The sequence below is a fragment of the Pseudomonas sp. YeP6b genome (genome assembly GCF_025642995.1).
GTDB lineage: Bacteria > Pseudomonadota > Gammaproteobacteria > Pseudomonadales > Pseudomonadaceae > Aquipseudomonas.
Window position 1 is genome coordinate 5,594,584 of record NZ_CP080090.1, and the last position, 57,436, is coordinate 5,652,019.

Below are 57,436 nucleotides of genomic sequence, written 5' to 3' on the forward strand. Positions count from 1 at the left end.
CGAAAAGATCTTCGAGCCCTTTGTGCGCCTAGCCATGGGCGGCGATGCGCCCGGGGGCTTCGGCCTCGGCCTGGCGCTGGCCAAACGTGCCACCCAGTGGCACTGCGGCGAATTGTCGGCGGCCCGTAGCCCGTTGGGCGGTGCACGCCTGACACTGCTGTTGCCACTGCGCCCGCGGTAGAAAGCGTGTTACAGCCTGTGACAGCGAGGTGCCGCCATTGCCCGTACTCTCTGCCGCCTGAATCCCAGGTTGGAGAGCCCGTTCATGCGTCCCCCCAAAAAGCATGTGTTCACACTGATGCTGTCGTTGTGCATCATTACCGGCTCACTCGTACCCGGTAAGTCGATCACGAACCAGCCATCACAACAGGCGCAAGACAAAACCCCAAGTGCCAATACCTGGACCCCAAGCACGCAGGGCTCGGGCGTGACAGCCGAGCGCAGGAGGAGGCCCAGAGCCACTGCCGCTGAAAAACTCGCGCACCTGCCTGGCCCTCACCCATTCTACGAAACTGCTGCATCGCAACCCCTGGCACTGGTGTCGAATGCCCAATTGACCCTGGCCCGCGGCATGACCTTCAAGAGGCTGTTACGCCGACGTTCAATCGGCTGAGCCCTCAGCGATATATAAAGAGCCATCAGCGGCGCATAAAGAACCATCAGCGGCGCATAAAAAAACCCCGCCTGCATCACTGCAGGCGGGGTTTTTCAGGTGCCGGGTAAGGCTGGCTTACATCATGCCGCCCATGCCACCCATGCCACCCATGCCGCCCATGTCTGGCATACCGCCGCCAGCCGAGCCGCCTTCAGCCGGTGCATCAGCAATCGCCGCTTCGGTGGTCAGGATCAGACCGCCGATGGAGGCCGCTGCTTGCAATGCGGAACGAGTCACCTTGGTAGGGTCCAGGATGCCCATTTCGATCATGTCGCCGTAGACGCCAGTTGCGGCGTTGTAACCGTAGTTACCTTTGCCGTTCTTGACTTCGTTGACCACAACGCTTGGCTCGTCGCCGGAGTTGGCAGCGATCTGGCGCAGTGGCGCTTCAACAGCACGACGCAGCACAGCGATACCGACGTTCTGATCAGCGTTGTCGCCGGTCAGATTAGTCAGGGCTTCCAGAGCACGGATCAGCGCAACGCCACCGCCAGGTACCACGCCTTCTTCAACGGCTGCACGGGTTGCGTGCAGGGCGTCTTCAACGCGGGCTTTCTTCTCTTTCATTTCAACTTCGGAACCGGCGCCAACCTTGATCACTGCAACGCCGCCGGACAGCTTGGCCAGACGCTCTTGCAGTTTTTCACGGTCGTAGTCGGACGAAGTTTCAGCAACCTGGGCACGGATCTGAGTGATGCGCGCCTGGATGTCCTGCTCTACGCCAGCACCGTCAACGATGATGGTGTTTTCTTTGGAGATGGTCACGCGCTTGGCGCTACCCAGGTTTTCCAGGGTGGCGCTTTCCAGGCTCAGGCCGATCTCTTCGGAGATAACGGTACCGCCGGTCAGAACAGCGATGTCCTGCAGCATGGCCTTGCGACGGTCGCCGAAGCCTGGAGCCTTGACGGCTGCAACTTTAACGATGCCACGCATGTTGTTCACAACCAGCGTCGCCAGGGCTTCGCCTTCAACGTCTTCGGAAACGATCAGCAGTGGGCGGCCGGCTTTGGCAACGGCTTCCAGTACTGGCAGCATTTCGCGGATGTTGGAGATTTTTTTGTCGACCAGCAGGATCAGCGGGCTGTCCAGCTCGGCAACCATGGTTTCTGGCTTGTTGACGAAGTACGGGGACAGGTAGCCACGGTCGAACTGCATGCCTTCTACAACCGACAGTTCGTTTTCCAGGCCAGTGCCTTCTTCAACGGTGATCACGCCTTCTTTACCGACTTTTTCCATGGCTTCGGCAATGATGTCGCCGATGGAGCTGTCGGAGTTGGCAGAGATGGTGCCTACCTGAGCGATAGCCTTGGTGTCAGCGCATGGCTTGGACAGGTTTTTCAGCTCAGCCACAACGGCGATGGTCGCCTTGTCGATGCCGCGCTTGAGGTCCATCGGGTTCATGCCGGCAGCGACGGCTTTGTAGCCTTCGTTGACGATTGCCTGAGCCAGAACGGTAGCGGTGGTGGTGCCGTCGCCTGCGTCATCGTTGGCACGGGAGGCAACGTCTTTGACCAGCTGCGCGCCCATGTTCTCGAAGCGACATTTCAGCTCGATTTCTTTGGCTACGGAAACGCCATCTTTGGTGATGGTCGGAGCGCCGAAGCTTTTCTCGATGATCACGTTACGGCCTTTAGGGCCCAGGGTCGCTTTTACTGCGTCAGCCAGGACGTTGACACCGGCGAGCATTTTTTTGCGGGCGGAATCGCCGAATTTAACTTCTTTAGCAGCCATGATCGATATTCCTTAAATACTTTGTAGTAACGGGAAAGTGAGCGGGGAATCAGTCTTCCAGAACGGCGAGAATTTCGTTCTCGCTCATTACCAGCAGGTCTTCGCCGTCGACTTTCACAGTGTTGCTGCCGGAGTAAGGGCCGAAAACAACCTTGTCACCCACTTTCACAGCCAGCGCACGTACTTCACCGTTTTCCAGAGCCTTGCCTGGGCCAGCAGCGATGATCACACCGTGGTTGGCTTTTTCAGCAGCCGAACCTGGCAGAACGATACCGCCAGCGGTTTTCTTTTCTTCTTCGCTGCGACGGATTACGACGCGGTCGTGCAGAGGACGAAGCTTGCTCATTGTCGATCTCTCCTAATTGTGTTTTTCATCGGCCGGTATCGGTACCGGCGGGTTGTATTCCGGCGGTGCCGGTCGCGCCTCGCCAAGCAAGACGCGGAAGTCTGTCTGGTGTCGCCACCAGAAACCTTGCGGTGACCGTTACATAAGGGCGCATAAGCTTATTACAAGGGGTCGTAGCGGAAATTTTTTGTGTCTGCTGACGACCAAAAGCAACACGACACCCATAGGTGCCGTGCCCATAAAGCGGTTATTTGCTGTCGCGGTGTTCGAACTCGCCTTCGATCACATCACCTTCACGCCCCAACGGCTGGCGTGGAGCCGGGCCACCACGGGGTTGCAGGTCGTCGGCGAACGCACGTTGGCGAATCGCCGCCTCTTCGGCACGCTGGCGCATCTTGCCGGCCAGCAGCTTGCGGGTAAACGGCAGCAGCATGACCAAGCCGACCACGTCGCTGATGAAACCCGGCAGGATCAACAGGCCACCGGCCAAGGCCATCATCAGGCCTTCAAGCATGGTTTGGGCTGGCAGTTCGCCGCGGTTTAAGCTTTCACGAGCACGCAACGCCGTGGCCAGGCCGGCGACGCGCAGCACCAGCACGCCGAGCATCGAGCCGAGAATGATCAGTAACAGTGCCGGGAAAAACCCGATCGCACCGCTGACTTGAACGAATACGAACAGCTCCAACACCGGGAACAGCAGAAAGAGCAATAAAAAAGGGCGCATCAAATGGTTCCTCAACGCAAGAATGCCTTGCCAGTCCACCCTAGATGACGTCGCCGTTTCGTGAATTCAAGCGTTGGCGCGCTCTTTTTTCGGCCAGACCTCGGCGTGGGCCAATAAAACCAGGGCTTCGCGTACTTGTGTCGGATTATTGCAAGGCTCCGCAAAAGGCAACCAATGCAGGGATTGGCCAATGCGCAGGTGCATGCCTTCACTGTCGACGCCGGCCAATTGCGCAGGCTCGGTGGTCGGCAAACCGGCCAGTTCGACGTAATGCGCGATGGCCTTGGTGTGATCGCTGTTCATGTGCTCGATCATGCTGCGCTCAGCCTTGCCCGCGAACGGGTTGGCCAAGGTCAGTTGGTCGACCCAGTGGATCGCACCAAACCCGCCTATATAACGGTGACGCACGGGCTTGAGCACCCAGAAGTCAAAATCGTGGGCTTTGTGGTAGTTGGCCGAATCGGGGAAGTAGCGGTAATAACGCTCGGCGGCCGCTTCAATGGCAGCGGCGTCTTCAAGCTTCTCGGCTTCGGCCAAGTAGGTCAGGCGCCCCACCGCCTGCACATCATCGGCCTCGCGCTCACCCACCAGCAGCGAGCACTTGGGGTCTTTTTGCAGGTTATGGGTGTGCTGGGCAATGCGGCTGATCAGGATCAGCGGGCGGCCCTGCTCGTCGAGGCAATACGGTACGACGGAGCCGAAGGGAAACCCGGGCATGGCTTTGGACAATGTGGAGAGAGCCCCACGGTATTCCTTGAGCAACAGCTCTCGGGCGTTCTTGGCAACGTGCGCGCTCAACGTATGACTCCTCGGGTATTCCGCCACCCACAGCCTATGGGGACTATGGGAATGGATCTCAATACAAGGTAATCAATATCCGCGCAGGTTGCCAGAGTGCTCTTACCAGGCCACGCCAAACCCTGCGGTGTAACGGGTCTTGCTCAAGCTACCTTCCGACTCGCCACTGATGATGTCGCGCTCGGCCTTAAGGTTAAGCGAAGCCCATTCGGTGACTTTGTAACGCAGGCCCATCTCCGCATCCAAGGAGTATTCGGACGGCCCGGAGAGCGGCTTGCCCACCTCGCCGTTGGTGAAAAACTCCACGGTCTTGCCTACGAGGTAGCGGTTGTAGTTCCACTTCATGGCCAGGGAATAGAAGTCGGTCTTGCGGCCGTTTTCATATTCATAGTCGGTGCGGTTTACCAAGGAGCCGAGGGAGAACGCACCCAGCTCATCGTCCCAGAACTGGTAGCCCGGGCCGGTACCGACGGTGCGTTGGCGGGACAAGTCTTCAACCTTGTCACGCTTGTAGGTCAGGCGGCCCTGCCAATACCAATGCTCGGTGATGAAGCGGTCCAAGTCATATTCCAACGCCCAGTTGTCGGTGGTGGTGACGTCGTCCTGGAACTCGCGGTTGTATTCGCCTTTGCCGGTATGACGCCACTGGCCGTGGCGGGCGGTGGTCTTGAAGTCGATGTCGTAGTCGTTGGTGTCTTTGTCGGCACGCTTGTAGTCCAGCGCCAGGTCAACGTTGCCCTTCCACACCAGGTCTTCGATCACAGGCTTGGGTTTGATGATTTGCTGGATGCTTGCCAACTCAACCGTCTTCGGCGCTTCGCCATTGGCCAGCACCACCTTGCCATCATCTGCCGCTTTGAGGGATTTGGCTTTTTCGCCGGTATAGGCGTCCTGTTTGACCAGCAACTCCTGGTCACTTTCCAGGGTTTTCACCTGTTTCCAGTCCACCGGGATCGCCCCTGCGTAACTGGTCTGAATCAGCAACTTGCCACCGTCGAAGACTTTGATCTTGCCGGTCAGGCGGTCACCGTTTTTCAACCAGACGGTGTCGGCGAGCAAGGGCGTGGAAGCGCTGAAAACAGCAAGGCACAGCAGGGTTCTGGACAACATAAGCGGATTCGGAGCTCGGAGTTGGCGAAAAAGGGACGTTATCGTGTTAGATAGCTAGGACTGACTCAAGGATTTATGTTGAGTTCAATTCTCAACACCATGATTACAGACGTTTCTTACAAAGACACCGACGATGCCCACAGTAAATCCACCTGCCGAACCCCCTCAAAGCCCGGCCGACATGCGCCGCACGGCGCTGTACCTGACATTGGCGCAAGTGCCCGAGGGCTGCGTGGTGAGCTACGGCGAATTGGCCCACCTGGCAGGGCTGGGCCGCGCGGCACGCTGGGTCGGGCGCACGCTCAGCCAGCTGCCAGAGGGCACTCGGTTGCCTTGGCACCGGGTGCTGGGTGCCGGTGGTCGGATAAGTCTGCCGGTGGGCAGTGCCTCAGGCGACGAACAACGTGCGCGTTTACGCAGTGAAGGTGTCAGTATCCTGAACAATCGCGTTGATATTCAGCGTCATGGCTGGCGCCCGGTAGAGCACAGCGGTTAGAGTGCGCGCTTTGTTTCCGCAAATCTGAGGCAGACTCCAGCCCATGCCCCGTAAAACCTGGCGCGCCGCGCTCGCCGCCTATGCCAGCCCCTCGACGTTAGTGTTGTTGTTGCTCGGTTTCGCCGCCGGCTTGCCTTACATGTTGGTGTTCTCGACGCTTTCAGTGTGGTTGCGCGAGGCCGGTGTGGCCCGCGAGACCATCGGTTATGCGAGCCTGATCGGTTTGGCCTACGCCTTCAAATGGGTCTGGTCGCCATTGCTCGACCAATGGCGCTTGCCGCTGCTCGGTAAACTCGGACGTCGTCGTTCCTGGCTGGTGCTGGCCCAGACGCTGGTGATCCTCGGGTTGATCGGCATGGGCTTTTGCGACCCGCAAAAACACCTGTCCTGGCTGATTGCCATTGCCGTAATCGTCGCCTTCGCGTCGGCCACCCAAGACATCGCGGTGGATGCCTACCGCCTGGAAATCGCCGACGACAGTCGCCAGGCGGCCCTGGCTGCCAGCTACATGTCCGGTTACCGCATCGCCGCCCTGCTGGCCACGGCGGGTGCACTGTTTTTCGCCGAAGGCTTCGGCTCCACCGGCTTCAACTATAAACACTCGGCGTGGACCGGCACTTACGTGCTGTTCGGCTTGCTGATGATCCCGGCGCTGCTGACCACCTTCTTCATGCGCGAGCCCAATGTGCCACTGCGCACCCAGTTGCAGGCCGGCCGCTACAGCTTCGCGCATCAGCTTGTTTCTGTATTTGTGCTGATCGTGCTGCTGGTGTCGGTCCCGGCGATGTTCACCCAGCTGTACAACACCGACTTCGCCAGCGTGCTGTTCCACGGCGTGAGCCTGTGGGAGCTGCTGATGGAAGACCGCGCGTTCCTGCGCGCCATCCTCTATATCATCCTCACCGCACTGTGCCTGTCGGCCATGGGTCGCCGGGGGCTGGCGCCGGTGCTGACGCCGGTCAACGACTTTATCCTGCGCTACCGCTGGCAGGCGTTGCTGCTGCTCGGGCTGATTGCGACCTATCGCATGTCCGACACGGTGATGGGCGTGATGGCCAACGTGTTCTACATCGACCAGGGTTTTACCAAGGACCAGATTGCCGGAGTCAGCAAGATCTTCGGCCTGATCATGACCCTGCTCGGCGCCGGTATGGGCGGCCTGTTGATCGTGCGCTTCGGGATCCTGCCGATCCTGTTTATCGGCGGCATCGCCTCGGCCGGCACCAACCTGCTGTTTGTCGCGCTCGCCGACATGGGCCCCGACCTGCAGATGCTGATTTTCACCATCTCGCTGGACAACTTCAGCTCGGGCCTGGCCACCTCGGCGTTCGTCGCCTACCTGTCGAGCCTGACCAACCTCAAGTTCTCCGCCACCCAATACGCCCTGCTCAGCTCGATCATGCTGTTGCTGCCTCGCCTGATTGGCGGCTATTCGGGGGTGATGGTGGAGAAGTTCGGGTATCACAACTTCTTCATGATTACCTGTTTGCTGGGTGTGCCGACGTTGTTCCTGATTGCGTTGCATTGGTTTCAGGAAAATCGACGAATTCGTTTGAACCCGCCCACTGAAGACTGACTCACCTCAGTCAATGTGGGAGCGGGCTTGCTCGCGAAGGCGCAGTGTCAGTTGATACATGCATGACTGATACACCGCCTTCGCGAGCAAGCCCGCTCCCACAGACCCCTCTGTATTCTGATACCTGTACTCCAGCAGTTTGCGCCCGTACAATCCCAAGTCATTTCAAGTCCAAGCAACCGACAACGGCCTACCATGCGTACCAGTCAATATTTGCTCGCCACACAGAAAGAAACGCCTTCCGACGCGGTTGTGATCAGCCATCAGCTGATGCTGCGCGCCGGTATGATCCGCAAACTGGCCTCCGGCCTGTACACCTGGCTGCCCATGGGCTTGAAGGTGATGCGCAAGGTCGAAGCGATCGTTCGCGAAGAAATGAACGCCGCCGGCTCTCTCGAAGTGTTGATGCCGAGCACCCAACCGGCTGAGCTGTGGCAGGAATCCGGGCGCTGGGAAGAGTACGGCCCTGAGTTGCTGCGCTTCAAGGACCGTCATGGCCGCGATTTCTGTGCTGGCCCGACCCATGAAGAAGTGATCACCGACCTGATGCGCAACGAGCTGAGCAGCTATAAACAGCTGCCGCTGAACCTGTATCAGATCCAGACCAAATTCCGTGACGAAATCCGCCCACGCTTCGGTTTGATGCGCGGCCGCGAATTCATCATGAAGGACGCCTATTCGTTCCACGCCGACCAAGCTTCGTTGCAGGTCACCTACGACCGCATGCACAAGGCTTACTGCAACGTGTTCACGCGCCTGGGCCTGAAATTCCGCCCGGTTGAAGCGGACAACGGCTCCATCGGCGGCGCCGGCTCCCACGAATTCCACGTGCTGGCCGACTCCGGCGAAGACGATATCGTGTTCAGCAACGGTTCCGACTACGCGGCGAACATTGAGAAAGCCGAAGCCGTGCCACGCGAGACTTCCCGCCCAGCACCGGCTGAAGCGCTGCGCCTGGTGGACACACCTGATACCAAGACCATCGCGGCCCTGGTGGAAAAATTCAATCTGCCGATTGAAAAGACCATCAAGACCCTGATCGTGCGCGCCGAAGAAGAAGGCAAGCTGATCGCCCTGGTGATCCGTGGCGACCACGAGCTCAACGAAATCAAGGCTGCCCAGCAACCTGGCGTGGCCAGCCCGCTGGTCATGGCCAGCGATGCCGAACTGCGCGACGCCATTGGCGCCGGTGCCGGCTCGCTCGGCCCGCTGAACCTGCCGCTGCCGATCATCATCGACCGTTCGGTCGAGCTGATGAGCGACTTCGGTATCGGCGCCAACATCGACGACAAGCACTACTTTGGCGTGAACTGGGAACGTGACCTGCCGGTTCCGACCGTGGCCGACCTGCGTAATGTAGTGGCCGGCGACCCAAGCCCGGATGGCAAGGGCACCCTGGAAATCAAGCGCGGCATCGAAGTCGGGCACATCTTCCAGCTGGGCAACAAGTACAGCAAGGCGATGAAGTGCGAAGTGCTGGGCGAGAACGGCAAGCCGATCACCCTGGACATGGGCTGCTACGGCATTGGTGTGTCCCGCGTGGTGGCTGCTGCCATCGAGCAGAACAACGACGAGAAAGGCATCATCTGGAGTGACGCCCTGGCGCCGTTCCAAGTGGCCTTGGTACCGCTGCGCTATGAAACCGAGCAAGTACGCGAAGCCACCGACAAACTGTATGCCGAACTCACGGCCGCCGGTTTTGAAGTGTTGCTGGATGACCGGGACAAGAAAACCAGCCCGGGCATCAAGTTCGCCGACATGGAACTGATTGGCATCCCGCACCGGATCGTGGTCAGTGACCGCGGCCTGGCCGATGGCAATCTGGAATACAAGAGCCGGACCGAAGCCGAAGCCCAACCGTTGCCGGTGGCTGACGTGCTGTCTTTCCTTCAGGCGCGTATTCGTCGCTGAAAATCAGATCAAGAGAAGTCATGTTCAAGCGAAACACCAGAGCCCTGGGGGGCGCCGCCTTGTGCGGCGCCCTGCTGGTCAGCGGCTGCGCCAACCAGATGTCGCAACGCAGTGAGCACGAGGAGCGGATCGAGCGTAAGTTGCTCGATCACAGCCTGCAGATCGATGTAGGCGAACCCAAAGTGCTGGAACTGCCGCAACGCCGGGTTCGCATTCACGAGCAGAAGACCTTTGAGGTCACCGAATTCGAAGTCACCCGCCGTTACGATCGCTACACGCCCTACCAACCCTGGCGCAAACTCTACGAGATGCCACTGGGCGCGGTCGCTTTGGTGGCGGGCGCGGGGGCCAACGTGGCGAACATTTTCGCCCTCGGCAACCTGCCCACCAGCATGACCCGCGACTGGCTGAGCTACGGCGTGGACGGCATTAACCTGTTCATGAACGTGCAATCCCACGGCCGTGCGCAACAGAACCTGGCCGGCATTGATGAAGTCCAGCGCGACAAGCGCACGGAGTATTCGAGCCTGCCCTGGAGCGAACGCCCGGTACAGGTCACCGCCGGCAAGCAGACCCATGAGCTGACCACCGACCGCAACGGCGTACTGCGCCTGAACCTGTTGGACAGCCCATTTGCCGAGCAGGACCTGAACCGCGTCACGACCCTAAAGATCAGCGTGGAAGATGGCCAGGACGACGTGCATTCGGACTCCACCCTGGCGATCAGCAACACCCTGCGCGGCAAGTTGCTGGAAGCCCATGGCCTGATTTACGACGACTTGGAAGATGACGAAGTCAACCAGTGGGTGCACAGGGTCAAGCGTCTGTCGGAACTGGGCCTGGAAGAGGAAGCCAGTGAGCTGGAACAAAGCCTGATCGAACTGACCCGCAATGATCCCGAGTTGCAGCAGGAGTTTCTGCAGGCACTGACCAAGGATGCGGGGCGATTGGTGGCGGATCCTGGGGCTCGCTGAATTCCCGAGAACACCGAAATACACCTGTGGGAGCTGGCTTGCCAGCTCCCACAGGTGGTTTTGGGTTTCTACCAGGAGAACTCGAGCTGTTCATTGCCGCTGCTTAGGTCGAGCAACCTCACCCCAATCCCCAGCAACCGCACCGGTTTACCACCGCGATTGAACGCCTGGGTCAACAGCTGTTGATAACTCTCCAGATCCCGCCCTGCCCCGGCTTGCTCCAAGGTGGTCTGGGTAAAGTCATGAAACTTCACTTTGACGAACGGCTTGCCCGCCCGATAGCTGCTGTCGATGCGCGCCATACGCCCGGCCAGGGTTTCCATCAGCTCGGGCAGCTTCGCCAAACAACTTGAGAGATCCGGCAGGTCCACGTCGTAGGTGTTTTCCACACTGATGGATTGCCGGCGGCTATCGTTCTGCACCACGCGGTCATCAATCCCACGGGCCAGGCTCCAGAGCCGCTCGCCAAAACTGCCGAATTCACGCACCAGCGCCAGCTTGTTCCACTCACGCAATTGCAGGCAGTCTTCAATGCCCAAGCGCGCCAGCTTGTCGGCGGTGACCTTGCCGACGCCGTGCAACTTGTTTACCGGTAACTGGGACACGAAGTCTTCGACCTGGTCCGGGGTGATCACAAACAGGCCGTTGGGCTTTTTCCAGTCGCTGGCGATCTTGGCCAGGAACTTGTTCGGCGCAACGCCTGCTGACACGGTGATGTGCAGTTGGTTGGAGACCCGACGGCGAATGTCCTGGGCGATACGCGTGGCACTGCCGCCAAAATGCGGGCTGTCAGAGACGTCCAAGAAGGCTTCGTCCAGTGACAGCGGTTCGATCAGGTCGGTGTAATCACGAAAGATCGTCTGGATTTCCTTCGACGCTTCCTTATAGGCATCCATGCGCGGCTTAACGATGGTCAGGTCCGGGCACAGCTTCAAGGCGTGGCGTGACGACATGGCTGACCGCACGCCATACGCCCGCGCCTCATAGTTGCAGGTAGCGATCACCCCTCTTCTGTCCGCCGAGCCGCCAACCGCCAGGGGCTTTTGCGCCAGGCTCGGGTCGTCGCGCATCTCGATGGCGGCGTAGAAGCAATCACAGTCGACGTGGATGATTTTGCGCTGCGTCATATAAACAGAGGGTGTAATCCAACGGGCGGCCAGTATCGCACTCACACCTGTATATAGCACCAGTAGTTTGAATCTTCCGTTTGAACGGTGGGAAATCTCGCAGATGAATTTATTTTTTCAATCGAAATCAGCCCATCGATAGAGCTGAAACCCTCGGCCCGACTGGCCCCGAGCCCTTCCAAGGCACGCTTTGGAGAGCTAAGCGGTTGAACCACAAGCGCTTTTCTTCTATTCACAGGTTGACACACCTGCGTTCCTCTGTAGAATGCCGACACACAGACGCGGGATGGAGCAGTCTGGTAGCTCGTCGGGCTCATAACCCGAAGGTCGTCGGTTCAAATCCGGCTCCCGCAACCAAACATCAAAAAAGGCTACTCGAAAGAGTGGCCTTTTTTGTGCGCGTCTATTTTCTAAAGACCAGAGCGCGTGAACTTCACGACGGGCTGCTCCGCAACCCGTCGCGGGTGGTGCGACGATTCGACAAGCCCGCTCACTACAAAAACCGTTTCCAAACGAGAACTTAGGTCGCTTGAGCCACTAATTCACACTAATTTGACCCATCGGCCGATTAACGGTTGACACCTCGTCGTTGCGCTGTAGAATGCCGCCCACAGACGCGGGATGGAGCAGTCTGGTAGCTCGTCGGGCTCATAACCCGAAGGTCGTCGGTTCAAATCCGGCTCCCGCAACCAAACATCAAAAAAGGCTACTCGAAAGAGTGGCCTTTTTTGTATCTGGCGAAAAAGTTCTTCTGAAACAATGGCATGGCATCTTTCATGAAACCGTATACGGTTTGTAGAGTCCATCTCATTGCACGCTATGCTCAATGCTCAAGCGCTACCCTCTACGACCAATGGCCGCAGTCGCCGCACCCGGCGATACGCGTTAATATTTGTAATTATTTTGTCCATAGGGATTGGTAACTTGGCTGGATACCTCCATCCTGTCGCGCACAATCCACGAGGTGATTGATGCGCGCCAACTCGTCTGAACCACAAGACACCGTCACAGCGACACAACCGATCACACCCGCCCGTTTGCGCTGGCTGGATCTGTTGAGCAAATACCGTCAGCCCATCGGGTTGGCCGTTACCCTGTTGCTGTTCGCAATCGCCCTGATCGCCTGCCGACACCTGCTGTTGGAACTGGACCTGTACGCTCTCCACGACTCGATCCTGGAAGTGCCCAAGCCCGCCCTGCTGGGTGCGTTTGCGGCGGCGGTCATCGGTTTCATCATTCTGTTGGGCTATGAGTTCTCCGGCGCGCGCTATGCCGGGGTGAAGCTGCCCGCCAAAACCTTGGCCCTGGGTGGCTTCACCGCCTTTGCCATCGGCAATGCCATTGGCCTGTCGATGCTCTCCGGCGGTTCGGTGCGCTACCGTTTATATGCACGCCATGGCATCGGGGCTTCAGAAGTCGCGCACATGACCGTGTTCGCCAGCCTGGCCTTGGGCTGCGCCCTGCCGCCGCTGGCTGCATTGGTCACGCTGAGCAACTTGCCGGCAGCATCGACCTACCTGCACCTGTCGCAAGGTTTGCTGGGTGGCATTGCGGGTGCGGTGCTGCTGTCGGTCGCGCTGTGCATCGGCATCTATCGCCGCCGCCTGGCGGAACAACCCTACCCGGACAACCTGCTGGTCAAGGCGGGTCGCCGCACGCTGCGCCTGCCCGGCCGGCGCCTGACGCTCCTGCAACTGGTGATTACCGCACTGGACGTTGCCGCCGCCGCCACCGTCCTTTATATGCTGCTGCCGGAAGCGCCGCCGTTCGGCCCCTTCCTGCTGGTGTACCTGCTGGCCCTGGCCGCCGGTGTGCTCAGCCATGTACCGGGCGGCGTGGGTGTATTCGAAGCGATTCTGCTCGCCGCCTTTGCCGACAAGCTGGGTGCCGCGCCATTGGCCGCCGCCCTGCTGCTGTACCGGATGATCTATGTGGTACTGCCACTGCTGATCGCCTGTGTGTTCCTGCTGGTCAACGAAGCCCAGCGCCTGTTCCAGACCCAGCAAAGCCTGCGGGTGGCCTCAGGCTTGGCCGCACCGGTGCTGGCCGTACTGGTTTTTTTGTCCGGCGTGGTCCTGCTGTTTTCCGGCGCAACGCCGGAAATCGACTCACGCCTGGAAAACATCGGCTTCCTGATTCCCCACCGCCTGATTGACGCCTCGCACTTTGGTGCCAGCCTGATCGGCGTGCTGTGCCTGTTGCTTGCCCAAGGTTTGCGTCGGCGTTTATCCGCCGCCTGGATGCTGACCATGGTGTTGCTGCTGACCGGCGCCCTGCTCTCGCTGCTTAAAGGCTTCGACTGGGAAGAAGCCAGCCTGATGATCATGACCGCCGTGCTGCTGGCGATCTTCCGGCGCTCGTTCTACCGCGCCAGCCGCCTGACCGAGCTGCCGTTCTCGCCGCTCTACCTGGTGGCCAGCGTGTGCGTGCTGGGGGCCTCGATCTGGCTGCTGCTGTTTGCCTATCAAGACGTACCCTACAGCCATCAGCTGTGGTGGCAGTTCACCCTGGATGCCAACGCCCCACGCGGCCTGCGCTCGTTGCTGGGTGCGGCGGTGCTGCTGGTGATCGTCTCGTTGACCTGGTTGCTGCGCACCGCGCGCCCGGTGATCCACCTGCCGACCCCGGATGAACTGGAACGCGCCACCAAGATCTTGATGGCCTCGTCCCAACCCGACGGCGGCCTGGCACTGACCGGTGACAAGGCGCTGCTGTTCCACCCCAACGATGAAGCCTTCCTGATGTACGCCCGTCGCGGGCGCAGCCTGGTGGCTTTGTATGACCCAATCGGCCCGACCCAACCGCGCGCCGAGATGATCTGGCAGTTCCGTGACCTGTGCGACATCCATCACGCGCGCCCGGTGTTCTACCAGGTACGCGCCGAGAACCTGCCGTACTACATGGACATTGGCCTCACCGCGATCAAGCTGGGTGAAGAAGCCCGCGTCGACCTGAAACGCTTTGACCTGGAAGCCAAGGGCAAAGAGATGAAGGATTTGCGCTACACCTGGAACCGTGGCACCCGGGACGGCCTGTCCCTGGAGATCTTCGACCCGGGCCAGGCGCCGATGGATGAACTCAAAGTCATCTCCGATGCCTGGCTGACGGGCAAGAACGTGCGGGAAAAGGGCTTTTCGCTAGGCCGTTTCAGCGACGACTACCTCAAGCACTTTCGCATCGCGATCATTCGCTTCGAAGGGCGCCCGGTGGCCTTCGCCAACTTGCTCGAGACTTACAACCACGACCTGGCCAGTCTCGACCTGATGCGTGCGCACCCGGACGCGCCGAAGCTGACCATGGAATTCATGATGGTTGGCCTGATTCAACATTATAAGAACCACGACTACGCCCGCTTCAGCCTCGGCATGGTGCCATTGTCGGGCTTGCAACCCCGCCGTGGCGCCCCACTGACCCAACGCCTGGGCTCAATGGTGTTCCGCCGTGGCGAGCAACTGTATAACTTCCAAGGTTTGCGCCGCTTTAAAGACAAGTTCCAGCCTGACTGGGAACCCCGCTATATGGCCGTGCCCGCAGGACTTGATCCGCTGGTGGCACTGGCCGATACCGCTGCCCTGATTGCGGGCGGCTTGACTGGATTGGTGAAACGCTGATGATTCGACGCTCCTGGCGGTATGTGTTGGCCTTTGTAGTGCTGCTCGCGCTGATCGCGGCGGGTGGCTTTTGGTACTGGAACCGCCCTGCCCCGCAACCGACCTTGGAGCAACTGCCCCAGGCTGACGGCTCGGTGATGACCCGTGTAACGCCTAACGGCTCGGCAAAAGCCCGTGTGGCGGTGGCCGTGATGGCCGATGAAACCCTGACCGACAGCCAGTTGATTGCCCTGAGCAAGGGCGGCGCAGCTCAAATCGTTCAAGTGGTCCTGCCAAAAGATGACTGCAAGCTGCAGGAACAAGCGCTGCAAAGCGCCCTGGCCCAGCTTAAAGGCCCGGCGACCCTGGTCAGCGGCATCGGCCCTGGCGCTGCGCTCGCCTGGCGCTGGTTGGCCACACAGAACGACGACAAGGCCAACGCCATCTCCGTCGGCTTCGCCCTGGTACAGGAAGGCTGCAAGGACCCGCTGCCGAAGACCTCCGCCCATGGCAACTGGCTGGTGGCGTGGAACGATAACCCTGACGATGAAAGCGCCAGTTTCGTACGCGACACTCCGCGCGCGACCACCAGCATCAGCGACTACGACATTCATTACCCACAAGTGCTGAACAACGAACTGCGCAAGCAATTGGTCGGTTCGGACAACGGCGGCCTGGCGATTCCTGTGGTGGAAGTGCCGGCGGGCCAAGCCAAGGACACCGTTACCCTGTTCCTCTCCGGTGACGGCGGCTGGCGTGACCTGGACCGTGACGTGGCCGGTGAAATGGCCAAGATCGGCTACCCGGTGGTCGGCATCGACACCCTGCGCTACTACTGGCAGCACAAGACCCCGGAACAGAGCGCCAAAGACCTTACCGAACTGATGCAGCACTACCGGCAGAAATGGGGTACCAAGCGCTTCGTGCTGACCGGCTACTCGTTCGGCGCTGACGTACTGCCGGCGATCTACAACCGCATGCCGGAAAACGAACAGCAGCGCGTGGATGCAATCATCCTGCTGGCGTTCGCACGTACCGGTAGCTTTGAAATCGAAGTGGAAGGTTGGTTGGGCAACGCCGGCAAAGAAGCCGCGACCGGCCCGGAAATGGCCAAACTGCCGGCTGACAAAGTGGTGTGCATCTACGGCGCCGAAGAAGTCGACGAGAGTGGCTGCACCGACAAGACCGCTGTTGGCGAAGCGGTGAAGCTGCCAGGCGGGCATCACTTTGATGAAAACTACCCGGCGCTGGCGCAGCGGCTGGTAGACATCATCGTGAAGCACCAGGCCAAGGACAAAGCCGAGTAACTCTAGGCTTTATGCAAAACCAAATGTGGGAGCAGGCTTGCTCGCGAAAGCGGTGGATCAGTCACAGCAACCTTGACTGACACTCCGTATTCGCGAGCAAGCCCGCTCCCACATTTGTTTGCGGCGTGCCGAATAACTAGCGCGGTTCGATATGCGCAATCATCAACTGCACAGTTTCCTGCCCACGGAACTCGTTCACGTCCAGCTTGTAGGCCAACTCCACCCAACGCACCGTCGGGTTCGGCCAGACTTCACGGTCCACACCAAACGCAATGCCATCAAGCTTCACTGACCCGCATTCGCTCTTGAGCACCACTTTCAGGTGCCGCTCGCCCACTACGCGTTGTTCGACCAACTGAAACACGCCGTGAAACAACGGTTCTGGAAAATGCTGCCCCCACGGCCCGGCATGCCGCAATGCGCGCGCCAGTTCCAGGTGAAACTCTTCCACGGCCAAGGTGCCGTCAGACAGCAAGCGCCCGGTGAGGTCTTCTTCACGCAGTTGCCGACGTACTTCAGCGTCAAAGGCTTCGGCAAACAGTGGGAAATTCGCCTCGGGCAACGTCAGACCCGCCGCCATGGCGTGACCGCCGTACTTGGCGATCAGGTTGGGATGCTGGCTGGCAACGACCGCCAGGGCATCACGGATGTGAAAACCCTGCACAGAGCGCCCTGAGCCCTTGAGCAGGCCGTCGCCGGCGTCGGCAAAGGCGATGGTCGGGCGGAAATACCGCTCTTTCATCCGCGACGCCAGAATGCCGATCACGCCTTGGTGCCATTCCGGGTCGAACAGGCACAAACCGTACGGCATCGATTCCACCGGCAAATCCTTGAGCTGGGCGAGCGCCTCGCGCTGCATGCCCTGTTCGATGGATTTGCGGTCCTGGTTCATACCGTCCAGTTGCGCCGCCATTTCCCGCGCGGCGGCGAAGTCGGTGGTGAGCAGGCATTCGATGCCCAGGCTCATATCATCCAGGCGCCCGGCGGCATTCAGGCGCGGCCCGAGAATGAAACCGAGATCGGTAGAGGTGATGCGCGCGTGGTCGCGCTTGGCGACCTCGAGGATCGCCTTGATGCCCGGCCGCGCACGACCGGCACGAATGCGTTCCAGGCCTTGATGGACGAGGATGCGGTTGTTGGCGTCCAGGGGCACCACGTCAGCGACGCTGCCCAAGGCCACCAGATCAAGCAATTCGCCGATGTTCGGCTGCGGCTTGTTGTCGTACCAGCCCAGGCTGCGCAACCGCGCACGCAAAGCCATCAACACGTAAAAGATCACGCCGACGCCGGCCAGCGCCTTGCTGGGGAACTCACAGCCGGGCTGGTTCGGGTTGACGATGGCGTCTGCCGCCGGCAACTCATCGCCCGGCAAGTGGTGGTCGGTGACCAACACCTGCAAACCGGCCGCCTTCGCCGCCGCCACGCCTTCGACACTGGAAATACCGTTATCCACAGTAATCAGCAACTGCGGCTCGCGCTGCAGCGCCACCGCGACGATTTCCGGGGTCAGGCCGTAGCCGTACTCGAAGCGGTTGGGCACCAGGTAGTCGACATGCGCCGCACCGAGCAAACGCAGGCCCAAGGTGCCCACCGTGCTGGCAGTGGCGCCATCGGCGTCGAAGTCACCGACGATGAGAATGCGCTGGCGCTGCTCCAAGGCCGTCACCAGCAGGTCCACCGCGGCATCGATGCCCTTGAGCTGCTGGTAAGGAATCAACCGCGCCAGGCTCTTGTCCAGCTCGGCTTCAGACTGCACCCCGCGCGCGGCGTAGAGACGGGTCAACAGCGGTGGCAGTTCACCGAGAAACGGCAGGACGGCGGGCAACGGGCGAGGATCGATACGCATGAGGTGGCGGGTGCTTCTCTTCTAATACAACGGTTAAACAGGGATGTTGAAAATGCAGTGGATCAAATGTGGGAGCTGGCTTGCCTGCGATGCAGGCGCTGAAGTGCGCCCCAAAAGTTGGACAGCTAATGGTTAGGCTACCGCGGACCGGGTTCTGTAAGCCACAGGGCTCAGTCCGCCAAGCTTCGTTTTGATTCGCTTATGGTTGTAGTAATGGATGTACTTATCCAGCCCGGCCTGCAGCTGAGCAACGCTGTCGAAGCTTTCCCGATAGTAAAACTCCGACTTCAGGGTACCGAAAAAGCTTTCCATTGTGGCGTTGTCATAGCAGTTCCCTTTGCGAGACATGCTCTGTTCCAACCCAGCTTTTTCCAGTTTTTCCCGATACTTTGAGTGTCGATAGTGCCAGCCCTGATCCGAGTGCAGCATGGGTTTGGCGCCTTCGGGCAAGCGCTCAAGGGCCAGCTCCAGCATGTCGCCTACCAAGGCGTATTGGGGGCGGACGGCGGTCTTATAGGCCACAATCTCTCCGTTGTACAAGTCCAGTACTGGGGACAGATACAGCTTTTTGCCGGCCACTTTGAACTCGGTGACATCGGTCACCCATTTCTGATTTGGTTGCTCAGCTTCGAACTGACGAGCCAGGATATTGGGCGATACCTCTCCCATTGGCCCTTTATACGATTTGTATTTTTTCGGTCGCACTGTGCATTTCAGGCCTAACTCTCCCATCAGCCGTCGTACCGTTTTACCGTTGATCAACGGCGTTTGCTTACGTAGCTCTAAAGTCATCCGACGGTAACCAAGGCGGCCCTCATTCTCGTCTTGGATCGTCTGGATAGAGGCTTTGATCGAGATAAACCGGTCCGCAACGCCCATCGCCTTGAGTTGGTAGTAGTACGTACTTCGCGCAAGACCTACCAGCTTGAGCAAATCACTCAAGGGGAAAGCTTGTTTGAGCTCAGTGACTAATCGGGCTTTTTCTTCGCTTCTCTCTCTCGCCTCATCACCGCCTCGCCCAACTCTCCAAGCTTTTTTAGGTAGGCGTTCTCCATGCGCAAATACTGCAGTTCATCGAGTAATGCCTTGTGTGCAAGCTGTGCGTCGGTGAGTGGGGTGGTAGTTTTACGCGGTTTAGAAGGCGGCTTGGGCATAGCGGTAATCGATCCTTTTTTCCCTGACTCCAGGGCTTCAATACCGCCACTGTAATACTGCTGTTGCCATCTGCCCACCTGGCTTGAGTTACCCAGGTTGAAGAGCGCCGCTGCGCGGCGCAAGGATAAGGAGTCGCGCCACATGCGTTGCAGCACTGAAAACTTGAACAAGGGACTGTAGCGTTCGCCGGTTCTGCTTAGACAGGCTTCGCCATGTAATCGGTAAGCCTCCACCCAACGACGAAGCAAGGTGGGATCCATTTGAAATTGAGCGGCTATGCGGCGAAAGCCTCGGCCCTGCTCAAGGAAAGTGGTAATGGCGGAAAGCTTGAACTGCGTCGTGTATTTGCTCATGAAAAGCCTCAGGAGTTGGACGGGTGTCCAACTTCTGGGGCGCACTTCACGCCTCGGTCAAGCAGTTACGCCGCGTTGATGCTTTCGCGAGCAAGCCCGCTCCCACACAAGCCAGCTCCCACAGTTTTCAACCGCGCTCGCCAACCAGCCATTGCAGCTGCACTTCGTGCTGGCCGCGATCATCAGTCACAAAAATCGTGCCTTCACTGATCATCACGTCCCACTTGATCACGCGCGGCATGTCCTTGGCCAGGGTCTCGAGGACTTCCTGCGGCACGGCGGCGATGTGTACGTTTTTCAGGTTGTTGGCCACCGGCACCACTTTGCCTTCCCATACACGCAGGCTGCCATAGGCCAGCAGGCTGGTGCGTTCGGTACGGCGCGAGCACCAAGTCAGGCGGTCGGCGTCAGGCTGGCCGACTTCAATCCAGTGCAGAACCCGATCATCCAGGCTTTTTTCCCACAGGGCTGGTTCATCCACATCGGACAGACCACGACCAAACGCCAGTTGCTCGTTGTACCAGAGGGCATAGGCCAGCAGGCGCACGGTCATGCGTTCTTCGGTTTCCGAAGGGTGGCGGGCGATGGTCTGTTTGACGCTCTCGTACACCGAACGATCGAGGTCGGTGAGATTGAGTTCGAATTTGTAGGTCGTGGACGGCTGGGCCATGAACGGGCTTCTAGAGACAGGGAAAGGCGGCCAGTCTAACCGATGGCGGGGCCAATCAACGAATACTGCGCTGCATCATCCTTATCCCAAGGGGGCTCGCCTATGTTAAAAGGCATCACACCACCGCCCACGCTTGCTAAGGATCCTCATGTCGCTTAATGCCAAACCGCTTGCCGGCCTGAAAGTCATCGAACTGGGCACCCTGATCGCCGGCCCGTTTGCGTCGCGAATCTGCGCCGAGTTCGGCGCAGAGGTGATCAAGGTTGAATCCCCGGACGGCGGTGACCCGTTGCGCAAATGGCGCAAGCTGTATGAGGGCACCTCGCTGTGGTGGTTTGTGCAGGCGCGCAATAAGCAGTCGCTGACCCTCAACCTCAAGCACCCCGATGGCCTGGCGATCCTTAAACAGCTGTTGGCAGACGCCGACATCCTGATCGAAAACTTTCGCCCCGGCGTACTGGAAAAACTCGGCCTGAGCTGGGAAACCCTGCATGCACTGAACCCCAAGCTGGTGATGGTGCGCCTTTCGGGCTTTGGCCAGACCGGGCCGATGAAAGACCAGCCGGGGTTCGGCGCGGTGGGCGAGTCGATGGGCGGTTTGCGCTATATCACCGGTTTTGACGACCGCCCGCCGGTACGCACCGGGATCTCCATCGGCGATTCGATCGCCGCCTTGTGGGCGGTGATCGGCGCGCTGATGGCGCTGCGTCACCGCGAGGTCAACGGCGGGCTTGGCCAGGTGGTGGACGTGGCGCTGTATGAAGCTATTTTCGCAATGATGGAGAGCATGATCCCGGAGTTCGACGTGTTCGGCTTTATCCGCGAGCGCACCGGCAACATCATGCCCGGCATCACGCCTTCGTCGATCCATACCAGTGCCGATGGCAAGCACGTGCAAATCGGCGCCAATGGCGATGCGATCTTCAAGCGTTTCATGTCGGCGATTGGCCGTGAGGACCTGGCCAATGACCCGGTCTTGGCCAGCAATGACGGGCGCGACAGCCGCCGTGACGAGCTGTACGGCGTGATCGACCGCTGGGTCAACTCACTGCCGCTGGAGCAAGTGGTTGAGCAGCTCAACAAGGCTGAGGTCCCGGCCAGTCGTATCTACAGCGCCGAAGACATGCTCGGTGACCCGCAGTTTCTGGCGCGGGAAATGTTTCTGAAGGCCAAGTTGCCGGGCGGCAAGGATTTCAAGATGCCGGGGATCGTGCCCAAGCTCTCGGACACGCCAGGCAGTTGTGAGTGGGTCGGCCCGCAACTGGGTGAACACAACAGCGTAGTGCTCAATGCGTTGGGCTATGACACGGCCGCCATTGCCCGCTTGCGTGAGGACGGCGCGATCTGATGGCTCACCCGCGCACGCGTCGGTTCATTCAGCTGTGCCTGCTCGGCTCAGTATTCGGCGTATGGCCGCTCACCTCGCATGCTCAGGACACCTTGACCTGGCTGCTGCGCGACCTGCCGCCAGTGACCATCTTCGAGGGGCCAAAAAAAGGCCAGGGCGTACTGGATCAGTTGCTACCGATACTCAGCGAGCGCCTGCCGGAGTACCGTCATACCATGATGCACGTCAACCGCGCCCGCAGCATTCAAATGCTGCGCGCAGCCTCGCTGACCTGCGACCCGGCGCTGCTATGGACGCCGGAACGCGCGACATACGTTGTGTTTTCGGCCCAGGCCTTCGTGGTGGCGAGCAACGGGGTGACCCTGCGACGAAGCCAGTATCAGCAAATGGCGCCCTTTATTGCCGAGGGCCAATTTGACCTGCAAGCCTTTCTCGACTCGCATAAAGCACGCATTGGCGCGACCGCCGAACGCAGCTACGGCCCGGTCATCGATGCACAGCTAAAAGGCGTCGACTCACACATCCTGGCACTGCATTACGGCAATGACGCGCTTGGCAGTCTGCTGCAAATGCAGCGCCTTGGGCGGCTGGAAGCGGTGCTGGGCTACTGGCCGGAAATCCGCTATCACGCCACACAGCAGGGCATTGCGCCGCAGGACTTGATGTTCTATCCCATCAAGGGCTCAGCGCCTTACCAGCGTACGCATATCGGTTGCTCGGACACGCCCCAAGGTCGCCAGGCGATCGCGCGGATCGACCAGGTACTACGCGAAATCCCACAGGAACAGCTTCTGCAGTCCTACTTGTTGTGGTTGGACCCGGTCATGCGCGAGCAGTATTTGCGCGACAACCCGAGCTTTTTCCAGGATTCGCCGGAGCGCTGAGCAATCACAAGGCAAATCGCAGGCAAAAAGAAACCCCGAAGAGTGGGGAGACACTTCGGGGTTAAACGTGGCCTACAAAGACCAGTACAACAAGCCACAAACACCGGAGCACAATGTTCGCTCTTGCTGTTACAAAATCTGACCGGCCATGCTGTAGGAAGTTTCCCTAGATAAACAATTCTTCATGCAGCGGCGCCATTGCGCGTCTGGGCAGCGTTGCGCAATGCCGCGATGACGGAAGGCTCCAGACGCCCTTCGGCGATTTTCAGGTCGCGCAGCAGGCAATCCACCACATCCACCAGCACGCGTTTATCAGTCAATTGCGCGCGGTCGACTTCACGCTCGACAACGATGGCGCCGGCCGGGTTCTTAACGGTCACCAGGCATTCGCCCTGCACACCTGCGGTGGTCAATGTCACCTGATAAGGGCTCAGTGCTTCTTCGAGCAATAGGCTGATACTTTCCATCTCGATCACCACTCAATAGTTCGGGAACAATCGTTTCAACGGCAGCTGCCTCTATTCTAAGTGACTGGTTATGACGTAGGAAAGTTCGCTTTATCGTCTTTATGGGGTCGTCAGGGAGTGACGTGAACCAGCATGCGCTTGCAACATGACAAGCAAAAAACGGCCGCACCTAACTGCTTACGCAAAGGGTGGCTGTTTTGCGGGGAAAACGGCGTTTTACACAGTGCTTGACCCTGCCCTCATGCAGCTCCTTCGCTTTACAGGCTAAAATCCCCGAATTATCCCGGGAGCCTGTCTTGAGAGCTGCGTCTGAATCGCCACTTCGCATCGTCCTGGCCGATGACCACCCGATTTTCCTCATCGGCCTGCGGGCGGTGCTGGAGCGCGACGAACGGCTGACGATCGTCGGTGAAGCCAGTTCCCCCGAGGCCCTTGCCGAGCTGTTGCGACAGTGCGCCTGCGATGTGCTGGTCACCGACTTCATGATGCCCGCCGCCCCACACGCAGACGGCTTGCGCCTGATTGAACAGGTGCGCCGACATTACCCGGCTCTGCCGATTGTGGTGGTGACCATGCTCAATAACGCGGGGTTGTTTCATGCCATCCTCGAACTGGGCGTCATGGGCCTGTTGAGCAAGGCCAGCCTCGCCGATGAGCTGCCGCAAGCCATCCGCCACGTGCGGCAGCGGCGACGCTACGTAGCCCACGCGATCCGTCAGGCATTGAACCTGGGCGGTGACGATCGTGTGCACTCCCTGGACGCGCTGTCACCCCGCGAATTGGAAGTCATCCGCCTGCTCGCGGGAGGGTTGACGGTGGGCGAGATCGCCGCGCACCTTCATCGCAGCAAACAAACCGTCAGCGCGCAAAAAGTCAGCGCCATGCGCAAGCTTGGCTTGAACAACGATGCGGCCCTGTTCATCTACGTACAGGAACACGGGCTGGCCTAGCCTGAGACGCAATCCATTGTTTCAGTGCCTCAGCGCCCATGGGCCGGGCAATAAAGCAGCCTTGCAGCCATGCCGCGCCCAGTTCACCCACCGCGTGATAATCGGCAGCGCTTTCAACCCCGGTGACCACCACACCGATGCCCAGTCGCCCGGCCATGCTCATGGCGCCGGCAACCACCGCCGCCTTGCGATCGTCACTGGCCATGCCGCTGGCAAACGCCGGGGGAATTTTCAGCTCGCTGAAGGGCAACTCCAGTAAGCGTTGCAGGCTGGTACCGCCCACGCCGAAATCACCGATGGACAGCTTGCACCCCATCATCCGCAACCGCAGCAAGCCGGTGACGTGGGCGCTGTCAGTCTTCAACCGCGAGGTTTCCACCAGTTCCAGGGTCAAGCTATGCGCGGGTACACCATGAAGCTGCAGCAAGCCTTGCAACACCTCGGGGAAGTGCGAGCGCTCCAGCATCCGCCCCGGAATGTTCACCGCCACCGGTAGCACTTGGCCGGTCTCGTGCTTCACTTGGCAGGCCAGGCCCAGCGCTTGTTCGAGCACGTGCCAGGTAAACGCCTCTTCCATTCCGGCAAATTCCAGCACCGGCAGGAATTCGTCAGGTAACAGCAACTCGCCTTGCGGGGCCTGCCAACGTGCCAGCGCCTCCACACCTTGCAACGCGCCTGCCTGGCTGACGATTGGCTGATACCAGACAGTGCCAGAGCGTGCGATCGCAACCTGGCTCACGTCCGCAGAAGGCGGCAACGGCTCGATGTCGCTCACCCCCAATAACTGGCGCACCCGCTCCCAGGACGTCCCCGGCAACCCCGGCCGCAAGCGTGCCTGGCAAGCCGTCAGCATTTGCCCGATCAGTGTTGCCGACGCAGGCTTGGGCAAGCAGCCGAGCACGTTGAGCCCCAACTGCCGCGCCATGTTCGCCACCCCGTCCAACACATCCGGCTCGGCGTTGCTCAGCAGGATCAATACTTGAGCCTGGCGGCGTTCGGCCATTTCGCGAATCAGCTCCAGACCATCGCCCTGCTCCAGGTACAGATCACATATCGCAATGTCCACCGCGCCCTTGCTTTCCAGGGACTGGCGGGCAGCGTCAACCGTTTCGGCGGTGAGCACATTGAACACGCCGTTGGCATTGAGCATCTGATGCAGGGCCATCAGCTGGAAAGGGTTGTCTTCAAGAATCAGGACTTTGAGTGAGCGCATGGACACGTAACCGGGGAAAGCGAGAGTCTACAGACTAGTCAAAAACCCGCGCCTTCCCCATAGGACATGTCCTATTCAGGCTGATTCAGACAGGCGTCCAGCTCGCGCCGGAACTCGACCAAGGCTTCGCACAGCGTCACCCAGTGCACGTTGATCTGTGCGTTACGCGTATCCCGGATACAGGCTTCAAGCGCCACGCAGGCCTTGGCCAGCGGCAATGCATCCACCAGGCAGCAAATCCCCTTCAGCCGGTGCAAAGAGGCCGACAGCCGGGCCAGGTCGTGTTCCGTCATGGCGGCGGCCATCACGTTGTGTTCCTGCTCAAGGCTCCTGGCGAGTTCCTGCAACATGCGCTGCAACACTGGCCCGTCGGCCTGGGTCATGGCCCGCAGGGTCTGGATACTGAACGAGCGCGAAGGCGCCAAGCGAGCAAGCACGCGCGTCCAGTGTTCAAGGGTCACGGGCTTGACCAGCAGTTCATCCATTCCTGCCTCGCGGCAGCGCTGCTGTTCGTCATCGAAGGCATTGGCCGTGCAGCCCACCAGCGCACTGCGCGGTCGTTGCTCGCGCGCTTCAATTTGGCGGATCGTCTCGCTCAAGGCGTAGCCGGACATGCCCGGCATGTTGCAATCGGTGACCAGCACGTCAAACACCTCCCGTCGCCAGCACTGCAAGGCGGCCTCCGCCGAGTCGACGGCCACGACCTGATGGCCCAGAAACTGTAGCTGCTGAACCAGCACCAGACGATTGGCCGGCAGGTCATCGACCACCAGCACCGAAAGGCTGCGGCCAGCGACAGGCAACGACGCAGCAAGTGCCGCAGGCACATCGTCACTGCTGACCCGGTCCAGATACAGGTCGATACACACTGCCGTGCCTTCCCCCACCACACTGTTCAAGGTGATGCGCCCGCCCATCAATTCCACCAGCTGCTGGCAGATGCTCAAGCCCAGGCCGGTCCCACCGTGCTCGGCAGCCGTCAGCGCGCTGACCTGTATAAACGGCTTGAACACCCGCGCCTGCTGCTCAATACCGATGCCGGGGCCGCTGTCTTCCACACACAGATGCAAGTATTCAGCACCCACCGGATCACGCTTGCACTCGACACTGACGCGAACCTCACCGCGCTGGGTAAATTTGAGCGCGTTACCCAACAAGTTATGGAGGACTTGGCGCAGGCGCAGCGGGTCGAACCAGTAGTGCCCTTGCGCAGCGGGATCAAAAGCCAGTGTCAAATGCAGGCCTTTTTTTTGCGCCATGGCTTCAAACAGCCGCTGTATGCCCTCAAAGAAACTTCTCAAGTCCGTGGTCTGCGGCGCCAGTTGCAGATGGCCGGCTTCAATCTTCGCCAGGTCCAGGCTGTCACCGATCAGGGCAATCAACTCTCGTGCAGAACGATGGGCCACCTGCAGTGCCTCGGACACGGTATTACCTTCGGCCAGTGCCCGTTCTTGCTCCAACTCAAGCAAACCAATAATGGCGGTCATCGGTGTGCGAATCTCGTGGCTCAGGGTCGAAAGAAAGGCGCTTTTGGCGTAGTTCGCTTCGTCAGCGGCCTGGCGTGCGTCCATCAACTGGTGTTCCAGGAGTTTGCGCTCGTTGATGTCGATCCAGCCACCGAGCAACCCCTGCAATTGGCCCTTCGCGTCAAAGAACGGCACCGTCCATTGGTAGACATGAAAGGTCCCACCGTTGAACTCCAATTGCCGGTCTACGAACAGCGACTGTTGCGTTGCCAACTGCTCCATGTGCTCGGCGTGCAAGCGCGCAGCAACGGCTTCGGGCAACAGGCCGCTCTCCATCAGCGTCAGGCCCTTGATCTGTTCTCGCGTGGTCGCCAATTGCTGCTCATAGCGGGTGTTGCAGGTCACCAGCCGCCCGGCCAGGTCGCGAACGAACACCGGGTTGGGCATCCCGTCCAGCAGTGCGCTCTTGAACGCTAACTGGTCGTTAAGCCGTTGCTCGGCCTGCAGGCGCTGACGAATCTGGCGCTTAAGCCGGCTGTTCCATGCCAGCGACACCAGCACAAACAACAACGCCATGGCGACCGTCCAATAGGCCCAGGGCGGCACACGTTGCCAGGCGGGCACCAGGACCGGCACGGCCCCAAGCCAACGCATACGCAGGGCGCTCAACTCCGCTACCGGAAGCGCCTCCAACGCTTTGTTCAGAATGCTCAGCAGTTCGGGCTGATCCTTACGCACCGAGAAGCAGTTGGCCGACCACTTGCCCTCGACACTGCGACCGATGCGCAACTCATCGGCCGGGTAGCTCTGTACTTCCACTTCACTCTGGATAGTCGCCGCCGCATCGCCCCGCGTTACCAGTTCGCGGGCCTGGGCGTAAGTATCGACCGAGCGCAGTTCGATCCCAGGGTGTTCGCGACGAATGTACCCTTCCAGGACATGCCGTGACGGCAGCGCCAGCACCCTGCCTGAAAGCTCGCTCAAACTGGCCACTGGCGGCTCGTCCGCGCGCTGGATAAACACCCAGCCGGAGCCACCAAAACCATGGCTGAAATTGAGGAATGCCTTGCGCTCCTGACTCTCGGCCAGGGTGGTGTTCATGTCCGCCCTGCCCGTTTCCAGCAACGCCAAGGATTGTGCCGTGGACGCCACTTCCTCCATGACAAACTGCAAGCCGGTCGTGCGTGAAATGCGGTTGAGCAAGTCCACATTCAGCCCCACCCACTGGCCGTCCTTGTCCTTGAATAGGTACGGCGAGAGTGGCTGGGACGCCACCACCACATGGGGATGCTGGAGCACCCATGCGCGTTCCGAGGCCGACAGCGCTATGCGCTCAGCGACCACCCCGACGCCCAGGCCGGTGGTCCAGCGCGCGAGGATTTCGCGCTGCACGGACTCGTCGATACTCGACAGCGCCTGGTCCATCATCGCCCCCAACTGCGGGTCGGCCTCGCGTGTGGCAAAGGCAAAACCAATGGGCGCCAGCCGGCTTTCCACTTTGATCTGCAAGCCCAGATGGGGCCGCAGCGCCGTGTACGCACGCACGATCACTTCGTTGCCGATAAACGCATCGGCATCGCCTTGTGCCAACGCTTCCAAACCGCTGTAGAGATTCGGTGCCAGCATGATGTGGCTGCCGGGATACGCCTGATGGACGTTCTTGACGTTGGCGTAGCCGTCCAGCAACACCACCTTCTTGTCCTCAAGGCTCTCGTTCTGGGTGGTGTCATCCCGACGCACAACCACCACCGAACGGTCCGGCATATAGTCTGCGGTAAAGCGCAGCCCCGGCACGTCACGCTCGTAGCCATTGGCGCTGGTGAGGATATCGATGGCACCGGTCCGCAACGCTTCTACCGCCTGCGCCCGTTCGGAAAAACCCAGTACTTGCATCGGCGCATTCAAACGCGCGCCGATCAGGCTCAGGTAATCGGCGCTGATGCCTTGGTAGCGATTGCGGTCGCGTGTGATATCAATCGGTTGATAGTCATCAATCGAGATGCCCACCTTTAATGGCCGATGCGCTGCAAGCCATTGTTGCTCGCTGGCCGTCAGGGGCATGGGCTCCATGGCTATAAACGCCGGCACCAGTTTGAACGGCAGGCTGACAGCGGCCAGGCTTGCCGAGACCGGCAATAGCAACAACACGCACGTCATCCACACGCGTGCTCGGGTCGATATACTCACCGGTTGGGTTTCCTTGATTGTTCTTGTCAGTCGCCGCGCAAGTATGGCTCGCCAGAATGAAAAAGCCCGTCACGAAGACGGGCTTGGTCCACCACGCAAAACCGCTGGGTCAGAGTGGCTTGCCGCGGTTGCCATGCTGGCTGACAAACGCCTGCACGGCCTTCAAGTCATTGGCCAACACCGTACAGCGCTCTTCGCGTTCGAACAGGTCTGCCAAGTGCTCCGGCAATTCCAACGCTTTGCCTACACCCGCCTTCTCTACCGCTTCCGGGAATTTGACCGGGTGAGCCGTACCGAGGATCACCATCGGGATGTCCAGGCTGCGTCGGCATTCGCGTGCGGCCTTCACGCCGATAGCGGTGTGCGGGTCCAGCAGTTCGCCGGTCTGCGCAAAGACCTCAGCAATGGTTTCACAGGTCTGTGCATCGTCCACAGCCAAGGAGTCGAACAGTTTGCGGGTTTCGGTCCAGCGCTCTTGCTCGACGCTGAAGCCGCCACCGCTCTTGAAGCTGCTCATCAGCTCGGCCAGCGCGGCGCCGTTGCGACCGTGCATGTCGAACAGCAGGCGTTCGAAGTTCGACGACACCATGATGTCCATGGACGGCGACAGCGTGGCGTGCAGGGTTTCCTTGACGTACTGGTTGCCGCTCATGAAGCGGTGCAGGATGTCGTTGCGGTTGGTGGCGACGATCAACTGGTTGATCGGCAGGCCCATGTTGCGCGCCAGGTAGCCGGCAAAGATGTCGCCGAAGTTGCCGGTCGGCACCGAGAACGACACCGAACGTGCCGGGCCGCCCAACTGCAGGGCTGCGTGGAAGTAGTAAACGATCTGGGCCATGATCCGCGCCCAGTTGATCGAGTTTACGGCGACCAGGCGCGTGCCTTTGAGGAAGCTCTGGTCAGCGAAACTGTTCTTGACCATTTCCTGGCAGTCATCGAAGTTGCCTTCGATGGCGATGTTGTGGATGTTCTCGCCAAAAATGGTGGTCATCTGGCGACGCTGCACTTCCGACACGCGCTTGTGCGGGTGCAGGATAAAGATGTCGACGTTTTCGCAATGCTTGCAGCCTTCGATGGCCGCCGAGCCGGTATCACCTGAGGTAGCGCCGATGATCACCACGCGCTCGCCGCGCTTTTCAAGCACGTAATCGAGCAGGCGACCGAGCAGTTGCAGGGCGAAGTCCTTGAACGCCAGGGTTGGCCCGTGGAACAGCTCAAGCACCCACTCGTCGCCGTTCAGTTGGCGCAACGGGGCAATGGCGCTGTGGGAAAACACGCCGTATGTCTCTTCCAGAATCTTCTTGAAATCCGCATCCGGAATGCTGCCGGTGACGAACGGGCGCATCACCCGGAACGCCAGCTCGTGGTATGGCAGGCCAGCCCACGAAGCGATTTCTTCCTGAGTAAAACGTGGCAGGTTTTCCGGCACGTACAGGCCGCCGTCAGTGGCAAGGCCGGCGAGCAAAACGTCTTCGAAATTCAGGGCCGGTGCCTGGCCGCGGGTGCTGATGTAACGCATAGGGGCAAACCTTCGGTTTGGGCTTCAAGCTTCAAGTGACAAGCTTCAAGTTAAAGCAGCTCTGCTTTTACTTGCAGCTTGCAGCTTGGCGCTTGCAGCTGAATTAATTTAGATGTTCGACGCGAATACGAACGACCGGCCCAACCACGCCCTGAAGAGATTCGAGCGCCCGGATGGCATCGTTCATGTGCTGCTCGAGCACGCGGTGGGTCAGCAGGATCATCGGCACCTGGCCGTTTTGCTCCTCGACTTCCTTCTGCATGATCGACTCGATGTTGATACCGCGCTCCGAGAGGATGCTTGCGACCTGAGCCAACACGCCCGGATGATCTTGGGCCTGGATGCGCAGGTAGTAGGCGCTTTCGCAGGCCTCGATCGGCAGGATCGGGTGAGCCGACAGCGAATCCGGCTGGAAAGCCAGGTGCGGCACGCGGTTTTCCGGGTCGCTGGTCATGGCGCGAACCACGTCCACCAGGTCGGCGATCACCGAGGAAGCGGTTGGCTCCATGCCGGCGCCGGCGCCGTAGAACAATGTAGAACCGGCAGCGTCACCGTTGACCATCACCGCGTTCATCACGCCGTTGACGTTGGCGATCAGGCGGTCGGCCGGGATCAGCGTCGGGTGCACACGCAACTCGATACCGGCCGCAGTGCTGCGCGCCACGCCCAGGTGCTTGATGCGGTAGCCCAGGGCCTCGGCGTAGTTCACGTCGGCAGTGGTCAGTTTGGTGATGCCTTCGGTGTAGGCCTTGTCGAACTGCAGCGGGATACCAAAGGCGATGGATGCCAGGATGGTCAGCTTGTGCGCAGCGTCGATGCCTTCCACGTCGAAGGTCGGGTCGGCCTCGGCGTAACCCAGGGCCTGGGCTTCGGCCAGCACGTCTTCGAAGGTACGGCCCTTCTCGCGCATTTCAGTGAGGATGAAGTTACCGGTGCCGTTGATGATGCCGGCTACCCAGTTGATACGGTTGGCCGACAGGCCTTCACGGATCGCCTTGATCACCGGGATGCCACCGGCCACGGCGGCTTCGAACGCAACGATCACGCCCTTCTCGCGCGCCTTGGCGAAGATCTCGTTGCCGTGCACGGCGATCAGCGCCTTATTGGCGGTAACCACGTGCTTGCCGTTCTCGATGGCCAGCAGCACCAGATCACGGGCCACGGTGTAGCCGCCGACCAGTTCGATGACGATATCGATTTCAGGGTTGGTGGCCACGGCGAAGACATCGTTGGTAATCGCAATACCGGTCGTTTGGAACTGAGGCTTTGGCGTACGCGTGGCAATTTGCGCCACTTCAATCCCACGCCCTGCACGGCGGGAAATTTCTTCAGCATTACGCTGAAGTACGTTGAAGGTGCCGCCACCGACGGTCCCTAACCCACAGATGCCTACTTTGACCGGTTTCACTGAAGAACTCCCCATGAAACGGCCGACTCAAGGCCGGCCGTGAAAAACAGCCGCACAACTGCGGCTCTCAATTAATGCCCCGCCGACTGTTCGACGGGGCAAGATCGTCAAAGGCTCGACGATTACTGCTTACTCGCACCCAGTGCCAGTTTGGCAACTTGTGGCGCCGGCTGGTAGCCCGGAATCACTTGGCCGTCAGCCAACACGATGGCCGGTGTTCCGTTCACACCAATGGACTGGCCCAAGGCAAACTGCTTGGAAACCGGGTTGGCGCATTTGGCCGCCTTGATTTCCTTGCCATCGACCATTTTGTCCAAGGCGGCTTTCTTATCGGCCGAGCACCAGACTGCCTGCAACTGTTCGTCACCCGGCGAGCCCAGGCCCTGGCGCGGGAACGCTACGTAACGCACTTCCACACCCAGCTTGTTCAGCGCAGGCACTTCGGCGTGCAGCTTGTGGCAGTACGGGCAGGTGGTGTCGGTGAACACGGTGATGTGGGTCTTGGTCTCGCCGATGGCCGGATAAACCACGGTTTCAGCCACCGGAATACCATTGATCAGCTTGGACACGCCCAGGCGCTCGGCTTTCTCGGTCAGGTTGACCGGCTTGCCGTCTTTCAGCTGGAACAGGTAGCCCTGGACGATGTATTGGCCATCGGCGCTGGCGTACAGTACGCGGCTGCCCTTGAGCTTGACCTCATACAGGCCCGCCATCGGGCTGGCACTGATGCTTTCGATTGGCGTGTCGAGCGCCAGGTTGGCCAAGCTCTTGCGAATCGTTTGCTCGGCGGCGTCATCGGCGACAACAAAGGTGGAAACCAACGCAATCGCTGCGGCGGCAATAATCTGGGTCAAGCGCATGGGAACTCCTGAAGGCAGATACAGGGACGGGTGTGGAACACCGATCTGGAAATACGGGCTGAGGCCGTCCCCTTTGCTAACCGGCAAAGCCTACCACAGTTGGGCCGCAGGGCAGACTGCGGTGGGTAAATAGGGCCTTTTCCGACATTATTTTATCCGCGTGGGTGGTGCTTGGCGTGCATATCCTGCAAGCGTGCGCGTGCCACGTGGGTGTAGATCTGGGTTGTGGATAAGTCACTGTGACCCAGCAGCATTTGCACGACGCGCAAGTCCGCACCGTGGTTGAGCAAATGGGTGGCAAACGCGTGGCGCAATGTGTGCGGCGAAAGCGCCTTGCCGATCCCAGCCACCTTGGCCTGGTGCTTGATACGGTGCCAGAAGGTCTGGCGGGTCATCTGCTCGCCGCGCAGGCTGGGGAACAGCACATCGCTGGGCCGTCCACCGAGCAACTCACCGCGGGCATCACGCATGTAGCGCTCGACCCACACAATCGCCTCCTCGCCCATGGGTACCAAGCGCTCCTTGCTGCCCTTGCCCATCACCCGGAGCACGCCCTGGCGCAGGTTGACTTGCTCCAGGGTCAGGCTGATCAGCTCGGTCACACGCAGGCCGCAGGCGTAGAGCACTTCGAGCATGGCGCGGTCGCGCTGGCCGATGGCTTCGCTCAGGTCGGGGGCGGAGAGCAAGGCGTCGACGTCGGCTTCCGACAGGGATTTGGGCAATGGCCGACCCAGCTGCGGCATGTCGATTTGCAGAGTTGGGTCGACGGCGATGAGTTTTTCCCGCAGCAGGTAGCGATAAAAGCCACGCACGCCGGAGAGAAAGCGCGCCGTGGAGCGCGGTTTGTAGCTCTGTTCCAAGCGCCAGGCCAGGTGATCGAGGATCAGCTCACGACCGGCATTGATCAGTTCGAGGTTTTTTTCCTGCAACCAGCCATTGAACAGCGCCAGGTCGCTGCGATAGGCCTGACGGGTGTTGTCCGACAGGCCTTTTTCCAGCCAGAGGGCGTCGAGGAAGCGGTCGATCAAAGGGTGGTCAATGGCAGGCATAGGGGCTCAGGCGAATGAAGGTGGTGGCTGGTAGATCCTATCGCAGGCACGCCAGCGCCCACACTGAAAATGCATTTCCTTGTGGGCGCTGGCGTGCCTGCGATGGCTGCGACTCGGTCTCGGATCAGCCCACAAACCCAGGCAACACCGGCACCGGCCGCTTGTCGGCATCGATCGCGACAAAGCTAAACACGCCTTGGATGGCTTTTTCGCGGCCATCAGCACTCATGCTTTCAACAAACACTTCGACTTCGACCTTGAGGCTGGTATTGCCCACCTTGATCACACGGCCAATCAACTCAACGATGGAGCCGGCCGGGATCGCATGGTTAAAGTCGATACGATCGGTGGAGACCGTCACCAGCGGCAAACGGCAAAACCGCGTAGCGGTGATGAACGACACTTCGTCCATCCAGGCTAACGCAGTGCCGCCGAACAGCGTGTTGTGGTGGTTGGTGGTCGGCGGAAACACGGCCTTGGTCACGTGGGTCACGGACAGGTCGGTGCGACGCTGGATTTCTTCGAGGCGGGTGGTCATGGGCAAATACCGGCAATGGACAAATTTCAGGCACAAAAAAGCAGCCCGTAGGCTGCTTTTTTCTGCATCGGGAAGCTGGACTTAAGCCAGTTTTTCCTTGATGCGAGCTGCTTTACCGGACAGGTCACGCAGGTAGTACAGCTTGGCTTTACGTACGTCACCGCGACGCTTAACGGCCATGCTGTCGATTTGCGGGCTGTAGGTCTGGAAAGTACGCTCTACGCCAACACCGTTGGAGATTTTACGAACAGTGAAAGCACTGTTCACACCACGGTTACGCTTGGCGATTACCACGCCTTCGAACGCTTGCAGACGCGAACGGTCGCCTTCCTTCACTTTCACCTGAACGACAATAGTGTCGCCCGGGGCAAAGGTAGGGATCTCTTTGGTCATCTGCTCTGCTTCGAGTGCAAGGATGATTTTGTTAGTCATGCTGTGCTCCTAAGGTAAGTCGTCGGACCTACCATCGATACGTTGTTAACTATCGTCCCGCGCGAGGATGTATTCCTCGAGCAGCTTCTTCTCTTCTCCAGAAAGCGAGCGGCTTTCCAGAAGATCGGCGCGTCGTTCATAGGTCCGACCAAGGGACTGCTGTAAACGCCAACGCCGGATGTGTGCGTGATTGCCACTTAGCAATACGTCGGGAACACGCTGATCCGCATACACCTCCGGTCGGGTGTAGTGCGGGCAATCCAGCAAACCATCCGTGAAGGAATCTTCCTCCGCGGAGTCCGCATGCCCTAAAGCTCCAGGCAGCAGTCGTGTAACCGCATCTATCAGGACCATCGCCGGCAGCTCGCCGCCAGACAGGACATAGTCCCCAATCGACCACTCTTCATCGACATGAGCTTCAATAAACCGCTCGTCAATGCCTTCATAGCGACCGGCAATCAGGATCAGTGCTTCCTCATTCGCCAGTTCGCGGACCCCAGCCTGTTTCAGCTGACGGCCTTGAGGGGACAGGTAAATTACCTTCGCCTTCTCCCCGGCGGCAGCCTTGGCCTGAACCAACGCGTCTTCCAGGGGCTTGATCTTCATCACCATGCCCGGGCCACCGCCAAATGGGCGGTCATCCACAGTGTGATGTCGATCTGTCGTGTAGTCTCGCGGGTTCCAACAGGTGAGCTGCAACAGCCCCTGTTTCACCGCCCGACTGGTGATGCCGTACTCGCTGATGGCGGAGAACATCTCGGGAAACAAACTGATCACTTCAATGCGCAAATTAGCCACGCTTAGAAGTCCGCGTCCCATTCCACCTTCATCTCGCCCGCTGCCAGGTCGACGGCCAACACGCATTGCTCGGTATACGGCAACAAGCGTTCGCGATCATCCAGGCTGCCAGCGCAAGGCTTGACCACCATTACATCATTGGCGCCGGTTTCCAGAAGATGATCGATTTTCCCGAGCAATTGCCCGAGTTGATCAATAACCTTCAGACCTTCCAGCTGGTACCAGTAGTACTCGCCGTCGGTCAATTCAGGGAACAGGTTGCGCGGCACGCAGATCTCATAACCGGCCAGAAGACGCGCTTCTTCACGATCATCAAGACCCTTGAGCTTTGCGACCAGGAACTTATCGCTCCCGCGTCCACTGACCAGCTCGACCTGTTTCACACTACCTTCGCGCTTGAGCGTCCAGGTTTTGTACTGCAACAGGTTTTCAGTCGGATCAGTAAAGGAATACACCTTCACTTCGCCGCGAACGCCATGAACAGAGTAAATCTTGCCGATAACGATCAAATCATCAGCAACAGCTGGCGTCGCGTTCATATTGCTCAGGCTGCGGCCTTAGCCGAGTCCTTCAACAACTTAGCAACACGCTCAGACGGTTGTGCACCAACGCTCAGCCAGTAGGCTACGCGCTCTTGGTTCACGGACAGACGAACTTCTTGACCACGAGCGATCGGGTTGAAGAAGCCAACTTGTTCCTTGTGAGAGCCGTCACGTGGGTTGCGGCTGTCAGTTACGGTCAAGTGGTAAAACGGGCGCTTTTTGGAGCCGCCAAGGGCAAGACGGATTGTTAGCATGTGAACATCGTTCCTGTAGTCGGTGCTGCAAATCTAAATGCACAGCGGGCATAGGTGCCCGAAAGGCCGCATATTCTAAGGAATATCCGGACTTTTGCAAATGTCTTTTTCTGGCGCCTATCAGCGTGCCACTCAGATCTGCTATAGAGCCGTCGGTTAAAACGGCGAGTCAGCTCCCGCCAATGGCGGGTTTGCTGGAGATCCCACTTCCTTGTGGGTCGGAGCGCAAGCGTGCTTGCGCTCGAATACTTTACATTTTCGGCATGCCGCCGCCGGGCAACATACCGCCCATGCCGCGCATCATCTTGGCCATTCCGCCTTTCGCGGAGAATTTCTTCATCATCTTCTGCATCTGCTTGTGCTGCTTGATCAAGCGACCGATGTCCTGCACCTGGGTGCCGGAGCCCATGGCGATCCGACGTTTGCGCGAACCGCTGATCAGCTCAGGGTCGCGGCGCTCGGCCGGGGTCATGGAATTGATGATGGCTTCCATCTGCTTGAACTGCTTCTCTGCCGCGCCCTGGGCATTGCCCATTTGCGCCAGGTTCACACCGCCGATGTTCGGCAGCTTGTCCATCAGGCCGCCGAGGCCGCCCATGTTCTTCATTTGTTGCAGCTGGTCACGGAAGTCTTCGAGGTCGAAGCCCTTGCCCTTCTTCAGCTTCTTGGCCAGCTTGTCGGCCTTGTCTTTGTCGAGCGTGGCTTCGGCCTGCTCGATCAGGCTGAGCACGTCGCCCATGCCGAGGATACGCGAGGCGATCCGCTCAGGGTGGAACGGCTCGAGCGCGTCGCTCTTCTCGCCCATACCAATAAACTTGATCGGCTTGCCGGTGATGGCGCGTACCGACAGCGCGGCGCCGCCACGGGCGTCGCCGTCAACCTTGGTCAGGATCACGCCGGTCAGCGGCAGTGCGTCGCCGAAGGCCTTAGCGGTGTTGGCCGCATCCTGGCCGGTCATGGCGTCGACCACGAACAGCGTCTCGACCGGGTTGATCGCCGCATGCAGCGCCTTGATCTCGCCCATCATCTCTTCGTCGATGTGCAGGCGACCGGCGGTATCGACGATGACCACGTCGATGAATTTCAGCTTGGCTTCTTTAATGGCCGCGTTGGCAATGTCGACCGGCTTCTGGCTCAGGTCGGACGGGAAGAAGGTCACACCCACTTCGCCCGCGAGCATTTCCAACTGCTTGATGGCCGCCGGACGGTACACGTCGGCCGACACCACCATCACGGATTTCTTCTTGCGCTCTTTAAGGAAGCGCGCCAGCTTGCCGGCGGTGGTGGTCTTACCCGCACCTTGCAAACCAGCCATCAGCACGACGGCCGGTGGCACGGCGCTGAGGTTCAAATCTTCGTTGGCCGCGCCCATCAGGCTTTCGAGTTCGGCCTGCACGATCTTCACAAAGGCCTGGCCCGGGGTCAGGCTGCGGGACACTTCGGTGCCGACCGCACGCTCCTTGACCGAGTTGACGAAGTCCTTCACCACCGGCAAGGCCACGTCGGCTTCCAGCAACGCCATGCGTACTTCACGCAGGGTGTCTTTAATATTGTCCTCGGTCAGCTTGGCCTTGCCGGTTACGTGGCGCAGCGTCTGCGAGAGACGGTCAGTCAGGTTTTCAAACATGCGCGATCCTTTCAGGCCCTATTCATCGAAATGCATTGGTAGACCGAGGTAATGGCAGCCCAGGCTGTGGTAAATCGCTATTAAAAACAGCGCTCGGCGAGCCTGCGGCGTGGGCAGGTCGCGGATTATAGCGAAGACTGCGCCTGTGCACACCCGCTGTCTGGCCCGGGAGTCTTTCGTGCAGCGTTGGTGTGTGCCAAACTCAGCGCCTTTCGGGCTTGTCTATCAGGATTTATGGTCCCCTTGTCACCCAGTTTGCTACCCAGCCTCGCCGCCGCACTCTTGTATGCCGCTGCGACTCTCTATCAGGGCACTCGCCTGGCCCAAGGCACCAAGGCGGACAAACGCCTGCTGGTGAGCCTTGGCGTCGTGGCCCTGCTGGCCCACGCCGCCAGCCTGTTCACCCACCTAATGACGCCGGTTGGCCTGGGCCTGGACTTTTTCAGCGCCGCCAGCCTGATCGCTGCTGCCGTGATCGCGCTAACCCTGCTGGCCTGCTACCGCATTCCGGTGGAAAACCTGCTGGTGCTGCTATTCCCGCTGGGAATGCTGACGGTGCTGCTGGCGCAATTCACCCCGACCGGCACCGTGCAGGTGATCGACGAGGAGCCGGGCATCCTCGCCCACATCCTGTTGTCGATCCTGGCCTACGGCATGTTCACCATCGCGGTGTTCCAGGCGTTGCTCCTGCTGCTGCAGGACCACCAGCTTAAAAACAAGCACCCGTCCGGGCTGATCAAGAACTTCCCGCCGCTGCAAACCATGGAAAGCCTGCTGTTCGGTTTCCTGTGGGCCGGCTGGACCCTGCTGTCGCTGTCGCTGATTTCCGGCTGGCTGTTCGTCGAAAACCTCTTCGCCCAACACTTGGTGCACAAAACCCTGCTGGCGTGCCTGGCCTGGGTGGTGTTCAGCGTGTTGCTGTGGGGGCGTAACCGCCTCGGCTGGCGTGGGCACAAGGCGATCCGCTGGACCCTGGCCGGTTTCTGCCTGCTGATGCTGGCCTATTTCGGCAGCAAGCTGGTTCGCGAATACATCCTGCATATCTGACGGGCAGCGATCATGGACAACTTGCCCCTTGGGCCGATGCTCGCCGTAATCGCCTTGCTGGTGTTATGGGCGGCGCTGTTTACCGCCATCGAAGCCGCGCAACAACACTTGCTGGCCCTGCGCCCCGGTACACGCCAGGGCGACAAGGCCGCCGCCCGCCTGAACTTCCCGCGTCACAGCCTGATTCTGTGCAACAGCCTGTGTCGCGCCGCCGTGGTAATTCTCTGCACGCTGCTGGCGATCTACGCCTGGGCTTTGAACGGCCCGTGGCTCGGCTGGCTGATCTCCTGCGCAATCTTGCTGGTGCTCGCCGACTACCTGCCCCGCGCCCTCGCGGTTCGCCACCCGCAAGCCGTGCTGGGCTTTGGCAACACCCTGCTGGGCGTGCCGCTGAAAGTGCTCTACCCCGTGGCCTGGCTGCTCAATGGCATCAGCCTGTTGCTGCTGCGCCCGTTCGCGCGCAAATCCGGCGTGGTGAAAAAGAGCGACGAGCCGTTGCCTGACCATGACGACGAACCGGAGTCCGAGGCCGACGACAATCGCACGCCCGGTATGCCCGGCATCCATGCCCTCGACAACATCACGGTCAACGACATTCTGGTGCCGCGCAGCGAAGTGGACGGCATCAACCTGGATGACTCGATCGAAGAGATCATCGAGCAACTGCGCACCTCCCAGCGCACCCGCCTGCCGGTGTTCCACAGCGATATCAACCAAGTCGAAGCGGTGCTTAATACGCGGCAGATCCAGCACCTGCTGCCCGACGCCAGCCTGACCAAAGAAGCCCTGCTCGCCGCCTGCCACGAGCCCTACTTCGTCCCCGAAAGCACGCCCCTGCAACTGCAATTGCTGAACTTTCACAAGCAGCAGCGGCGCCTGGGCATGGTGGTGGACGAATACGGCGAAGTGCTCGGTATTGTCACCCTGGAAGACATCCTCGAAGAGATCGTCGGTGAATTCGAAAGCGATCAGGCGGCGGACAACCCCCATATCGAAGCGCAGCCGGATGGCCGCTACATCATCGACGGCGCCGCTTCGATCCGCGAACTGAACAAGAGCCTGGGCTGGCACCTGCCCAGCGACGGCCCCAAGACCCTCAATGGCTTGGTCACCGAGGCGCTGGAGACCATTCCTGACTGCGCGGTGTGCCTGAAAATCGGCCGCTATCGCCTGGAAATCCTTGAGACCGAGGACAACCGCGTGAGCAAGGTGCTGATCTGGCACACCAGCCGCGTGCCGGTCGCCGCATAACGTTCTGGCACAGCACACTCCAATGTGGGAGCAGGCTTGTGTGGGAGCTGGCTTGCCTGCGATGGCATCACCTCGGTACTCCTGATGCACCGAGGCGCCTGTATCACAGGCAAGCCAGCTCCCACATTTAGCTTATCTGCGTGCCAGCACCCCTTGTTGGATCCGCAACCCCCTTCCTATAATCGGCACGGCTTACCCAAGCCCCGCCCGACCGCGTGCTACCCGCACTCAGCGCGTCCAGGCACTGCGTTACCATGTCTTACCGGTGTTTGCTCCCATCCCGAGCCGCTCCGCCTACGCCCCTGATCCATGGGTGTTCGACCAATAATAATCCGCGTCCAAACGCGCAATGACCGTCAGGGATACCTCCATGAGCACCACCTATAACGAGGCCGCGACCGCCGCCCCGCTCAACTCGACCGCACGGGTCGCCACGGCGAGCATCGTCGGCACCGCCATCGAGTTCTACGATTTCTATATCTATGCCACCGCTGCGGCGCTGGTGATCGGCCCGGTATTCTTCCCGCAAACCTCCGGCACCGCACAGATGCTGGCGTCGTTCCTGACCTTCGGCATCGCCTTCATCGCCCGCCCGCTGGGCTCGGCGCTGTTCGGCCACTTCGGTGACCGTATCGGGCGTAAATCCACCTTGGTGGCATCGTTGCTGCTGATGGGCGTGTGTACCACCCTGATTGGCCTGCTGCCGGGCTATGACAGCATCGGCGCCTGGGCACCGATCCTCTTGTGTGTGCTGCGTTTCGGCCAGGGCCTGGGGCTTGGCGGGGAATGGGGCGGCGCGGCGTTGCTGGCCACCGAAAACGCGCCGAAGGGCAAGCGCGGCTGGTTCGGCATGTTCCCACAACTGGGGCCCTCGATTGGCTTTCTGGCGGCCAACGGGCTGTTCCTGATCTTGGCCATGAGCCTGAACGACGAACAGTTCCGCAGTTGGGGCTGGCGTATTCCGTTCATCCTCAGCGCCGCACTGGTGATGGTCGGCCTGTATGCACGCCTTAAACTGCATGAAACCCCGGTATTCGCCAACGCCGTGGCCAAAGAAGCCCCGGTGAAAGTGCCGTTGGTGGAGTTGTTCAGCCAGCATTGGCTACCGGTGCTGCTGGGCGCCGCGTCGATGGTGGTGTGTTATGCGCTGTTCTACATCACCACCGCGTTCTCCCTGAGTTATGGCGTGTCGACGCTGGGCTACAGCCGCGAGACGTTCCTCGGTTTGCTGTGCTTTGCGGTGCTGTTCATGGGCTTGGCTACACCGCTGGCGGCCTTGGCCAGTGACCGTTACGGGCGCAAGCCGGTGCTGATCGTCGGCGCGGTCCTGGCCATTCTGTCGGGCTTTACCATGGAGCCGCTGCTCACCCACGGTTCGACTTGGGCGGTGGCGTTGTTCCTGGCGCTGGAGCTGTTCCTGATGGGCGTGACCTTCGCCCCAATGGGCGCGATGCTGCCGGAGCTGTTCCCCACGCGCGTGCGTTATACCGGTGCTTCGGCGGCGTATAACCTGGGTGGGATCGTCGGGGCGTCGGCCGCACCGTTCTTCGCGACCAAGCTGGTGGCGATGGGCGGGCTGAGTTATGTCGGCGGGTATGTGTCGGCGGCAGCGTTACTCAGCTTGATTGCTGTGCTGTGCCTGAAAGAGACGCGGGATAACGATTTGAACAAGGTCGCCTGAGCGCAGATCGTTCCCACGCTCGGCGTGGGAACGCCTCTTGTGACGCTCCGCGTCACGCCTTGGGACGCAGAGCATCCGGGGCTGCATTCCCACGCAGAGCGTGGGAACGATCTGCGTGGGGTTACAGCTCTACAACAACAGCCTTCGAAGCACGAGTCGCCTTAGCCCGAGCCGCCTCAATCGACTCATCCCGCGCCAACGCCACACCCATCCGACGCTGACCATTAACTTCTGGCTTACCAAACAGACGCAACGCCGTGTCCGGCTCGCTCAAGGCCGCGCCGAGGTTGGCAAAGGCGGTCTGGGTCGACTGCCCTTCCACCAGAATCACCGCCGAAGCCGAAGGCCCGAACTGACGGATCAACGGAATCGGTAGGCCCAGGATGGCGCGAGCGTGCAGCGCGAACTGCGACAGATCCTGAGAAATCAACGTCACCAAACCGGTGTCATGCGGGCGCGGCGACACTTCGCTGAACCACACCTGATCGCCCTTGATGAACAATTCCACGCCAAACAGGCCACGGCCACCCAGGGCCTCGGTCACGGCTTTGGCAACCCGCTCGGATTCCGCCAGGGCAATCGGGCTCATGGCTTGCGGCTGCCAGGATTCCTGGTAGTCGCCCTTCTCCTGACGGTGGCCGACCGGCGCGCAGAAGGTGGTGCCACCGATGTGGCGTACGGTCAGCAGGGTGATTTCGTAGTCGAAGTCGATAAAGCCTTCGATGATCACCCGGCCTTTACCAGCACGGCCGCCTTCCTGGGCGTAATCCCAGGCTTTGCGCACGTCATCAGCGCTGCGCAGCAGGCTCTGGCCCTTGCCCGAGGAGCTCATCACCGGCTTGACCACACACGGGAAGCCCAGGTCTTGCACGGCCTTGCTGTAGTCTTCGAAGGTGTCAGCGAAGTGGTACGGCGAGGTCGGCAGGTCCAGCTCTTCAGCGGCCAGGCGACGGATGCCTTCACGGTTCATGGTCAGCGAGGTGGCGCGCGCGGTCGGGATCACGGTGAAGCCTTCGGCCTCCAGCTCCACCAGCGTAGCGGTGGCGATGGCTTCGATTTCCGGCACGATGAAGTGCGGTTTCTCGGCTTCGATCACGGCACGCAGGGCGGCGCCGTCGAGCATATTGATCACATGGCTACGGTGCGCGACCTGCATGGCCGGGGCGTTGGCGTAGCGATCCACGGCAATCACTTCAACGCCCAGGCGTTGCAGTTCGATTACCACTTCCTTGCCCAGCTCACCGCAGCCACACAGCAAAACGCGGGTCGCGGTTGGCGACAGTGGAGTTCCGATTCGGGTCATCTCAGGTCCTCAGGGGAGCGGATCATGGGGAGAAAGGCCGGCATTTTACATGAACTGTAAGAATTGGCCTCAGTTGGCGACGGCGCGTTTGCGCATACGCCAGGCCATGATCAGCCACACCACCGTGACCCCGGCGAATTTCGACACCAATGCAGTGCCCGCGACCGCCGGTGTCAGGGCACCGATCAGGCCGAAGAAAATGAAGGTATCGAGGGGAATGCTCAGCGCCGAACTTATCCACAGGCGATCGTGCAACGGGCGCTTGGTAATGCTGAAGACCAGCCAGTCAATGCACTCGGACACCGCAAACGCCGTGGCGCTGGCCAGGGCGATGGACGGGTCAGAGGTGATATACGACAGCACCAGCGCCGCCAGCATGGCGATGATTGCGCCATGGCCGAAGCGGGTTTGCACCATGTCCCGCAGGATAAACACCAGGCCACCCCAAGCCGACCAGATGACATCCAGGTGCGGGGCGGTGGAAAAGGCGAAGTTGATCAGCACGACGCTGCTGATGTAGGCGATCAGGAAGAGCATGGCGGATGGACCTGTGAGCAATCGGCACAGGTTACTTCACATTTGGAAATATGTCGTCTCGCCGGGCCTCATCGCAGGCAAGCCAGCTCCCACATTTTGGCCGCATTCCTACAGGTTCAACGCGGCCACCTGTGGGAGCTGGCTTGCCTGCGATAGCGGTGGTTCAGGCGCCCGATTTCCCCGGCATCATCCACACCAACCCACTTACTTTCGCCCGCTCATGGCACAACCCCAGCACCACCCGGCGCTCGGCATTGTCCATGCGGCTCCACCGCGTGATCTCATCCACCGTACGCTGGCAACCGGTGCAAACGTCGTCATCGTCCAGCGCGCAAATGTTCACGCACGGCGAGGCGACGGGGCGTTCAATCGGGTTCATTCTTCCTGCTCAACCAAATCGCGCGCATAGCGCTGCGCGTTATGCACATAGTGCGCGGCGCTGGCTTCGAGCATGCGTTTTTGCGCCTCGGTCAGCTCACGCACCACCTTGCCCGGCGAGCCCATTACCAGCGAACCGTCGGGAATTTCCTTGCCTTCGCCGATCAGCGAGTTGGCGCCGATGATGCAATGCTTGCCGATCTTGGCACCGTTGAGGATCACCGCGTTGATGCCGATCAGGCTGTAGTCGTCGACGGTGCAACCGTGCAGCATCGCGTTGTGGCCGATGGTCACGCCGGTGCCCAGGGTCAGCGGGTAGCCCATGTCGGTGTGCATCACGCTGCCGTCCTGCACGTTGCTGTTCTTGCCGATCAGGATCAGCTCGTTGTCGCCACGCAATACCGCGTTGAACCACACGTTGGCGCCCTCTTCAAGCTTGACCTTGCCGACCAGCGTGGCATTCGGCGCCACCCAGCTGTGCGGATGAGTCTCGACGCGGGCGTCGCCCAGGCGGTATTTCATGGTGTGTCCTCACGGCGGTGCCATTCAAACGATGGCTTACGTATTGATGAAGCTCTTGGGTGGCTGGTGCAGGCTGATCTTGGCGTCGTCATAGAGCAGGTTGATCAGCTCGACAATCATGATCGCCGTCAGCCCCCAGATCTTGTATTCGCCAAACCGATAGCTGGGCACATACCAACTGCGGCCCTGGTAATCGATGCGGTGGGTATGTTCGCGCGGGTCCTGGCGGAAAAACTCCAGGGGCACGCTGAACACGGCGGCGATTTCGGCGTCATTGGCCAGGTATTCGACGTAATCGGGGATAACACCGACATAGGGCGTTACACGAATGCCGTGCAAGGAGATCAGTGGGCTCAACGGGCCGATGACTTCCACCAGGCCGGGCGGCAGGCCGATTTCTTCTTCGGCCTCACGTAGCGCGGTAAAGATCAGGTCCGGGTCTTCGGGGTCACGCCGCCCGCCCGGGAACGCCACTTCGCCGCCGTGGGTCGACAGGCCGCTGGCGCGCAGGGTCAGGATCAGCTCAGGTTCGTCGCTGCGGGTGATTGGCACCAACACGGCGGCCTCGGGGAAACGCCCGTCAGTTTCAAGCCGATGAGGGGTGTGGTTGCTTACCCGGCGAAGTAGCTCGTCCAGCATGAGTCATCTCGGTCTGTTGGCTACCTTGCATCATGCACCAAAGCTGGCAGGCACCCAACCCCAAACCCTGCGCATGTCGCGAAACGACAACTTGCAGGGCCCTGCCCGCCAAGCCAAGATAGGCCCACTCTCCAGGAACCCCAGCATGAACTTCTGCAGCCAGTGCGGCAAACCGGTTACCCAGCGCATTCCCGAAGGCGACGCACGCCTGCGCTATGTGTGTGATCACTGCTCAACCATCCACTATCAGAACCCCAATATCGTCGCCGGCACCGTGCCGGTCTGGGGCGATAAAGTGCTGCTGTGCCGCCGTGCCATCGAGCCGCGCCTGGGTTACTGGACCCTGCCCGCAGGCTTTATGGAAAACGGCGAAACCGTGGAACAGGCCGCTATGCGCGAAACCTTGGAAGAAGCCTGCGCCCACGTGCGCAACCTGAGCCTCTACACCCTGATCGACGTGCCGCACATCAGCCAGGTGCATATCTTCTACCGCGCCGAACTGGTCGACCTGGACTTCGCCGCCGGCCCCGAAAGCCTTGAAGTGAAGCTGTTCGATGAAGCCGACATCCCTTGGTCAGAGCTGGCTTTCCGCACGGTCGGGCGTACCTTAGAATGCTTCTTCGCCGACCGTAAACAACAGCTGTTCCCGGTACGCAGCGAGTCGGTGCCGCCGATGACGCGGCCGGCCACATAACAATTCCAGGCAGCACCGTCTAACAAGGGAAACCGTTTTAATGCGTTGGTTGCTCGCTTTTATCTGCCTGTCGTTCGCTACCCTGTCTTCGGCCTCCACGGTGGAAACCCTGGGCGGCAAACCTGTCGAGAAAGTCCTGGTGCTCAAGTCGGCCCACCAGTTGCAGTTGATCAACGACGGTAAGCCGCTGAAGACCTATCGCATCTCGCTCGGCAAAAACCCCAAGGGCACCAAGCTGTTCGAAGGCGACCGCCGCACGCCGGAAGGCTTGTATTGGATCGACTGGCGCAAAACCAGCGACCGCTTCAACCTCGCCATGCACATCTCCTACCCGAATATCAGCGACTCCGCGCGCGCGCGCCGTGAAGGCGTGAAACCGGGCAGCATGATCATGATCCACGGCACCCCCGACACCGAGGAATACCCGGAGCAGTGGTTCCACACCCTGGACTGGACCGACGGCTGTATCGGCATGCGCAACGTGGACATGCGCGAAGTCTGGAACTTGGTCAAAGACGGCACCCTGATCGAGATTCGGCCGTAAACACCTACCGTTGGTAAAATAATCTGAAAATAATTCCTGCCTTTGGCAGCGCCTGCCGGTGAATACCAGTTCACCGCGCCGGGCTGCGTAGTTCTGCGCGCGATACAGACCTCTCTAATACCACTTGATACCAGGCACAAATAAAGCGCCCTAAAACCGGGTTCCGCACCGTTTTGGCAGCATTGACATGGTATTTAAGTGGTATTAATTTCCGGCCATTACCGGGCGACAACACTCCAATAACCGCATCGGAAACTTCACAGATGAACCCCATCCAGACGCTGCGCCCCGACGACAAACAATCCACGCCGCTGTACCTGCAACTGGCCCGCAACCTTGAAGCGGCGATCCATGCCGGCCAGTGGAAATCCGAGCAGGCCTTGCCCTCGGAACGTGCCCTCAGCGAGCAACTGAGCATCTCGCGGGTGACCGCGCGTAAAGCGCTGGAAGTGTTGTTTGCCCAAGGGCTGATTCGCCGCAGCCAAGGCTCCGGCACCTTTATCACACCGCGCCTGGAACAACCGCTGTCACGCCTGTCGGGCTTCAGTGAAATGCTGCGGCTCAAGGGGTTTGTGCCCACGTCCCAATGGCTGGAGCGCGACATCACCCCGCCGACCCACGAAGAGCTGATCCGCCTGTGCCTGTCGCCTACCGACAAAGTCGCGCGCCTCAAACGTCTGCGTAAGGCCGATGACACGGTGATGGCAATTGAAATGACCGCCATGCCCGCCTCGGTGCTGCCGCACCCGCAAGCCATCGGCAATTCGCTGTACGAATACCTGGAAAGCATCGGCAAGCCTATCGTGCGTGCCCTGCAGCATATCCAGGCGATCAACGCCTCGGATGAGTTCGCCAAGCTGGTGGGCATTGCCCCCGGCACCGCCATGCTGCTGATGACGCGGGTCGGCTACACCGCCGACAACACCCCGATTGAAATCACCGACACCTACTGCCGCAACGACTACTACGACTTCGTCGCAGAGCTGCGCCGCCACGACTATTGCGCCGAACTGCGAATTTAGAGAACTGCCCATGTCCGAAGACAATATCCTCACGCCCAGCGGCTGGATTCGCGGCCGCCTGGTGCACGAACACGGCAAGGTGGTCGCCATCGACGGCAAGCCGTGCGACCCGGCTGACAACGAGCTGCCCTACCTGCTGCCAGGTTTCATCGACCTGCACGTACACGGCGGTGGCGGCAAAGACATCATGGAAGGCGTGGCAGCCTTCGAGACCATCACTCGCACCCACGTGCGTTTTGGTACGACGTCACTGCTGGCTACCACCATGACCGCACCGGTGGACGAAATCACCCGCGTGCTCGGTGAGCTCGGCATTTTCTGTGAACAGCGCCCAACCGGCAGCGCTCGCGTACTCGGCGTACACCTGGAAGGCCCTTACATCAACCCAGGCAAACTCGGCGCCCAACCCAACTTCGCCCACACCGCGCTGATGGCCGAAGTGGAAGCCTACCTGCAATTGGCGCCGATCCGGGTGATCACCATCGCCCCGGAAATCGCCGGGCATGACGGCCTGATCCGCGCCCTCAGCCAACGCGGCGTGCGCATGCAGATCGGCCACACCCTAGGCAGCTATGAAGAAGGCGTCGCCGCCCTCGCCGCCGGCGCCACCAGCTTCACGCATTTGTATAACGCCATGAGCCCGCTGCATCACCGCGAGCCGGGCATCGTCGGCGCCGCCTTGGCCCACGCCAAGTACGCAGAGTTGATCCCCGATCTGCTGCACGTACACCCCGGCGCCATGCGCGTGGCCCTGCGTTCGATCCCGTGCCTGTACTGCGTCACCGATTCCACCGCCGCCGCCGGCATGCCCGACGGCGAATACAAGCTGGGCAGCCACACCGTGACCAAATGCCTGGGCGGCGTGCGCCTGGCTGACGGCACCTTGGCCGGCAGCACCCTGACCATGGATCAGGCGCTGCGCAACCTGGTGAAAATCGGCCTGCCCATCAGCGAAGCCTCACAACGCCTGTCGCAATTTCCTGCGGACTACCTGGGCCTGGAAGAACGCGGGCGCCTGCAACCCGGCAGCTTTGCCGACTGCGTGCGCATGGACCGCTCCCTGCACCTCACCGACGTAATGGTCGAAGGAGAAACCATTGACTTCAAAAATGCTTGAAGAGGCCCTGGCCTCTTGTGATGCCGTCGCGGCGCAACTGCAACGCCTGGACCCGATGCTCGAAGAGATCGCCGGACGCCTGCGCCGTCAGCCACCGCAAGTGGCGATGACCATCGCCCGTGGCAGCTCGGACCATGCCGCCAGCTACTTCGCCTACCTGGCCATGCAGCACGTGGGCATCCCGGTGGCGTCGTTGCCGATGTCGGTGGTGACCTTGTTGCAAGCACCGTTGAAGGTCAGTGGGCAGGTGGCGTTTGGTTTCTCGCAGTCGGGGCAAAGCCCGGACCTGGTCAACAGCCTGCGCCTGTTGCGCAAACGCGGTGCCCTGAGCATTTCGCTGGTCAACGCCGAAGAGTCACCGCTGGAAGCCGCCTGCGAATTCCACCTGCCACTGTGCGCCGGGCCGGAACTCAGCGTGGCCGCGACCAAAAGCTTTATCGCCACCCTCAGCGCCAGCGCGCAGTTGATCGGCCACTGGAACCAGGAAGCCGACTTGCTGCAAGCCTGCCGCGCCCTGCCCGATGAATTGCGGGCAGCGGCCAAACAGGATTGGAGCAGCGCCATCGAGGCCTTGCGCGGTTGCCAGCAATTGATGGTGATCGGCCGTGGCGCCGGTTTTGCCATCGCCCAGGAAGCTGCGCTCAAGCTCAAGGAAACCTCGGCGATCCAGGCCGAAGCCTTCAGCAGCGCCGAAGTGCGCCACGGGCCGATGGCCCTGATCGACGAGAACTACCCGCTGCTGATATTCGCCCCACGCGGTGCCGAACAGCCCGGCCTGTTGAGCCTGGCCGCCGACATGCGCCAACGCGGCGCCCGCGTGCTGCTGGCTGCGCCGGACGATATCGCCGAACGCGACCTGACCCTGAGCCGCGCCGAACACCCAAGCCTGGACCCAATCCTGGCGATTCAAAGCTTTTACGTAATGGCCGCTGGCCTGGCTCAAGCCCGGGGCATGGACCCGGACCAGCCGCGCCACCTGAGCAAAGTTACCCGCACTCACTGAGTCGCGTTTTCCTGATGAGTACCGTGCCCATGTCCAACAACAATAATGAATTGACCCTAAGCGCCCCACTCAGTGGCCCGGTGCTGACCCTGGGCAACGTTCCCGACGAAGTGTTCGCCAGCGGCGCCATGGGCGACGGTATCGCCATCGACCCGCTCAACGATTGCCTGCACGCCCCCTGCGACGGCGTGATCATCCACGTCGCCCGCACCGGGCATGCTGTAACCATTCGCGCCGAGAACGGTGCCGAGGTGCTGATGCACGTGGGCATCGACACGGTGGAGCTGAATGGCGAAGGCTTTGCGCTGCTGGTGAAGGAAGGCGCACGGGTGAGCAAGGGCCAGGCCCTGGTGCAGTTTGACCTGGACCGGATTGCGCGCCAGTGCAAAAGCCTGGTCAGCCTGATTATCCTGACCAATGGCGAGCGCTTCGAGCTGCGGCCGGTGGCAGGAAAAACCGTCAAGGTCGGTGAGCCGTTGCTGCACATCGTGGCGCGCTCGGCGGCAACGGCGCAGGCGGTTGTGGATAACTCGGTCACCGAAGTCCGCGCCAGCGTGCGCATTACTCACCGTGGTGGTTTGCATGCGCGCCCCGCCGCGCTGGTCCGCAAAACCGCCCAAGGGTTCAGCAGCCAGGCGCAGCTGCACTTCGCCGGCAAATCCGCGCCGTGCGACAGCCTGATTGGCTTGATGGGGCTGGGGATCGGTGAAGGCGACGAGGTGCGCGTCACCTGTCGCGGCAAGGATTGCGAGGCGGCGTTGCAGGCGTTGGTTGCCGCGCTGTCCGTGGCCGTCAGTAAAGAACACCACGCGCCGGTGGCCGTGGCTCCGCGCCGTGCGAATACCGAAGTCGGTGTGTTGCAAGGCGTATGTGCTGCACCGGGCCTGGTGTGTGGGCCGTTGTTCCGCCTTACCGGTATTGAACTGCCGGCAGACGCCGGCAACCACTCGGCCGACGAACAACTGCAACGGCTGGACACGGCCCTTGAGCAAGTGCGCGGCGAGATCCGCAACACCTTGGACCACGCCCGCCAACGCAAAAATATCGAAGAAGAAGAGATCTTCGCCGCCCACCTCGCCCTGCTGGAAGACCCGGCCCTGCTGGAAGCGGCCACCGCCGCCATCGAACACGGCAGCGCCGCCACCCACGCCTGGCGCGATGCGATCCAGGCGCAATGCGCGGTGTTGCTGGCGTTGGGCAAACCGCTGTTCGCCGAGCGCTCCAATGACCTGCGCGACTTGCAACAGCGGGTGTTGCGCGCACTGCTGGGCGAGGCCTGGCACTTCGAGTTGCCTGCCGGGGCGATTGTCAGCGCCCATGAACTGACGCCATCCGACCTGCTGCAACTGAGCACGCAACAGGCCGCTGGCATCTGCATGGCCGAAGGCGGCGCCACCTCCCACGTGGCCATTTTGGCCCGCGGCAAAGGCTTGCCTTGTGTGGTGGCGTTGGGCGCAGACGTGCTCGATGTGCCGCAAGGCCAGCGCGTGGTACTCGACGCGGTCAATGGGCGCCTGGAACTTGCGCCCAGCGACGCGCGCCACGCCGAAGTGCACCAGATTCGTGATGCACAGAAACTGCGCCGCCAGCAACAGCAAGCCCAAGCGCAGGAACCGGCGCGCACCACCGATGGCATCAGCATCGAAGTCGCCGCCAATGTCGCCTCCAGCGCCGAGGCCCAAGTGGCGTTTGAAAACGGCGCCGATGGCGTCGGCCTGTTGCGCACCGAATTCCTCTTCGTCGACCGCCGCACCGCGCCGGACGAACAGGAACAGCGCCAGGCCTATCAAGCCGTGCTGGATGCTATGGGCGACAAGGCAGTGATCATCCGCACCATCGACGTGGGCGGCGACAAGCAGCTCGACTACCTGCCACTGCCCGTGGAGGCCAACCCGGTGTTGGGCTTGCGCGGTATTCGCATGGCCCAGGTGCGCCCCGAATTGCTCGACCAGCAGCTGCGCGCGCTGCTGCAAGTCAGCCCGCTGGAACGTTGCCGCATCTTGCTGCCGATGGTCAGCGAAGTGGATGAACTGCTGCAGATCCGCCAGCGCCTGGATGAGTTGTGTGCCGAGCTGGGGCTGACCCAGCGCCCGGAGCTGGGCGTGATGATCGAAGTACCCGCCGCCGCGCTGATGGCCGAGCAGCTTGCGCTGTATGCAGACTTCCTCTCCATCGGCACCAATGACCTCTCCCAGTACACCCTGGCCATGGACCGCGACCACGCAGGCCTCGCCGCACGGGTCGATGCCTTACACCCGGCGCTGCTGCGGTTGATCGCACAGACCTGCGCCGGTGCAGCCAAACATGGGCGTTGGGTGGGTGTTTGCGGTGCCCTCGCGTCCGACCCGTTGGCCACGCCAGTGCTGATCGGCCTGGGCGTCAGCGAGCTGTCGGTGAGCCCGCCGCAAATTGGAGAAATCAAGGACCGCGTCCGCCACCTGGACGCGGCTCAATGCCGGCAACTCAGTCTGGGCCTGCTCGACCTGAGCAGCGCGAAGGCGGTTCGCCAAGCCTGTCAACACCACTGGCCGCTGAGCTGACAACAACAAGAAAAAGGGAGACACGCCATGTACCAACATTTTATCGAAGGCTTACAACGCCTGGGCCGCGCGCTGATGCTGCCGATCGCGATCCTGCCGATCGCCGGCCTCTTGCTGCGCCTGGGCGACACCGACTTGCTCAACATCGCGGTGATGCACGACGCCGGGCAAGCGATCTTCGCCAACCTGGCGTTGATCTTCGCCATCGGTATCGCCGTGGGGTTTGCCCGCGACAATAACGGCACGGCAGGGTTGGCCGGGGCGATTGGTTACCTGGTGATGGTCTCCACGCTCAAGGTGATGGACACCAGCATCAACATGGGCATGCTCGCGGGTATCGCCAGCGGCTTGATGGCCGGTGGGCTGTACAACCGCTTCAAGGACATCAAGCTGCCGGAGTACCTCGCTTTCTTCGGCGGGCGACGGTTTGTGCCGATCGTCACCGGCTTTTCGGCGGTGGCCCTGGGTGTGATCTTCGGCCTGATCTGGCCGCCGATCCAGCACGGCATCAACAGCTTCGGCGTGCTGCTGATGGAAAGCGGCAGCTTCGGCGCCTTCGTGTTCGGCGTGTTCAACCGCCTGCTGATCGTCACCGGCCTGCACCATATCCTCAACAACATGGCGTGGTTCGTGTTCGGCACCTTCACCGACCCGGTGACCGGCGCCGTGGTGACTGGCGACCTGACCCGCTACTTCGCCGGCGACCCCAAAGGTGGCCAGTTCATGACCGGCATGTTCCCGGTGATGCTGTTCGGCTTGCCCGCCGCGTGCCTGGCGATGTACCGCAACGCCCTGCCGGAACGCCGCAAAGTCATGGGCGGGATTTTCCTGTCGATGGCGCTGACCTCGTTTTTGACCGGCGTGACGGAGCCGATTGAGTTCGCGTTCATGTTCCTTGCGCCGTTTTTGTACCTGATTCACGCGGTGCTTACCGGCCTGTCGATGGCCGTGACCAATATGCTCAACATCCACCTCGGTTTTACCTTCTCCGGTGGCTTTATCGACATGGTGCTGGGCTGGGGCAAGTCCACCAACGGTTGGCTGGTGTTCCCCGTCGGCTTGGCTTACGCGCTGATCTACTACAGCGTGTTCAACTACTGCATCCGCCGCTTCAACCTCAAGACGCCTGGGCGTGAAGACATCCAGGTGGTGCAGGCCGAGGCGATGAGTGATAACCAGCGGGCCAGTGCATATATCCGTGCGCTGGGCGGTGCGGCTAACTTGCTGAGTGTCGGCGCCTGTACCACGCGCCTGCGGTTGGACATGGTGGATCGCAACAAGGCGGTAGATGCGCAGCTTAAAGCCCTCGGCGCCATGGCCGTGGTACGGCCGGGTAATGGCGGGAGCTTGCAGGTGGTGGTCGGGCCGATGGCCGACAGCATTGCCGATGAGATCCGCCTGGCGATGCCATCGTTTGTTGCCGCTGCACCTGTGACGGTCGCGCCTGTGGATAAGCCAGTTGCAGTGAATGTGCAAGAAGCCGAGAAATGGCTGAGCGCTTTGGGTGGTCGAGGGAATGTACGGCAACTGGACGCCGTGGCGATGACCCGGCTGCGGGTGGAGTTGGGGGATGATTCGGTGTTGTCAGAAGCTGAACTCACGGCGCTGGGCTGCCAGGGTGTGAGCCAGCTGGACAGCGGTGTTTGGCACCTGTTGATTGGTGACAAGGCATCGGGGTTGGGTGAGGCGCTGGAGCGGTTGGTCAGTGGCCGTGAGGTCGGCGTCAGGGCGTAAATCATCACGGCCTGAAGTGGCCTCATCGCAGGCAAGCCCGCTCCCACATTTTGATCCGTGCCCGACTTGGCAATGCGGTCGAATGTGGGAGCGGGCTTGCCCGCGATGACGACCGTATAGCCAACAAAAAACCCGCTGACCGAACCGGCCCAGCGGGTTTCTTTTATTCACAACCGGCGGATCAACAACCCAGCCGCATCACTTCGCCGCGATGCACTCGATTTCCATCCGGGCATTCCAGGCCAGTTCGGTACCACCGAACGCGCTACGCGCCGGGTAGGGCTTTTTGAAATACTCTTTGTACACTTCGTTAAAGGCTGGCCATTCCTTGATGTCGGCCAGAAAAACCGTGCACTTGACCACATCCTTCAGCTCATAGCCGTTGGCCTTAAGCGTGGTCTTGATGTTTTCCAGGGCCTGCCGGGATTCCGGCACGATACCGCCTGACACCACTTTGTCGGAACCGTGCGCGTCGCCGATTTCCCCGGCGGTGTAAAACACATTGCCTACACGTACGCCATCGGAGAATGGCAGGTCGAAACGCCCTGAATCATAGAACTGGACGTTACCCTTGGCCTTAACCTCGGGTTTGCCGGCCCACGCACCACCGGCTCCAATCAACATTGCCGCCAGAGCACTGCCTGCGATCCACTGGTTTTTCTTCATGTAGGAACACCTTCTCGACTGGGTCTAAGCCCGAGACATCCACGCGCCCGCCGATGCGGATGCGCTGTCTCGAAGCACCTGCGCGGCACACTACCGTCGCTGGCGACTTAGCCTCTGTAGGGGGTTTCTGTTTTCCAGGCACAAAAAACCCGCTGTCCGTGAAGGCCCAGCGGGTTTCTCGTTTCACCGCCGTCGGATCAAAAATCCGCCAGCTGCCACACCTCATACGCCGGTGTCTCGTAGGGATGGCTGAGTTTCAACGCAGCTACAACCGCCACGATCAACTCATCCGCCACCACCAGCTCAACTTTCCATTCTTCCAGCACTTCAACCTGGCCGACTTGCCCGATAAACGGCTGACTGCCGTCCAATGCGCGAAATTGGCCCTGGCCCAGCACTTGCCAGGCGCAGCTGTCGTAGTGGCCGATGCGCCCGCCGCCTGCGGCGAAGACGGCGGTTTTCACCGTCTCAACAAAGCTTTCGGGCACAAAAAAGCTGAGCTTGTACACCGCCTTAGTTCACCCACACGCGCGCGTTGCGGAACATGCGCATCCAGGCGCCGTCTTCGTTCCACTCTTCCGGGCGCCATGAGTTCTGCACAGCGCGGAATACACGCTCCGGGTGCGGCATCATGATGGTCACGCGGCCGTCGCGGCTGGTAAGGCCGGTGATCCCGCGCGGCGAGCCGTTCGGGTTGGCCGGGTAGCTTTCGGTGACCTTGCCGTGGTTGTCGACGAAACGCATCGACACGCAGCCGGACAGGTCGGCTTCGAGCAGGGCTTCTTCGCTTTCGAACTCGGCATGGCCTTCACCGTGGGCGATGGCGATTGGCATGCGCGAACCTGCCATGCCTTGCAGGAAGATCGAGTTGGATTCCTGCACCTGCACCATGGCGACACGGGCTTCGAACTGCTCGGAACGGTTACGCACAAAGTGCGGCCAGAACTCGCTGCCTGGGATCAGTTCGCTGAGGTTGGACATCATCTGGCAACCGTTGCACACACCCAGGGTGAAGCTGTCGTTGCGCTCGAAGAAACCTTGGAACGCATCACGGGCACGGCTGTTAAACAGGGCCGACTTGGCCCAGCCTTCACCGGCACCCAGCACGTCGCCGTAGGAGAAACCGCCGCAGGCCACCAGGCCTTTGAACTCGTTGAGGTCAACGCGACCGGCGAGGATGTCGCTCATGTGCACGTCGATCGCATTAAAGCCGGCACGGTCGAACGCAGCCGCCATTTCCACCTGGCCGTTGACGCCCTGCTCACGCAGTACCGCCACTTGTGGGCGAATGCCTTTTTTGATGTAAGGCGCGGCGATGTCCTGGTTGACGTCGAAGCTGAGCTTGGTGCTCAGGCCCGGGTTGTCTTCTTCCAGGATCACGTCGAATTCCTGCTCGGCGCAGTCGGCGTTGTCACGCAGGCGTTGGATCTGGTAGCTGGTCTCAGCCCACTGGCGCTGCAGCAAGCGGCGCTGGCCGGCAAACACCGTATCGCCATTAAAGGAGATATTGATTTCACCGTTGTTGATCGGCTGGCCGATCACCGCCACGCAGTCGTCCAGGCCAGCAGCGCTGAACTGTGCGAGTACGTCTGGGGTAGCGTCCTGACGAACCTGGATCACGGCGCCCAACTCTTCGTTGAACAGGATGCCGTTGATTTCGCGAGCATCCTCGGCAACGCTGTCGAGCACGATGTTCAGGCCGCAGTGACCGGCAAACGCCATCTCTACAACGCTGGTCAGCAAGCCGCCATCGGAACGGTCGTGGTATGCCAGCAGGTGGCCGTCGGCATTCAGGCCCTGGATCACGGCGAAGAAGGCTTTCAGGTCTTCGGCGTCATCCACGTCCGGCGCGTGCTTGCCGAGCTTGCCGTGGGTTTGCGCGAGGATCGAGGCGCCCATGCGGTTCTGGCCACGGCCCAGGTCGATCAGGATCAGATCGGTGGTGCCCTTGTCCATGCGCAGTTGCGGGGTCAGGGTCTGGCGAATGTCAGTGACCGGTGCGAAACCGGTAACGATCAGCGACAGCGGCGAGGTAACGCTCTTGTCGGTGCCGTCTTCGTTCCAACGGGTGGCCATGGACATCGAGTCCTTGCCCACCGGAATGGTGATGCCCAGTTCCGGGCACAGCTCCATGCCGACAGCCTTGACGGTGTCGTACAGGCGCGCGTCTTCACCCGGGTGGCCGGCAGCGGACATCCAGTTAGCCGACAGTTTGATGTCGGACAGCTTGCCGATGCGCGACGCGGCGATGTTAGTGAGCGTTTCACCAATGGCCATGCGGCCCGACGCCGGAGCGTCCAGCAGGGCCAGCGGCGTGCGCTCGCCCATCGCCATGGCTTCACCGGTGTACACATCGAAGCTGGTGGCGGTGACGGCAACGTCGGCCACCGGCACTTGCCATGGGCCAACCATTTGGTCACGGGCAACCAGGCCGGTGATGGTGCGGTCGCCGATGGTGATCAGGAAGCTTTTGCTGGCAACCGCCGGGTGGTGCAGCACGCGTTCGATGCTGTCGGCCAATTCCAGTGCGCTTGGGTCGAAATCATCGCCCAGCTCGGCTTCACGTACCGCCGAACGGTGCATGCGCGGGGCTTTGCCCAGCAGCACTTCCAGTGGCATGTCGACCGGGCTGTTGCCGTAGTGGCTGTCGGTAACCGTCAGCTGCGGCTCAGCCGTGGCTTCGCCAACCACGGCAAACGGGCAACGCTCGCGTTCGCAGATGGCCTGGAAGCGCGCGAAGTCTTCAGGGCCAACGGCCAGAACGTAGCGTTCCTGGGATTCGTTACTCCAGATCTCGTGCGGGGCCATGCCCGGCTCGTCGTTTGGAATGTTGCGCAGTTCGAAACG

At 60.6% G+C, this 57,436-nt stretch carries 50 protein-coding genes and 2 tRNA genes (2 of these 52 running past the window's edge); 22 read left to right on the top strand and 30 right to left on the bottom strand.

Translation table 11 applies throughout. The features are described from left to right. A protein-coding gene (locus KZH41_RS25260; protein WP_263273922.1) for a sensor histidine kinase crosses the window boundary here: on the top strand, nucleotides 1-181 show its end. The gene continues 1,118 nt to the left of window position 1, outside the view; 181 of the gene's 1,299 nt are visible here — the last part of the coding sequence; the start codon falls outside the window, past its left edge; it ends in the stop codon at nucleotides 179-181. Nucleotides 182-730: 549 nt separating this feature from the next. On the opposite strand, the gene groL is transcribed toward KZH41_RS25260, so the two are convergent. The 5 genes from groL to KZH41_RS25285 form a co-directional block, all read right to left on the bottom strand. Next, nucleotides 731-2,386 (bottom strand): chaperonin GroEL, encoded by a 1,656-nt coding sequence (gene groL, locus KZH41_RS25265; protein ID WP_242152332.1) that lies wholly within the window; start codon nucleotides 2,384-2,386, stop codon nucleotides 731-733. Between the two features lie 49 nt (nucleotides 2,387-2,435). Continuing rightward, nucleotides 2,436-2,732, bottom strand: a complete 297-nt coding sequence (gene groES / locus KZH41_RS25270) for a co-chaperone GroES (protein WP_094953007.1) — start codon at nucleotides 2,730-2,732, stop codon at nucleotides 2,436-2,438. Between the two features lie 247 nt (nucleotides 2,733-2,979). After that, nucleotides 2,980-3,456, bottom strand: coding sequence for an FxsA family protein (locus KZH41_RS25275; RefSeq protein ID WP_024077215.1), 477 nt, complete (start codon nucleotides 3,454-3,456; stop codon nucleotides 2,980-2,982). A 66-nt stretch (nucleotides 3,457-3,522) separates the two neighbouring features. Then, entirely contained in the window at nucleotides 3,523-4,254 is a 732-nt protein-coding gene (locus KZH41_RS25280) for a HugZ family protein (RefSeq protein ID WP_094953008.1), read from the bottom strand. Nucleotides 4,255-4,356: 102 nt separating this feature from the next. Continuing rightward, on the bottom strand, nucleotides 4,357-5,364 hold the full coding sequence (locus KZH41_RS25285; protein ID WP_094953009.1) for a DUF481 domain-containing protein: 1,008 nt from the start codon (nucleotides 5,362-5,364) through the stop codon (nucleotides 4,357-4,359). Between the two features lie 133 nt (nucleotides 5,365-5,497). Here KZH41_RS25285 and KZH41_RS25290 point away from each other — a divergent pair, with 133 nt between their 5' ends. The 4 genes from KZH41_RS25290 (at nucleotide 5,498) to KZH41_RS25305 (ending at nucleotide 10,321) form a co-directional block, all read left to right on the top strand. Then, on the top strand, nucleotides 5,498-5,860 hold the full coding sequence (locus KZH41_RS25290) for an MGMT family protein (RefSeq protein ID WP_094953010.1): 363 nt from the start codon (nucleotides 5,498-5,500) through the stop codon (nucleotides 5,858-5,860). 43 nt (nucleotides 5,861-5,903) lie between these two features. Beyond that, nucleotides 5,904-7,436, top strand: coding sequence for an AmpG family muropeptide MFS transporter (locus tag KZH41_RS25295; RefSeq protein ID WP_094953011.1), 1,533 nt, complete (start codon nucleotides 5,904-5,906; stop codon nucleotides 7,434-7,436). A 195-nt stretch (nucleotides 7,437-7,631) separates the two neighbouring features. After that, on the top strand, nucleotides 7,632-9,347 hold the full coding sequence (locus tag KZH41_RS25300) for a proline--tRNA ligase (protein WP_094953012.1): 1,716 nt from the start codon (nucleotides 7,632-7,634) through the stop codon (nucleotides 9,345-9,347). A 20-nt stretch (nucleotides 9,348-9,367) separates the two neighbouring features. Then, nucleotides 9,368-10,321 (top strand): hypothetical protein, encoded by a 954-nt coding sequence (locus KZH41_RS25305; RefSeq protein WP_263273923.1) that lies wholly within the window; start codon nucleotides 9,368-9,370, stop codon nucleotides 10,319-10,321. Between the two features lie 68 nt (nucleotides 10,322-10,389). Here the strand turns inward: KZH41_RS25305 and dinB are convergent, their stop codons facing one another. Next, a complete protein-coding gene (gene dinB, locus KZH41_RS25310) occupies nucleotides 10,390-11,448 on the bottom strand; it encodes a DNA polymerase IV (protein WP_094953014.1) in 1,059 nt (352 codons plus the stop codon). Nucleotides 11,449-11,728: 280 nt separating this feature from the next. Here dinB and KZH41_RS25315 point away from each other — a divergent pair. From KZH41_RS25315 to KZH41_RS25330, 4 genes are all read left to right on the top strand, one after another. Continuing rightward, a tRNA-Met gene (locus KZH41_RS25315) sits at nucleotides 11,729-11,805 on the top strand. A gap of 258 nt (nucleotides 11,806-12,063) precedes the next feature. Continuing rightward, nucleotides 12,064-12,140 (top strand) — tRNA-Met (locus KZH41_RS25320). Nucleotides 12,141-12,419: 279 nt separating this feature from the next. Further along, nucleotides 12,420-15,059 carry a bifunctional lysylphosphatidylglycerol flippase/synthetase MprF gene (gene mprF / locus KZH41_RS25325; protein ID WP_263273924.1) on the top strand — a complete coding sequence of 880 codons (2,640 nt, stop codon included), beginning with the start codon at nucleotides 12,420-12,422 and terminating at the stop codon, nucleotides 15,057-15,059. Next, entirely contained in the window at nucleotides 15,059-16,345 is a 1,287-nt protein-coding gene (locus KZH41_RS25330) for a virulence factor family protein (RefSeq protein WP_242152344.1), read from the top strand. Before mprF ends, KZH41_RS25330 begins: the two co-directional genes overlap by 1 nt. Before the next feature lie 136 nt (nucleotides 16,346-16,481). Here the strand turns inward: KZH41_RS25330 and recJ are convergent, their stop codons facing one another. The 3 genes from recJ to KZH41_RS25345 form a co-directional block, all read right to left on the bottom strand. Continuing rightward, nucleotides 16,482-18,191, bottom strand: coding sequence for a single-stranded-DNA-specific exonuclease RecJ (gene recJ / locus KZH41_RS25335; protein WP_094951956.1), 1,710 nt, complete (start codon nucleotides 18,189-18,191; stop codon nucleotides 16,482-16,484). Between the two features lie 132 nt (nucleotides 18,192-18,323). Beyond that, nucleotides 18,324-19,699 (bottom strand): IS3 family transposase gene (locus tag KZH41_RS25340; protein ID WP_406991834.1). Its coding sequence is split into 2 segments (ribosomal slippage): nucleotides 18,324-19,217 and nucleotides 19,220-19,699, totalling 1,374 coding nucleotides; the frame shifts between segments, so codons are not numbered across the junction. Between the two features lie 127 nt (nucleotides 19,700-19,826). Next, nucleotides 19,827-20,369, bottom strand: a complete 543-nt coding sequence (locus tag KZH41_RS25345) for a YaeQ family protein (RefSeq protein WP_003193952.1) — start codon at nucleotides 20,367-20,369, stop codon at nucleotides 19,827-19,829. Nucleotides 20,370-20,517: 148 nt separating this feature from the next. On the opposite strand from KZH41_RS25345, the gene KZH41_RS25350 reads away from it, so the two are divergent. Both KZH41_RS25350 and KZH41_RS25355 read left to right on the top strand, forming a co-directional pair. After that, complete coding sequence (locus KZH41_RS25350; RefSeq protein WP_094951955.1) at nucleotides 20,518-21,717, top strand: CaiB/BaiF CoA transferase family protein; 1,200 nt, start codon at nucleotides 20,518-20,520, stop codon at nucleotides 21,715-21,717. Next, a complete protein-coding gene (locus KZH41_RS25355; protein ID WP_094951954.1) occupies nucleotides 21,717-22,601 on the top strand; it encodes a TIGR02285 family protein in 885 nt (294 codons plus the stop codon). The genes KZH41_RS25350 and KZH41_RS25355 overlap by 1 nt, the downstream gene beginning before the upstream one ends. A gap of 182 nt (nucleotides 22,602-22,783) precedes the next feature. Here the strand turns inward: KZH41_RS25355 and KZH41_RS25360 are convergent, their stop codons facing one another. Beyond that, nucleotides 22,784-23,068 (bottom strand): DUF3509 domain-containing protein, encoded by a 285-nt coding sequence (locus tag KZH41_RS25360; protein WP_094951953.1) that lies wholly within the window; start codon nucleotides 23,066-23,068, stop codon nucleotides 22,784-22,786. Between the two features lie 296 nt (nucleotides 23,069-23,364). Between KZH41_RS25360 and KZH41_RS25365 the strand changes: the two genes are divergently transcribed. After that, entirely contained in the window at nucleotides 23,365-24,018 is a 654-nt protein-coding gene (locus KZH41_RS25365; RefSeq protein ID WP_263273925.1) for a response regulator transcription factor, read from the top strand. On the opposite strand, the gene KZH41_RS25370 is transcribed toward KZH41_RS25365, so the two are convergent. From KZH41_RS25370 to ffh, 12 genes are all read right to left on the bottom strand, one after another. Further along, nucleotides 23,987-25,231: an EAL domain-containing protein gene (locus KZH41_RS25370; protein WP_242152350.1), complete on the bottom strand. Its 1,245-nt coding sequence runs from the start codon at nucleotides 25,229-25,231 to the stop codon at nucleotides 23,987-23,989. The two genes, KZH41_RS25365 and KZH41_RS25370, sit on opposite strands and share 32 nt — an antisense overlap. A 71-nt stretch (nucleotides 25,232-25,302) precedes the next feature. Further along, the gene (locus KZH41_RS25375; RefSeq protein WP_263275137.1) at nucleotides 25,303-28,854 is read right to left on the bottom strand and encodes a transporter substrate-binding domain-containing protein; all 3,552 of its coding nucleotides are present in this window, start codon (nucleotides 28,852-28,854) and stop codon (nucleotides 25,303-25,305) included. A 139-nt stretch (nucleotides 28,855-28,993) separates the two neighbouring features. Then, nucleotides 28,994-30,403, bottom strand: a complete 1,410-nt coding sequence (gene thrC, locus KZH41_RS25380) for a threonine synthase (RefSeq protein ID WP_263273926.1) — start codon at nucleotides 30,401-30,403, stop codon at nucleotides 28,994-28,996. Between the two features lie 103 nt (nucleotides 30,404-30,506). Then, complete coding sequence (locus KZH41_RS25385) at nucleotides 30,507-31,811, bottom strand: homoserine dehydrogenase (RefSeq protein ID WP_094951949.1); 1,305 nt, start codon at nucleotides 31,809-31,811, stop codon at nucleotides 30,507-30,509. Between the two features lie 122 nt (nucleotides 31,812-31,933). Beyond that, the gene (locus tag KZH41_RS25390) at nucleotides 31,934-32,671 is read right to left on the bottom strand and encodes a thioredoxin fold domain-containing protein (RefSeq protein ID WP_094951948.1); all 738 of its coding nucleotides are present in this window, start codon (nucleotides 32,669-32,671) and stop codon (nucleotides 31,934-31,936) included. Between the two features lie 152 nt (nucleotides 32,672-32,823). Next, entirely contained in the window at nucleotides 32,824-33,720 is an 897-nt protein-coding gene (xerD, locus tag KZH41_RS25395; RefSeq protein ID WP_242152352.1) for a site-specific tyrosine recombinase XerD, read from the bottom strand. Nucleotides 33,721-33,844: 124 nt separating this feature from the next. After that, complete coding sequence (locus KZH41_RS25400; RefSeq protein WP_094951946.1) at nucleotides 33,845-34,258, bottom strand: acyl-CoA thioesterase; 414 nt, start codon at nucleotides 34,256-34,258, stop codon at nucleotides 33,845-33,847. An 81-nt stretch (nucleotides 34,259-34,339) separates the two neighbouring features. Next, a complete protein-coding gene (rplS, locus tag KZH41_RS25405) occupies nucleotides 34,340-34,690 on the bottom strand; it encodes a 50S ribosomal protein L19 (RefSeq protein WP_003175895.1) in 351 nt (116 codons plus the stop codon). A 45-nt stretch (nucleotides 34,691-34,735) separates the two neighbouring features. Beyond that, the gene (gene trmD, locus KZH41_RS25410) at nucleotides 34,736-35,509 is read right to left on the bottom strand and encodes a tRNA (guanosine(37)-N1)-methyltransferase TrmD (RefSeq protein WP_016977714.1); all 774 of its coding nucleotides are present in this window, start codon (nucleotides 35,507-35,509) and stop codon (nucleotides 34,736-34,738) included. Next, nucleotides 35,491-36,027: a ribosome maturation factor RimM gene (gene rimM, locus KZH41_RS25415; RefSeq protein ID WP_003175898.1), complete on the bottom strand. Its 537-nt coding sequence runs from the start codon at nucleotides 36,025-36,027 to the stop codon at nucleotides 35,491-35,493. The genes trmD and rimM overlap by 19 nt, the downstream gene beginning before the upstream one ends. A gap of 5 nt (nucleotides 36,028-36,032) precedes the next feature. Continuing rightward, entirely contained in the window at nucleotides 36,033-36,284 is a 252-nt protein-coding gene (rpsP, locus tag KZH41_RS25420) for a 30S ribosomal protein S16 (protein ID WP_003238923.1), read from the bottom strand. A 250-nt stretch (nucleotides 36,285-36,534) separates the two neighbouring features. Beyond that, nucleotides 36,535-37,911: a signal recognition particle protein gene (ffh, locus tag KZH41_RS25425; RefSeq protein WP_010207982.1), complete on the bottom strand. Its 1,377-nt coding sequence runs from the start codon at nucleotides 37,909-37,911 to the stop codon at nucleotides 36,535-36,537. A gap of 234 nt (nucleotides 37,912-38,145) precedes the next feature. Between ffh and KZH41_RS25430 the strand changes: the two genes are divergently transcribed. The 3 genes from KZH41_RS25430 (at nucleotide 38,146) to KZH41_RS25440 (ending at nucleotide 41,890) form a co-directional block, all read left to right on the top strand. Beyond that, complete coding sequence (locus KZH41_RS25430; RefSeq protein ID WP_406979764.1) at nucleotides 38,146-38,958, top strand: inner membrane protein YpjD; 813 nt, start codon at nucleotides 38,146-38,148, stop codon at nucleotides 38,956-38,958. Between the two features lie 12 nt (nucleotides 38,959-38,970). After that, entirely contained in the window at nucleotides 38,971-40,209 is a 1,239-nt protein-coding gene (locus KZH41_RS25435) for a transporter associated domain-containing protein (protein ID WP_263273928.1), read from the top strand. 370 nt (nucleotides 40,210-40,579) lie between these two features. Further along, a complete protein-coding gene (locus KZH41_RS25440; RefSeq protein WP_094951942.1) occupies nucleotides 40,580-41,890 on the top strand; it encodes an MFS transporter in 1,311 nt (436 codons plus the stop codon). Nucleotides 41,891-42,011: 121 nt separating this feature from the next. On the opposite strand, the gene purT is transcribed toward KZH41_RS25440, so the two are convergent. From purT to KZH41_RS25465, 5 genes are all read right to left on the bottom strand, one after another. Further along, nucleotides 42,012-43,193, bottom strand: a complete 1,182-nt coding sequence (purT, locus tag KZH41_RS25445; RefSeq protein WP_094951941.1) for a formate-dependent phosphoribosylglycinamide formyltransferase — start codon at nucleotides 43,191-43,193, stop codon at nucleotides 42,012-42,014. Nucleotides 43,194-43,262: 69 nt separating this feature from the next. Continuing rightward, nucleotides 43,263-43,730: a VUT family protein gene (locus KZH41_RS25450; protein ID WP_056858699.1), complete on the bottom strand. Its 468-nt coding sequence runs from the start codon at nucleotides 43,728-43,730 to the stop codon at nucleotides 43,263-43,265. A 163-nt stretch (nucleotides 43,731-43,893) separates the two neighbouring features. Next, nucleotides 43,894-44,109 carry a DUF1289 domain-containing protein gene (locus tag KZH41_RS25455; protein WP_263273929.1) on the bottom strand — a complete coding sequence of 72 codons (216 nt, stop codon included), beginning with the start codon at nucleotides 44,107-44,109 and terminating at the stop codon, nucleotides 43,894-43,896. Beyond that, complete coding sequence (locus tag KZH41_RS25460) at nucleotides 44,106-44,630, bottom strand: gamma carbonic anhydrase family protein (RefSeq protein WP_071485746.1); 525 nt, start codon at nucleotides 44,628-44,630, stop codon at nucleotides 44,106-44,108. Before KZH41_RS25460 ends, KZH41_RS25455 begins: the two co-directional genes overlap by 4 nt. Before the next feature lie 36 nt (nucleotides 44,631-44,666). Then, nucleotides 44,667-45,269 carry a CoA pyrophosphatase gene (locus KZH41_RS25465; protein ID WP_094951938.1) on the bottom strand — a complete coding sequence of 201 codons (603 nt, stop codon included), beginning with the start codon at nucleotides 45,267-45,269 and terminating at the stop codon, nucleotides 44,667-44,669. A 145-nt stretch (nucleotides 45,270-45,414) separates the two neighbouring features. Here KZH41_RS25465 and KZH41_RS25470 point away from each other — a divergent pair, with 145 nt between their 5' ends. The 7 genes from KZH41_RS25470 to nagE all read left to right on the top strand — a co-directional run bounded on the left by KZH41_RS25470 (nucleotide 45,415) and on the right by nagE (nucleotide 53,923). Then, the gene (locus tag KZH41_RS25470) at nucleotides 45,415-45,963 is read left to right on the top strand and encodes an NUDIX hydrolase (RefSeq protein WP_094951937.1); all 549 of its coding nucleotides are present in this window, start codon (nucleotides 45,415-45,417) and stop codon (nucleotides 45,961-45,963) included. A gap of 40 nt (nucleotides 45,964-46,003) precedes the next feature. Continuing rightward, nucleotides 46,004-46,507: a L,D-transpeptidase family protein gene (locus KZH41_RS25475; protein WP_094951936.1), complete on the top strand. Its 504-nt coding sequence runs from the start codon at nucleotides 46,004-46,006 to the stop codon at nucleotides 46,505-46,507. Between the two features lie 263 nt (nucleotides 46,508-46,770). After that, nucleotides 46,771-47,529 carry a GntR family transcriptional regulator gene (locus KZH41_RS25480; RefSeq protein ID WP_094951935.1) on the top strand — a complete coding sequence of 253 codons (759 nt, stop codon included), beginning with the start codon at nucleotides 46,771-46,773 and terminating at the stop codon, nucleotides 47,527-47,529. 10 nt (nucleotides 47,530-47,539) lie between these two features. Beyond that, nucleotides 47,540-48,646, top strand: coding sequence for an N-acetylglucosamine-6-phosphate deacetylase (nagA, locus tag KZH41_RS25485; protein WP_263273930.1), 1,107 nt, complete (start codon nucleotides 47,540-47,542; stop codon nucleotides 48,644-48,646). After that, nucleotides 48,627-49,649, top strand: a complete 1,023-nt coding sequence (locus tag KZH41_RS25490) for an SIS domain-containing protein (RefSeq protein WP_094951933.1) — start codon at nucleotides 48,627-48,629, stop codon at nucleotides 49,647-49,649. Before nagA ends, KZH41_RS25490 begins: the two co-directional genes overlap by 20 nt. Nucleotides 49,650-49,678: 29 nt before the next feature. Then, nucleotides 49,679-52,189, top strand: a complete 2,511-nt coding sequence (gene ptsP, locus KZH41_RS25495; RefSeq protein ID WP_263273931.1) for a phosphoenolpyruvate--protein phosphotransferase — start codon at nucleotides 49,679-49,681, stop codon at nucleotides 52,187-52,189. 27 nt (nucleotides 52,190-52,216) lie between these two features. Further along, entirely contained in the window at nucleotides 52,217-53,923 is a 1,707-nt protein-coding gene (nagE, locus tag KZH41_RS25500) for an N-acetylglucosamine-specific PTS transporter subunit IIBC (RefSeq protein WP_263273932.1), read from the top strand. A gap of 198 nt (nucleotides 53,924-54,121) precedes the next feature. Here nagE and KZH41_RS25505 read toward each other — a convergent pair whose 3' ends face one another. From KZH41_RS25505 to purL, 3 genes are all read right to left on the bottom strand, one after another. Then, nucleotides 54,122-54,589: a Rid family hydrolase gene (locus KZH41_RS25505; protein ID WP_242152370.1), complete on the bottom strand. Its 468-nt coding sequence runs from the start codon at nucleotides 54,587-54,589 to the stop codon at nucleotides 54,122-54,124. Between the two features lie 197 nt (nucleotides 54,590-54,786). After that, nucleotides 54,787-55,098 (bottom strand): YqfO family protein, encoded by a 312-nt coding sequence (locus KZH41_RS25510; RefSeq protein ID WP_263273933.1) that lies wholly within the window; start codon nucleotides 55,096-55,098, stop codon nucleotides 54,787-54,789. Between the two features lie 4 nt (nucleotides 55,099-55,102). Beyond that, nucleotides 55,103-57,436, bottom strand: partial view of a phosphoribosylformylglycinamidine synthase gene (gene purL / locus KZH41_RS25515; protein ID WP_094949454.1) — the 3' portion only. 1,563 nt of this gene lie beyond the right edge of the window; the window shows 2,334 of its 3,897 coding nt (coding positions 1,564-3,897); its start codon lies off the right edge, out of view — the gene reads right to left on this strand; it ends in the stop codon at nucleotides 55,103-55,105.

Excerpts from the sequence above, each read along its gene's own strand:
- groL (WP_242152332.1), bottom strand. The coding sequence starts at position 2,386 with ATGGCTGCTAAAGAAGTTAAATTCGGCGATTCCGCCCGCAAAAAAATG.
- groES (WP_094953007.1), bottom strand. The coding sequence starts at position 2,732 with ATGAGCAAGCTTCGTCCTCTGCACGACCGCGTCGTAATCCGTCGCAGC.
- KZH41_RS25275 (WP_024077215.1), bottom strand. The coding sequence starts at position 3,456 with ATGCGCCCTTTTTTATTGCTCTTTCTGCTGTTCCCGGTGTTGGAGCTG.
- KZH41_RS25285 (WP_094953009.1), bottom strand. The coding sequence starts at position 5,364 with ATGTTGTCCAGAACCCTGCTGTGCCTTGCTGTTTTCAGCGCTTCCACG.
- KZH41_RS25290 (WP_094953010.1), top strand. The coding sequence starts at position 5,498 with ATGCCCACAGTAAATCCACCTGCCGAACCCCCTCAAAGCCCGGCCGAC.
- KZH41_RS25295 (WP_094953011.1), top strand. The coding sequence starts at position 5,904 with ATGCCCCGTAAAACCTGGCGCGCCGCGCTCGCCGCCTATGCCAGCCCC.
- KZH41_RS25300 (WP_094953012.1), top strand. The coding sequence starts at position 7,632 with ATGCGTACCAGTCAATATTTGCTCGCCACACAGAAAGAAACGCCTTCC.
- KZH41_RS25305 (WP_263273923.1), top strand. The coding sequence starts at position 9,368 with ATGTTCAAGCGAAACACCAGAGCCCTGGGGGGCGCCGCCTTGTGCGGC.
- dinB (WP_094953014.1), bottom strand. The coding sequence starts at position 11,448 with ATGACGCAGCGCAAAATCATCCACGTCGACTGTGATTGCTTCTACGCC.
- mprF (WP_263273924.1), top strand. The coding sequence starts at position 12,420 with ATGCGCGCCAACTCGTCTGAACCACAAGACACCGTCACAGCGACACAA.
- KZH41_RS25330 (WP_242152344.1), top strand. The coding sequence starts at position 15,059 with ATGATTCGACGCTCCTGGCGGTATGTGTTGGCCTTTGTAGTGCTGCTC.
- recJ (WP_094951956.1), bottom strand. The coding sequence starts at position 18,191 with ATGCGTATCGATCCTCGCCCGTTGCCCGCCGTCCTGCCGTTTCTCGGT.
- KZH41_RS25345 (WP_003193952.1), bottom strand. The coding sequence starts at position 20,369 with ATGGCCCAGCCGTCCACGACCTACAAATTCGAACTCAATCTCACCGAC.
- KZH41_RS25350 (WP_094951955.1), top strand. The coding sequence starts at position 20,518 with ATGTCGCTTAATGCCAAACCGCTTGCCGGCCTGAAAGTCATCGAACTG.
- KZH41_RS25355 (WP_094951954.1), top strand. The coding sequence starts at position 21,717 with ATGGCTCACCCGCGCACGCGTCGGTTCATTCAGCTGTGCCTGCTCGGC.
- KZH41_RS25360 (WP_094951953.1), bottom strand. The coding sequence starts at position 23,068 with ATGGAAAGTATCAGCCTATTGCTCGAAGAAGCACTGAGCCCTTATCAG.
- KZH41_RS25370 (WP_242152350.1), bottom strand. The coding sequence starts at position 25,231 with ATGCGCTCACTCAAAGTCCTGATTCTTGAAGACAACCCTTTCCAGCTG.
- KZH41_RS25375 (WP_263275137.1), bottom strand. The coding sequence starts at position 28,854 with ATGACGTGCGTGTTGTTGCTATTGCCGGTCTCGGCAAGCCTGGCCGCT.
- thrC (WP_263273926.1), bottom strand. The coding sequence starts at position 30,403 with ATGCGTTACATCAGCACCCGCGGCCAGGCACCGGCCCTGAATTTCGAA.
- KZH41_RS25390 (WP_094951948.1), bottom strand. The coding sequence starts at position 32,671 with ATGCGCTTGACCCAGATTATTGCCGCCGCAGCGATTGCGTTGGTTTCC.
- xerD (WP_242152352.1), bottom strand. The coding sequence starts at position 33,720 with ATGCCTGCCATTGACCACCCTTTGATCGACCGCTTCCTCGACGCCCTC.
- KZH41_RS25400 (WP_094951946.1), bottom strand. The coding sequence starts at position 34,258 with ATGACCACCCGCCTCGAAGAAATCCAGCGTCGCACCGACCTGTCCGTG.
- rplS (WP_003175895.1), bottom strand. The coding sequence starts at position 34,690 with ATGACTAACAAAATCATCCTTGCACTCGAAGCAGAGCAGATGACCAAA.
- trmD (WP_016977714.1), bottom strand. The coding sequence starts at position 35,509 with ATGGGACGCGGACTTCTAAGCGTGGCTAATTTGCGCATTGAAGTGATC.
- rimM (WP_003175898.1), bottom strand. The coding sequence starts at position 36,027 with ATGAACGCGACGCCAGCTGTTGCTGATGATTTGATCGTTATCGGCAAG.
- rpsP (WP_003238923.1), bottom strand. The coding sequence starts at position 36,284 with ATGCTAACAATCCGTCTTGCCCTTGGCGGCTCCAAAAAGCGCCCGTTT.
- ffh (WP_010207982.1), bottom strand. The coding sequence starts at position 37,911 with ATGTTTGAAAACCTGACTGACCGTCTCTCGCAGACGCTGCGCCACGTA.
- KZH41_RS25430 (WP_406979764.1), top strand. The coding sequence starts at position 38,146 with ATGGTCCCCTTGTCACCCAGTTTGCTACCCAGCCTCGCCGCCGCACTC.
- KZH41_RS25435 (WP_263273928.1), top strand. The coding sequence starts at position 38,971 with ATGGACAACTTGCCCCTTGGGCCGATGCTCGCCGTAATCGCCTTGCTG.
- KZH41_RS25440 (WP_094951942.1), top strand. The coding sequence starts at position 40,580 with ATGAGCACCACCTATAACGAGGCCGCGACCGCCGCCCCGCTCAACTCG.
- purT (WP_094951941.1), bottom strand. The coding sequence starts at position 43,193 with ATGACCCGAATCGGAACTCCACTGTCGCCAACCGCGACCCGCGTTTTG.
- KZH41_RS25450 (WP_056858699.1), bottom strand. The coding sequence starts at position 43,730 with ATGCTCTTCCTGATCGCCTACATCAGCAGCGTCGTGCTGATCAACTTC.
- KZH41_RS25455 (WP_263273929.1), bottom strand. The coding sequence starts at position 44,109 with ATGAACCCGATTGAACGCCCCGTCGCCTCGCCGTGCGTGAACATTTGC.
- KZH41_RS25460 (WP_071485746.1), bottom strand. The coding sequence starts at position 44,630 with ATGAAATACCGCCTGGGCGACGCCCGCGTCGAGACTCATCCGCACAGC.
- KZH41_RS25465 (WP_094951938.1), bottom strand. The coding sequence starts at position 45,269 with ATGCTGGACGAGCTACTTCGCCGGGTAAGCAACCACACCCCTCATCGG.
- KZH41_RS25470 (WP_094951937.1), top strand. The coding sequence starts at position 45,415 with ATGAACTTCTGCAGCCAGTGCGGCAAACCGGTTACCCAGCGCATTCCC.
- KZH41_RS25475 (WP_094951936.1), top strand. The coding sequence starts at position 46,004 with ATGCGTTGGTTGCTCGCTTTTATCTGCCTGTCGTTCGCTACCCTGTCT.
- KZH41_RS25480 (WP_094951935.1), top strand. The coding sequence starts at position 46,771 with ATGAACCCCATCCAGACGCTGCGCCCCGACGACAAACAATCCACGCCG.
- nagA (WP_263273930.1), top strand. The coding sequence starts at position 47,540 with ATGTCCGAAGACAATATCCTCACGCCCAGCGGCTGGATTCGCGGCCGC.
- ptsP (WP_263273931.1), top strand. The coding sequence starts at position 49,679 with ATGTCCAACAACAATAATGAATTGACCCTAAGCGCCCCACTCAGTGGC.
- nagE (WP_263273932.1), top strand. The coding sequence starts at position 52,217 with ATGTACCAACATTTTATCGAAGGCTTACAACGCCTGGGCCGCGCGCTG.
- KZH41_RS25505 (WP_242152370.1), bottom strand. The coding sequence starts at position 54,589 with ATGAAGAAAAACCAGTGGATCGCAGGCAGTGCTCTGGCGGCAATGTTG.